This is a genomic window from Streptomyces sp. NPDC004327, assembly GCF_042873935.1.
Lineage (GTDB): Bacteria > Actinomycetota > Actinomycetes > Streptomycetales > Streptomycetaceae > Streptomyces.
Map to the genome: position 1 here is coordinate 1 of NZ_JBIAME010000011.1, position 57671 is coordinate 57671.

General features: G+C 72.2%; 44 protein-coding genes and 1 pseudogene (1 of these 45 running past the window's edge). 20 read left to right on the forward strand and 25 right to left on the reverse strand.

Annotated elements, in window-relative coordinates; all coding sequences use genetic code 11:
• Nucleotides 1-276: 276 nt before the first annotated feature.
• The 3 genes from ACFYU9_RS31765 to thyX form a co-directional block, all read right to left on the reverse strand.
• Entirely contained in the window at nt 277-1962 is a 1686-nt protein-coding gene (locus ACFYU9_RS31765) for a ribonuclease J (protein ID WP_389209171.1), read from the reverse strand.
• A gap of 110 nt (nt 1963-2072) precedes the next feature.
• Nucleotides 2073-2972 (reverse strand): 4-hydroxy-tetrahydrodipicolinate synthase, encoded by a 900-nt coding sequence (gene dapA, locus ACFYU9_RS31770; protein WP_389347082.1) that lies wholly within the window; start codon nt 2970-2972, stop codon nt 2073-2075.
• 191 nt (nt 2973-3163) lie between these two features.
• Nucleotides 3164-3904 carry an FAD-dependent thymidylate synthase gene (gene thyX, locus ACFYU9_RS31775; protein WP_389209167.1) on the reverse strand — a complete coding sequence of 247 codons (741 nt, stop codon included), beginning with the start codon at nt 3902-3904 and terminating at the stop codon, nt 3164-3166.
• 165 nt (nt 3905-4069) lie between these two features.
• Between thyX and ACFYU9_RS31780 the strand changes: the two genes are divergently transcribed.
• A complete protein-coding gene (locus ACFYU9_RS31780; protein ID WP_389209165.1) occupies nt 4070-4309 on the forward strand; it encodes a hypothetical protein in 240 nt (79 codons plus the stop codon).
• A 53-nt stretch (nt 4310-4362) separates the two neighbouring features.
• A complete protein-coding gene (locus ACFYU9_RS31785) occupies nt 4363-4944 on the forward strand; it encodes a hypothetical protein (protein ID WP_389347084.1) in 582 nt (193 codons plus the stop codon).
• Nucleotides 4945-5014: 70 nt separating this feature from the next.
• Here the strand turns inward: ACFYU9_RS31785 and ACFYU9_RS31790 are convergent, their stop codons facing one another.
• From ACFYU9_RS31790 to eccD, 6 genes are all read right to left on the reverse strand, one after another.
• Complete coding sequence (locus ACFYU9_RS31790; RefSeq protein ID WP_389209161.1) at nt 5015-5455, reverse strand: hypothetical protein; 441 nt, start codon at nt 5453-5455, stop codon at nt 5015-5017.
• Between the two features lie 5 nt (nt 5456-5460).
• Nucleotides 5461-6213 carry a 4-hydroxy-tetrahydrodipicolinate reductase gene (dapB, locus tag ACFYU9_RS31795; RefSeq protein ID WP_389209159.1) on the reverse strand — a complete coding sequence of 251 codons (753 nt, stop codon included), beginning with the start codon at nt 6211-6213 and terminating at the stop codon, nt 5461-5463.
• Nucleotides 6214-6253: 40 nt separating this feature from the next.
• Nucleotides 6254-7633 (reverse strand): M16 family metallopeptidase, encoded by a 1380-nt coding sequence (locus ACFYU9_RS31800; protein ID WP_389209157.1) that lies wholly within the window; start codon nt 7631-7633, stop codon nt 6254-6256.
• On the reverse strand, nt 7630-9840 hold the full coding sequence (locus ACFYU9_RS31805) for a polyribonucleotide nucleotidyltransferase (RefSeq protein WP_389209155.1): 2211 nt from the start codon (nt 9838-9840) through the stop codon (nt 7630-7632). Before ACFYU9_RS31805 ends, ACFYU9_RS31800 begins: the two co-directional genes overlap by 4 nt.
• 271 nt (nt 9841-10111) lie before the next feature.
• On the reverse strand, nt 10112-10402 hold the full coding sequence (gene rpsO / locus ACFYU9_RS31810; protein WP_389209153.1) for a 30S ribosomal protein S15: 291 nt from the start codon (nt 10400-10402) through the stop codon (nt 10112-10114).
• A 237-nt stretch (nt 10403-10639) separates the two neighbouring features.
• On the reverse strand, nt 10640-12115 hold the full coding sequence (gene eccD / locus ACFYU9_RS31815) for a type VII secretion integral membrane protein EccD (protein ID WP_389209151.1): 1476 nt from the start codon (nt 12113-12115) through the stop codon (nt 10640-10642).
• Between the two features lie 171 nt (nt 12116-12286).
• On the opposite strand from eccD, the gene eccCa reads away from it, so the two are divergent.
• From eccCa to ACFYU9_RS31860, 9 genes are all read left to right on the forward strand, one after another.
• The gene (gene eccCa, locus ACFYU9_RS31820; RefSeq protein ID WP_389347086.1) at nt 12287-16240 is read left to right on the forward strand and encodes a type VII secretion protein EccCa; all 3954 of its coding nucleotides are present in this window, start codon (nt 12287-12289) and stop codon (nt 16238-16240) included.
• A gap of 448 nt (nt 16241-16688) precedes the next feature.
• The gene (locus tag ACFYU9_RS31825; RefSeq protein ID WP_389209147.1) at nt 16689-17162 is read left to right on the forward strand and encodes a hypothetical protein; all 474 of its coding nucleotides are present in this window, start codon (nt 16689-16691) and stop codon (nt 17160-17162) included.
• Between the two features lie 29 nt (nt 17163-17191).
• Complete coding sequence (locus ACFYU9_RS31830) at nt 17192-18508, forward strand: hypothetical protein (RefSeq protein ID WP_389209145.1); 1317 nt, start codon at nt 17192-17194, stop codon at nt 18506-18508.
• A 29-nt stretch (nt 18509-18537) separates the two neighbouring features.
• Nucleotides 18538-19035, forward strand: coding sequence for a hypothetical protein (locus ACFYU9_RS31835; RefSeq protein ID WP_389347088.1), 498 nt, complete (start codon nt 18538-18540; stop codon nt 19033-19035).
• Between the two features lie 2 nt (nt 19036-19037).
• Nucleotides 19038-19550: a hypothetical protein gene (locus tag ACFYU9_RS31840; protein ID WP_389347090.1), complete on the forward strand. Its 513-nt coding sequence runs from the start codon at nt 19038-19040 to the stop codon at nt 19548-19550.
• 345 nt (nt 19551-19895) lie between these two features.
• Nucleotides 19896-20342 carry a hypothetical protein gene (locus ACFYU9_RS31845; protein WP_389209139.1) on the forward strand — a complete coding sequence of 149 codons (447 nt, stop codon included), beginning with the start codon at nt 19896-19898 and terminating at the stop codon, nt 20340-20342.
• A gap of 61 nt (nt 20343-20403) precedes the next feature.
• Nucleotides 20404-22671, forward strand: a complete 2268-nt coding sequence (locus ACFYU9_RS31850; protein ID WP_389347092.1) for a hypothetical protein — start codon at nt 20404-20406, stop codon at nt 22669-22671.
• Between the two features lie 27 nt (nt 22672-22698).
• The gene (locus ACFYU9_RS31855; RefSeq protein WP_389347094.1) at nt 22699-23685 is read left to right on the forward strand and encodes a hypothetical protein; all 987 of its coding nucleotides are present in this window, start codon (nt 22699-22701) and stop codon (nt 23683-23685) included.
• Nucleotides 23686-23882: 197 nt separating this feature from the next.
• Nucleotides 23883-24116 carry a DUF397 domain-containing protein gene (locus tag ACFYU9_RS31860; protein ID WP_389209133.1) on the forward strand — a complete coding sequence of 78 codons (234 nt, stop codon included), beginning with the start codon at nt 23883-23885 and terminating at the stop codon, nt 24114-24116.
• 73 nt (nt 24117-24189) lie between these two features.
• On the opposite strand, the gene ACFYU9_RS31865 is transcribed toward ACFYU9_RS31860, so the two are convergent.
• The 7 genes from ACFYU9_RS31865 to eccB all read right to left on the reverse strand — a co-directional run bounded on the left by ACFYU9_RS31865 (nt 24190) and on the right by eccB (nt 30919).
• Nucleotides 24190-24498 carry a WXG100 family type VII secretion target gene (locus tag ACFYU9_RS31865; protein ID WP_389209132.1) on the reverse strand — a complete coding sequence of 103 codons (309 nt, stop codon included), beginning with the start codon at nt 24496-24498 and terminating at the stop codon, nt 24190-24192.
• Between the two features lie 17 nt (nt 24499-24515).
• Nucleotides 24516-24845 carry a hypothetical protein gene (locus tag ACFYU9_RS31870; RefSeq protein ID WP_389209130.1) on the reverse strand — a complete coding sequence of 110 codons (330 nt, stop codon included), beginning with the start codon at nt 24843-24845 and terminating at the stop codon, nt 24516-24518.
• A gap of 31 nt (nt 24846-24876) precedes the next feature.
• Nucleotides 24877-26094 carry a S8 family serine peptidase gene (locus tag ACFYU9_RS31875; protein WP_389347096.1) on the reverse strand — a complete coding sequence of 406 codons (1218 nt, stop codon included), beginning with the start codon at nt 26092-26094 and terminating at the stop codon, nt 24877-24879.
• Between the two features lie 13 nt (nt 26095-26107).
• On the reverse strand, nt 26108-27499 hold the full coding sequence (locus ACFYU9_RS31880; protein ID WP_389347098.1) for a hypothetical protein: 1392 nt from the start codon (nt 27497-27499) through the stop codon (nt 26108-26110).
• Between the two features lie 18 nt (nt 27500-27517).
• Nucleotides 27518-27934, reverse strand: a complete 417-nt coding sequence (locus ACFYU9_RS31885; protein WP_389209124.1) for a hypothetical protein — start codon at nt 27932-27934, stop codon at nt 27518-27520.
• A gap of 168 nt (nt 27935-28102) precedes the next feature.
• Nucleotides 28103-29362, reverse strand: a complete 1260-nt coding sequence (gene mycP, locus ACFYU9_RS31890; protein WP_389347100.1) for a type VII secretion-associated serine protease mycosin — start codon at nt 29360-29362, stop codon at nt 28103-28105.
• 12 nt (nt 29363-29374) lie between these two features.
• A complete protein-coding gene (eccB, locus tag ACFYU9_RS31895) occupies nt 29375-30919 on the reverse strand; it encodes a type VII secretion protein EccB (RefSeq protein WP_389209120.1) in 1545 nt (514 codons plus the stop codon).
• A gap of 211 nt (nt 30920-31130) precedes the next feature.
• On the opposite strand from eccB, the gene eccE reads away from it, so the two are divergent.
• From eccE to ACFYU9_RS31935, 8 genes are all read left to right on the forward strand, one after another.
• On the forward strand, nt 31131-32456 hold the full coding sequence (gene eccE, locus ACFYU9_RS31900) for a type VII secretion protein EccE (RefSeq protein WP_389209118.1): 1326 nt from the start codon (nt 31131-31133) through the stop codon (nt 32454-32456).
• Nucleotides 32457-32578: 122 nt separating this feature from the next.
• Nucleotides 32579-33379, forward strand: coding sequence for a hypothetical protein (locus ACFYU9_RS31905; protein ID WP_389209245.1), 801 nt, complete (start codon nt 32579-32581; stop codon nt 33377-33379).
• A 215-nt stretch (nt 33380-33594) separates the two neighbouring features.
• Nucleotides 33595-37005, forward strand: coding sequence for an SCO5717 family growth-regulating ATPase (locus tag ACFYU9_RS31910; RefSeq protein ID WP_389347102.1), 3411 nt, complete (start codon nt 33595-33597; stop codon nt 37003-37005).
• A gap of 206 nt (nt 37006-37211) precedes the next feature.
• A complete protein-coding gene (locus ACFYU9_RS31915; RefSeq protein ID WP_389347272.1) occupies nt 37212-39074 on the forward strand; it encodes an ABC transporter substrate-binding protein in 1863 nt (620 codons plus the stop codon).
• Nucleotides 39075-39076: 2 nt separating this feature from the next.
• On the forward strand, nt 39077-40150 hold the full coding sequence (locus ACFYU9_RS31920) for an ABC transporter permease (RefSeq protein WP_389347104.1): 1074 nt from the start codon (nt 39077-39079) through the stop codon (nt 40148-40150).
• A complete protein-coding gene (locus tag ACFYU9_RS31925; protein ID WP_389347106.1) occupies nt 40147-41031 on the forward strand; it encodes an ABC transporter permease in 885 nt (294 codons plus the stop codon). The genes ACFYU9_RS31920 and ACFYU9_RS31925 overlap by 4 nt, the downstream gene beginning before the upstream one ends.
• Nucleotides 41028-42056, forward strand: a complete 1029-nt coding sequence (locus ACFYU9_RS31930; RefSeq protein WP_389347108.1) for an ABC transporter ATP-binding protein — start codon at nt 41028-41030, stop codon at nt 42054-42056. The genes ACFYU9_RS31925 and ACFYU9_RS31930 overlap by 4 nt, the downstream gene beginning before the upstream one ends.
• Nucleotides 42053-43039 carry an ABC transporter ATP-binding protein gene (locus tag ACFYU9_RS31935; RefSeq protein WP_389347110.1) on the forward strand — a complete coding sequence of 329 codons (987 nt, stop codon included), beginning with the start codon at nt 42053-42055 and terminating at the stop codon, nt 43037-43039. Before ACFYU9_RS31930 ends, ACFYU9_RS31935 begins: the two co-directional genes overlap by 4 nt.
• Nucleotides 43040-43071: 32 nt before the next feature.
• Here the strand turns inward: ACFYU9_RS31935 and ACFYU9_RS31940 are convergent, their stop codons facing one another.
• Together ACFYU9_RS31940 and ACFYU9_RS31945 are read right to left on the reverse strand one after the other, a co-directional pair.
• Nucleotides 43072-44172: a hypothetical protein gene (locus ACFYU9_RS31940; protein WP_389347112.1), complete on the reverse strand. Its 1101-nt coding sequence runs from the start codon at nt 44170-44172 to the stop codon at nt 43072-43074.
• A gap of 142 nt (nt 44173-44314) precedes the next feature.
• Nucleotides 44315-45466: pseudogene (locus ACFYU9_RS31945) on the reverse strand (type III polyketide synthase); the annotation flags it as partial.
• Between the two features lie 177 nt (nt 45467-45643).
• On the opposite strand from ACFYU9_RS31945, the gene ACFYU9_RS31950 reads away from it, so the two are divergent.
• On the forward strand, nt 45644-46861 hold the full coding sequence (locus tag ACFYU9_RS31950) for a cytochrome P450 (protein ID WP_389209105.1): 1218 nt from the start codon (nt 45644-45646) through the stop codon (nt 46859-46861).
• 18 nt (nt 46862-46879) lie between these two features.
• Here the strand turns inward: ACFYU9_RS31950 and ACFYU9_RS31955 are convergent, their stop codons facing one another.
• The 7 genes from ACFYU9_RS31955 to nusA form a co-directional block, all read right to left on the reverse strand.
• The gene (locus ACFYU9_RS31955) at nt 46880-47842 is read right to left on the reverse strand and encodes a bifunctional riboflavin kinase/FAD synthetase (protein ID WP_389209242.1); all 963 of its coding nucleotides are present in this window, start codon (nt 47840-47842) and stop codon (nt 46880-46882) included.
• 3471 nt (nt 47843-51313) lie between these two features.
• Complete coding sequence (truB, locus tag ACFYU9_RS31960; RefSeq protein WP_389209103.1) at nt 51314-52213, reverse strand: tRNA pseudouridine(55) synthase TruB; 900 nt, start codon at nt 52211-52213, stop codon at nt 51314-51316.
• Complete coding sequence (gene rbfA / locus ACFYU9_RS31965) at nt 52210-52650, reverse strand: 30S ribosome-binding factor RbfA (protein WP_389209102.1); 441 nt, start codon at nt 52648-52650, stop codon at nt 52210-52212. Before rbfA ends, truB begins: the two co-directional genes overlap by 4 nt.
• A gap of 29 nt (nt 52651-52679) precedes the next feature.
• Nucleotides 52680-52973, reverse strand: a complete 294-nt coding sequence (locus tag ACFYU9_RS31970; RefSeq protein WP_389347114.1) for a DUF503 domain-containing protein — start codon at nt 52971-52973, stop codon at nt 52680-52682.
• Between the two features lie 157 nt (nt 52974-53130).
• Nucleotides 53131-56220: a translation initiation factor IF-2 gene (infB, locus tag ACFYU9_RS31975; RefSeq protein WP_389209098.1), complete on the reverse strand. Its 3090-nt coding sequence runs from the start codon at nt 56218-56220 to the stop codon at nt 53131-53133.
• A 148-nt stretch (nt 56221-56368) separates the two neighbouring features.
• Nucleotides 56369-56650: a YlxR family protein gene (locus ACFYU9_RS31980; protein ID WP_389209096.1), complete on the reverse strand. Its 282-nt coding sequence runs from the start codon at nt 56648-56650 to the stop codon at nt 56369-56371.
• Nucleotides 56651-56753: 103 nt separating this feature from the next.
• A protein-coding gene (gene nusA, locus ACFYU9_RS31985; protein WP_389209094.1) for a transcription termination factor NusA crosses the window boundary here: on the reverse strand, nt 56754-57671 show its 3' portion. 72 nt of this gene lie beyond the right edge of the window; 918 of the gene's 990 nt are visible here — the last part of the coding sequence; its start codon lies off the right edge, out of view; its stop codon occupies nt 56754-56756.

Consider the following 57671-nt stretch of genomic DNA (forward strand, 5'->3'; position numbering starts at 1 on the left):
TTTCCGACTCTATCAGATCTTTCCGATCCGATTTCCTCGGTGCTTTCCGGTCCCGCTTTCTCGACTTTCGTCGTTTCTTTCGGGGCCTTCCGGCGCTCTCCGACTTTATCAGAAGTTCTGAGTCGGATTTCCCGCCCTTCGGTTTCACTCTCCAGGCACTCGATGGTGCCCGGGGCTTCCCCTCTGGCGGAGCCGTAAACGTACTGGAGGGGGGCGCCCCGATGCAAATCGAGGCGCCCCCCTCCCGCCGTACGTCCGTCGCCGGGCGACGGTCCGTCAGACCTCCACGACCACCGGGAGGATCATCGGGCGGCGGCGGTAGGTGTCGGAGACCCACTTGCCGACCGTGCGGCGGATCAGCTGCTGGAGCTGGTGCGGCTCGACCACGCCGTCCTGGGCGGACTTGTTCAGGGCCTGGTCGATCTTCGGGAGCACCGCGTCGAAGGCGGAGTCCTCGATGCCGGAGCCCCGGGCATGGACGTTCGGGCCGCCCACGATCTTGCCGGTCGTCGAGTCGACGACGAGGTAGACCGAGATGATGCCCTCCTCGCCGAGGATCCGGCGGTCCTTCAGGGAGGCCTCGGTGACGTCGCCGACCGAGAGGCCGTCCACGTACACGTAACCCGCCTGGACCTTGCCGGTGATGCGGGCGCGGCCGTCGACCAGGTCGACGACGACGCCGTCCTCGGCGATGACGATGTGGTCCTTGGGGATACCCGTCATCGCGCCGAGCTCGGCGTTGGCGCGCAGGTGGCGCCATTCGCCGTGGACCGGCATGAGGTTCTTCGGCTTGCAGATGTTGTAGAAGTACAGCAGCTCGCCGGCCGAGGCGTGGCCCGAGACGTGGACCTTGGCGTTGCCCTTGTGGACGACGTTGGCGCCCCAGCGGGTCAGGCCGTTGATCACGCGGTAGACCGCGTTCTCGTTGCCGGGGATGAGCGAGGACGCCAGGATCACGGTGTCCCCGGGGACGATCCGGATCTGGTGGTCGCGGTTGGCCATCCGGGACAGGGCGGCCATGGGCTCGCCCTGGGAGCCCGTGCAGACGAGCACGACCTCGTCGTCCGGCAGGTCGTCGAGCGTCTTGACGTCGACGACGAGGCCGGCCGGGACCCGCAGATAGCCCAGGTCACGCGCGATGCCCATGTTGCGGACCATGGAGCGGCCGACGAAGGCGACCCGGCGGCCGTACTCGTGGGCGGCGTCCAGGATCTGCTGGATGCGGTGCACGTGGCTGGCGAAGCTGGCCACGATGATGCGCTTCTGGGCGTTCGCGAACACGTTGCGCAGGACGTTGGAGATGTCGCGCTCGTGTGCCGTGAAGCCCGGGACCTCGGCGTTCGTCGAGTCGGTGAGGAGGAGGTCGATGCCCTCCTCACTCAGCCGCGCGAAGGCGTGCAGGTCCGTGAGGCGGTTGTCCAGCGGGAGCTGGTCCATCTTGAAGTCGCCGGTGTGGACGGCCATGCCCGCGGGGGTGCGGATGGCGACGGCCAGGGCGTCCGGGATGGAGTGGTTGACGGCGATGAACTCGCAGTCGAAGGGGCCGAACCGCTCGCGGTGCCCCTCGGCCACCTCAAGGGTGTAGGGGCGGATGCGGTGCTCCTGGAGCTTGGCCTCGATGAGGGCGAGGGTCAGCTTGGAGCCGATGAGCGGGATGTCCTGCTTCATGCGGAGCAGGTACGGCACACCACCGATGTGGTCCTCGTGGCCGTGGGTCAGGACGATGCCGACGACGTCGTCGAGGCGGTCCTGGATGGTGGTGAAGTCGGGCAGGATCAGGTCGACGCCCGGCTGCTCCTCCTCGGGGAAGAGGACGCCGCAGTCGACGATCAGGAGGCGGCCGTCGTACTCGAAGACCGTCATGTTCCGGCCGATTTCACCGAGCCCACCGAGCGGGGTGACGCGAAGGCCGCCCTTGGGGAGCTTCGGCGGGGCGCCGAGTTCGGGATGCGGATGGCTCAAAAGACTCTCCTCACCATGCGCGCCACGTACCGCTCGGGCACGTGGCGCGCATGACATTCGTGCACTTGCTGTTGTGTTCAGTTACGGGTCTTCAGTTGTGAAGTCTGATGTCAGAGCTGTACCCCGCCGGCGGCCAGGTCGACCTTGAGCTGGGCGGTCTCCTCTTCGGAGAGCCCGACGAGCGGCAGCCGCAGCGGGCCGGCCGGGAGCCCCTGGAGGGCGAGGGCGGCCTTGGTGGTCATGACGCCCTGGGTGCGGAACATGCCGGTGAAGACCGGCAGCAGCCGCTGGTGGATCTCGGTGGCCTTCTGGACGTCGCCGGCCAGGTAGGCCTCGAGCATGGCGCGCAGCTCGGGGGAGACGACGTGGCCGACGACGGAGACGAAGCCGCAGGCGCCCACGGAGAGCAGCGGCAGGTTGAGCATGTCGTCGCCGGAGTACCAGGCGAGGCCGGACCGGGCGATGGCCCAGCTGGCGCGGCCGAGGTCGCCCTTGGCGTCCTTGTTGGCGACGATCCGGGGGTGCTCGGCGAGCCGGACGATGGTCTCGGTGTCGATCGGGACGCCGCTGCGGCCGGGGATGTCGTAGAGCATCACCGGGAGCTCGGTGGCGTCGGCGATGGCCGAGAAGTGCCGGTACAGGCCCTCCTGCGGGGGCTTGTTGTAGTACGGCGTGACGGCGAGCAGGCCGTGCGCGCCGTCGCGTTCGGCGGTGCGGGCGAGCTCGAGGGTGTGGTGGGTGTCGTTGGTCCCGATGCCGGCGACGACGTGGGCGCGGTCGCCGACCGCCTCCAGTACGGCCCGTACGAGCTGCGATTTCTCCGCGTCGGTGGTGGTCGGGGACTCACCGGTGGTGCCGTTGACGATCAGGCCGTCGTTGCCGGCGTCCACGAGGTGGGTGGCGAGTCGCTGGGCGCCGTCGAGGTCGAGTGCGCCGTCCGCCGTGAAGGGCGTGACCATGGCGGTGAGGACCCGCCCGAAGGGGGTCTGCGGAGTGGAGATCGGGGCCATGGGTAACACGCTACTCGCTGCTCAGCGCCGGGTGTCCCCTCGGGGGACGCGATAAAGGGAGCCCGGCACTGCCTGCTCGGGGGTTCAAGCAGTGCCGGGTCCGTTTGATCAGCCTAGATGAACTTCACGAAACGCCGCAATACGGACACTTCGCTCCGGAAGCTCGCACTTTTGTGCCTACCGCGGACGTGTTACGGAGCCACGCGGCCGTTCTTGTTGAAGGCGGCGTGGGTCAGCGGCATCAGCCGGGCCCAGTGCTCCTCCATCTTCTCGCCGACCATCTCGATCTCCCGCTGCGGGAAGGACGGCACGGCGGCGAGCTCGTGCTGGGTGCGCAGGCCGAGGAAGTGCATCAGCGAGCGCGCGTTGCAGGTGGCGTACATCGAGGAGTACAGGCCCACCGGGAGGACCGAACGGGCGACCTCGCGGGCGACGCCGGCGGCCAGCATCTCCTGGTACGTCTCGTACGCCTGGCGGTACGAGTCCTCCATGACCCGGCCGGTCAGCTCGTGCTGCGCCTCGGTGCCCTCGACGAAGACGTACTTGCCCGGGCGGCCCTCCTGGACCAGCTTGCGGGAGGCGTCGGGGACGTAGAAGACCGGCTGCAGCTCCCTGTAGCGGCCCGATTCCTCGTTGTACGACCAGCCCACCCGGTGCCGCATGAACTCGCGGAACACGAAGATCGGGGCGCTGATGAAGAAGGTCATCGAGTTGTGCTCGAAGGGGCTGCCGTGGCGGTCCCGCATCAGGTAGTTGATGAGGCCCTTGGAGCGCTCCGGGTCCTTCTGGAGCTCGTCCAGGGACTGCTCGCCGGCCGTGGACACCCGCGCCGCCCAGAGGACGTCGGAGTCGGCCGCCGCGCTCTTGACCAGCTCGACGGTGACATCGCTCCGTAGGTCGATCTTGACGTTCTCTGCAGCGGTGTCGGTCACCGGCGGTCCTTCCAGTCAGTGCGTGTGGCTCGTCCACTCTATCGACGTCCTCCCTGAGGATGAGATTCGGCCGCTTTGATGAAAAAACGGCACCTCGGCACCGTTTCGGTCGTCTGTACCGGTGACAGACACCTTCGAGCACCGAATCCCAGGAGAGTGGCCCTGATGTTGCGCCGGCGAGAGGCCGTTCCGTTCGCGTTCGTCGCGGAGTCCGACCACTTCCGCAGTAACGTCACTCCGCCGCCGCGGGAGCGTCTCCGGCCGGGCCAGATCCTCGGCCGTACGCTGATGGGGCTGACCGTCGTCGCCGGCCTGGTGGGTGCGCTGATCCTCGGCATGCCGTCCCTGGACTCCTCGGACGCGGGCGGGCAGCGGCAGCACTCCGAGGCATCCGAGGGCCGCTGAGGTAGCCTCACCGGGCACAGCCCACCGAACGTGCTTGTGAGTGAGGACCCGTCGTGCCCCTGCCCTTTCTGACGGCCGACCGTTTCGACGCGGACGACGACGTCGCGCTGCCGTTCGACGACCACGACCAGTGGCGCCGGCCGTACCGGCCCGGGCCGTGGCGGGTGGGGATCGCGGCGCTCGCGCTGCTGCTGGCCTCGTTCGTCCTGCTCGCGGCCGTCGTCATCGCGGCCGCCGGCGCGGTCGGCGGGGCCCTGTTCACCTTCGGGTTCGCCGCGCTGATCATCGCCTGCGCGCTGCGACTGCTCCGGATGGGTGTCTGGGTGAGCCGGGCCGGCCTGCGGCACGTCTCCTTCCTGAGGACGAGGACCGTGCCGTGGCGGCAGACCGCCGCCGTGCGCACCGTCCAGCAGCCGGTGCGCTGGCTGGGACTCCCCCGCACGGTCCAGGGTCAGGCCCTCGTCCTCGTCCGGCACGGCGGCGAGCAGACCCCGCTGCTCACGGACCACAACGCCGACTTCCTCTCCCGCGTCGAGGCCTTCGACCGGGCGGCGGACACGGTCGAGGCGTGGAACGCCGAGTACGGCGAGGACACCGAGCAGGTGAAGAACACGGCGTACGCCGGAGCGCGCTGACCCCGGAGAACACCGCGTACGCCGGAGCCCGCTGACCCAGCGTGCCCCGGCGTACGCCCGTGCGACCGGCTTACCCGGCCTTGTGCAGCGCGATCGCGCGCTGCATGGCCTGGCGGGCCCGCGGGGTGTCGCGGGCGTCGCGGTAGGCCACCGCGAGGCGGAACCAGCAGCGCCAGTCGTCCGGCGAGTCCTCCGTCTCGGCCTTGCGCCGGGCGAAGACCTCGTCGGCGGAGTCGCGGTCGATGCGGCCGCCCTCCGTGCGCCTCAGCTCGTCGACGGGCAGGCCGCCCTCGGCCTCCAGGACCTCGGCCAGCCGGTTGGCCCGGCGCGCGAAGCTGGTGTTCTTCCAGAGGAACCAGACGCCGACCACCGGCAGGACGAACGCTATGGCGCCCATGCCCATGGCCGCCGGCTCGCCGGTCAGCAGCAGGAGGACGCCCTCCATCCCCACCACGCCGAAGACGAGGACGAGGACGGTGGCGAGGAAGACGTACGTGATCTTTCCACCCATGACCGTCAGCCCAGGTCCAGGAAGTTTTCCAGGCCGAAGGTGAGGCCCGGGGTGGTCACGACGCGGCGGGCGCCCAGGAGGACGCCCGGCATGAAGCTGGAGTGGTGCAGCGAGTCGTGCCGCACGGTGAGGGTCTCGCCCTCGCCGCCGAGCAGCACCTCCTGGTGGGCGAGCAGGCCCCGCAGGCGCACGGAGTGCACCGGGACGCCGTCCACGTTCGCGCCGCGCGCGCCGTCCAGGGCGGAAGCGGTGGCGTCCGGCTGGTCGCCGAGGCCGGCCGCCGCGCGGGCGGCGCCGATCAGCTGGGCCGTGCGGGTGGCCGTGCCGGAGGGGGCGTCCACCTTGTTCGGGTGGTGCAGCTCGATGACCTCGACCGACTCGAAGTACGGGGCCGCGATCTGCGCGAACTTCATGGTGAGGACCGCGCCGATGGAGAAGTTCGGGGCGATCAGCACACCCGTCCGGGGCGACTGGTCGAGCCAGCCGCCCAGCTGCGCGAGGCGCTCCTCGGTCCAGCCGGTGGTCCCGACGACCGCGTGGATGCCGTGGCGCACGCAGAAGTCGAGGTTGCCCATGACCGAGCCGGGAGTGGTCAGCTCGACGGCGACCTGGGCGTCCGCCTCGACGAGGGACTCCAGCTTGTCGCCGCGGCCGAGGGCCGCGACCAGTTCCATGTCCTCGGCGGCCTCGACGGCCCTGACGGCCTCGGAGCCGATGCGGCCCTGGGCTCCGAGGACCGCCACGCGCAGCTTGCTCATCTGATTCCTTAGGTGCGGGAACGGGTGCTTGACGAGGTGCTCAGGCGACCACGGTGTGGAGCCGGTCCGCCTGCTTGTCCTTCAGCGGACCTATCACCGAGAGCGAGGGCCGCTGGTCCAGTACATCGCGGGCCACCGCGCGCACCTCGTCGGGGGTGACGGCCGCGATGGTGGACAGCATGTCGTCGACCGACATCTGCGTGCCCCAGCACAGCTCGCTCTTGCCGATGCGGTTCATCAGCGCGCCGGTGTCCTCCAGGCCCAGCACGGTGGAGCCGGAGAGCTGGCCGACGGCGCGGGCGATCTCCTCGTCGGTGAGCCCGTCGGCGGCGACCTTCTCCAGCTCGTCCCGGCAGATCTTCAGCACGTCGTGGATCTGGCTGGGCCGGCAGCCGGCGTACACGCCGAACAGGCCGCAGTCGGCGAAGCCGGAGGTGTACGAGTACACGCTGTAGGCGAGGCCGCGCTTCTCCCGCACCTCCTGGAAGAGGCGGGAGGACATGCCGCCGCCGAGGGCGGTGTTCAGCACGCCGAGCGCCCAGCGGCGCTCGTCGTTGCGGGCCAGGCCCGGCATGCCGAGGACCACGTGGGCCTGCTCGGTCTTGCGGCCGAGCACCTCGACCCGGCCGGCCGCCTTGATGGTGCGGTGTCCGTCGCGCGGGGCGACGGGGACGGCGTCGGTACGGGTGAGGGCGCCGGCCTTCTCGAAGGCGCGGCGGACCTGGCGCACCACCGTGGCGTGGTCGACGTTGCCCGCGGCGGCGACGACCAGGTGGGTCGGGTCGTAGTGCTTCTTGTAGAAGCGGGCGATCCGGCCCCGGTCGAGGGCGCTGACGGTGTCGACGGTGCCGAGGACCGGGCGGCCCAGCGGGGTGTCGCCGAACATCGTCCGCGCGAAGAGGTCGTGGACCACGTCGCCCGGGTCGTCCTCGGTCATCGCGATCTCTTCGAGGATCGCGCCGCGCTCGACGTTCACGTCCTCTTCGAGGATGAGCGAGCCGGTGAGCATGTCGCAGACGACGTCGATCGCCAGCGGCAGGTCGGTGTCGAGGACCCGCGCGTAATAGCAGGTGTACTCCTTCGCCGTGAAGGCGTTCATCTCGCCGCCGACCGCGTCGATCGCGGCGGAGATGTCGAGGGCGGACCGCTTGCGGGTGCCCTTGAAGAGGAGGTGCTCCAGGTAGTGGGTGGCGCCGTTGAGCGCCGGGGTCTCGTCGCGGGAGCCGACGTGCGCCCAGATGCCGAAGGTGGCGGAGCGCACCGAGGGCAGCGTCTCGGTGACGATGCGGAGGCCGCCGGGGAGGGTCGTGCGCCGGACCGTGCCGATGCCGTCCTTGCCCGGGAGAAGCGTTTGGGTACGGGCGACGGCCCGCCCCTCGGAGGAGGGGCGGGCCGTCGTCACGGAACTGCGGGACGTCACTGGTCCGAGGCGTCCTTCTCGGTCTCTTCGCCCTCGATCACGGGGATGAGGGAGAGCTTGCCGCGCTGGTCGATCTCGGCGATCTCGACCTGGACCTTGGCGCCGACCGCGAGCACGTCCTCGACGTTCTCCACGCGCTTGCCACCGGCGAGCTTGCGGATCTGCGAGATGTGCAGCAGGCCGTCCTTGCCCGGCATGAGGGAGACGAAGGCACCGAAGGTGGTGGTCTTGACGACCGTACCCAGGTAGCGCTCGCCGACCTCCGGCATGGTCGGGTTGGCGATGCCGTTGATCGTGGCGCGGGCGGCCTCGGCGGCCGGGCCGTCGGCGGCACCGATGTAGATGGTGCCGTCGTCCTCGATCGTGATCTCGGCGCCGGTGTCCTCCTGGATCTGGTTGATCATCTTGCCCTTGGGGCCGATGACCTCACCGATCTTGTCCACGGGGATCTTGACGGTGATGATCCGCGGGGCGTTCGGGGACATCTCGTCCGGCGTGTCGATCGCTTCCATCATCACGTCGAGGATGTGGAGGCGGGCGTCGCGGGCCTGCTTGAGGGCCGCGGCCAGGACGGAGGCCGGGATGCCGTCCAGCTTGGTGTCGAGCTGGAGGGCGGTGACGAACTCCTTCGTACCGGCGACCTTGAAGTCCATGTCGCCGAAGGCGTCCTCCGCACCGAGGATGTCGGTGAGGGCGACGTAGTGCGTCTTGCCGTCGATCTCCTGGGAGATCAGGCCCATGGCGATACCGGCGACGGGGGCCTTCAGCGGCACACCGGCGTTCAGCAGCGACATGGTGGAGGCGCAGACCGAGCCCATGGACGTCGAGCCGTTGGAGCCGAGGGCCTCGGACACCTGACGGATCGCGTAGGGGAACTCCTCGCGGGTCGGCAGGACCGGCACGATCGCGCGCTCGGCGAGCGCGCCGTGGCCGATCTCGCGGCGCTTCGGGGAGCCGACGCGGCCGGTCTCGCCGACGGAGTACGGCGGGAAGTTGTAGTTGTGCATGTAGCGCTTGCGGGTCACCGGGGAGAGGGTGTCCAGCTGCTGCTCCATGCGGAGCATGTTGAGGGTGGTGACGCCCAGGATCTGGGTCTCGCCACGCTCGAACAGGGCGGAGCCGTGCACGCGCGGGATCGCCTCGACCTCGGCGGCGAGCGTACGGATGTCCGTGACGCCACGGCCGTCGATGCGGACCTTGTCCTTGATGACGCGCTCGCGGACCAGGGCCTTGGTCAGGCTGCGGTACGCGGCGGAGATCTCCTTCTCGCGGCCTTCGAAGGCCGGGAGGAGCTTCTCGGCGGCGATCTCCTTGACGCGGTCCAGCTCGGCCTCGCGGTCCTGCTTGCCCGCGATGGTCAGCGCCTGGGAGAGCTCGCCCTTGACGGCGGCCGCGAGGGCCTCGTACACGTCGTCCTGGTAGTCCAGGAAGACCGGGAACTCGCCCTCGGGCTTGGCGGCCTTGGCGGCCAGGTCGGCCTGGGCCTTGCAGAGGACCTTGATGAACGGCTTCGCGGCCTCGAGGCCCGCGGCGACGATCTCCTCGGTCGGCGCCTCGGCGCCGCCCTTGACGAGGGCGATGGTCTTCTCGGTGGCCTCGGCCTCGACCATCATGATCGCGACGTCGCCGTCCTCGAGGGTGCGACCCGCGACGACCATGTCGAAGACGGCGTCCTCGAGCTCGGTGTGCGTCGGGAAGGCGACCCACTGGCCCTTGATCAGCGCGACGCGGACGCCGCCGATCGGGCCGGAGAAGGGCAGGCCGGCCAGCTGGGTGGACGCGGACGCGGCGTTGATCGCGACGACGTCGTACAGGTGGTCGGGGTTGAGCGCCATGACCGTGGCGACGACCTGGATCTCGTTGCGCAGGCCCTTCTTGAAGGACGGGCGCAGCGGGCGGTCGATCAGACGGCAGGTGAGGATCGCGTCCTCGGAGGGGCGGCCCTCACGGCGGAAGAAGGAGCCGGGGATCTTGCCGGCTGCGTACATCCGCTCCTCGACGTCCACCGTCAGGGGGAAGAAGTCGAGCTGGTCCTTGGGCTTCTTCGACGCGGTGGTCGCGGAGAGGACCATCGTGTCGTCGTCCAGGTACGCGACGGCGGAGCCGGCGGCCTGGCGGGCCAGGCGGCCCGTCTCGAAGCGGATGGTGCGGGTGCCGAAGGCGCCGTTGTCGATGACGGCCTCGGCGTAGTGGGTCTCGTTCTCCACTAGCGGTTTCTCCTACGTTTTCGTCTTTGCGTCCGCGGACCCGTGTGGCCCGGAACGGTGCGGGAGAAGCGCTCTGATGGCGGGCCGGTCTTCGATCGAAGCCTCCGGGACCACTGCCCGGGGGCCACTACCGAGGACCGGCGGCGGGCCGGCTGCTTCTCGCGCGTGGATGTGGCGTTGTGCGACCAGACTAAGGTCCGGTGGCACCTTCGCGCACGTACAGCAAAGGGAGCGGCCCCCTGAAAGTGGGAACCGCTCCCTTCACAGCGTCTTACTTGGCGCCGCCGGCCGCACCGCGGCGGATGCCGAGGCGGTCGACCAGCGCACGGAAGCGCTGGATGTCCTTCTTGGCCAGGTACTGCAGCAGGCGGCGGCGCTGACCGACCAGGATGAGCAGACCACGACGGGAGTGGTGGTCGTGCTTGTGGGCCTTGAGGTGCTCGGTCAGGTCCGAGATGCGGCGGGACAGCATCGCGACCTGGACCTCGGGGGAGCCGGTGTCGCCCTCCTTGGTGCCGAACTCGGCCATGATCTGCTTCTTGACGGCGGCGTCGAGAGCCACGCGGATCTCCTCTTGGTTCGTGCGCCCACGAGTGCCCCTGGTCTTGGTCTCAGGGGAAACTTCCATGACTCGCGAGCGAAGGTCCGATGAGCGCTGCTCCCCGATGCCGGTCGGAAGACCGGCGGTTTCCGGGAGCGCGTACACAAACGGCCGTCACACAGCGTACCAGGTCGCCTCAGGACGGCTGAGGCGACCCGGAGCGACGGGCCGGGGCGACCCGGGGTGACCGCGCGGGGCTCAGCCGGTCAGGGAGCGGGCCCGCATGAAGACGTCGAGGACGGCGAGGCAGAGCGGGACCAGGGCGAGCAGGACGAAGCCCTCGGTGAGGTCGAGCAGCCTCCCCCAGAAGGGGGACAGGCCCTTCCTCGGGATGATCAGGCCGATCGCGGTGACCAGGGCGGCGCCGGCGGCGACGGCCGCGGTGAGCCAGATCGTACGGATGTCGAGGCCGCCGCGGTCCCCGTACATCAGGAGGTCCTTGACGAGGTCGGTCGGCGGGTTCAGGGAGAGGCCGAGGACCAGCAGGGCGATCGCGGCGAGGCCGGCCACCAGGACGCAGGCGACCTGCGAGGTGTAGCGGAAGAGACGGGCGCGCAGCAGCATCGCGAGGCCGGCGGCGAGGGCGAGCAGCTGGCCCCACGTGTTCCCGGCGAAGCCGAGCACCGCGCAGGAGCCGACGACGACGGCCGCGCAGCCGCCGACCAGGCCGAGGAGCATCTCGTGGCCGCGGCGGGCCTGCAGCGCGATCCGCTCGGCGTCGACGGGCTGGGCCTCGCCGAGGAGCGGCTGGTGCGGGTCGGCCGCGAAGTCCTCGTCGGCGGCGCTGCGCGGGGAGGCGTAGCCGATCGGGAGGCGGGCGAAGCGGGCCGAGAGGCCGGGCAGGAAGGCGACCAGGCCGATGGCGGCGGGCACGCACACGGCGGCGGTCTCGGTGGCCGACGCCTCGGTGAGGATCGCGGCGAAGGTGGCGAGGGTGCCGACGGTGGCCAGGAAGGTCGCGGCGACGAAGGGGGCGTCGCCGCTCGGGGTGAGCGCGACGAGGGTGACGGCGGCGACCAGGACGGTGACGCAGCCGAGCAGGAACTGGAGCCGGCCGGGGCCCTGGCCGGCGGCGGGGGCGATGATCCCGGAGCCGGCGATGAGCAGCAGCGGCAGCGCGCCGAGGCCGAGGGCTACGGCGGTGGCCCGGTCGCCGTACACCCGGGCGCGGACGCCGGCGAAGGCGGTGAGGAGCACGCCGGCGGCGCCGGCGATGACGCCGGGCAGGCTGTGCATGTCGTGGCGGACCGGGTCGGCGAACCAGAGCACGAAGCCCATGAGGACGAGCAGCAGCACGCCGCCGACGAGTCCGGCGCCGCGCAGCAGCTCGTCGCTCCACAGGTGGCGGTCGCGGGTGACGGCGGAGGCGACGGCGTCGGAGACGTCGTCGAAGACGGCGGGCGGCAGCGACTCGGCGAACGGGCGCAGGCTGAGCACCTCGCCGTCGAGGACCCGCTGGGCGGCGAGCGTGCGGGCGCCGTCGAGCACGGTGCCGTCGCGGCGGACCAGGTGGTAGCCGGTGGGGGCGCCGGCCGGCTGGGTCTGTCCGGTGAGCCGCAGGATCTCCGGGTAGACGTCGGCGACGGCGATGTCCTCGGGGAGTGCCACGTCGATGCGGCTGTCCGGCGCCACGACGGTGACGCGGCAGAAGCCGGTCGCTGCGGTCGTACTCACGTTTCTGGACCCCCTGATTCGCGGTTGCGCACGGTGCGGGTCACCCTACCGGGGTCCTGTGTCAGCAGCTGCAAGTAGGATCCTTTGCTCTCAGGGGGAGGCCGTCGCGAACGGGGCGCCGGCGCGGAAGCTCCCTCACGAGCCCGCCCGTAACGAGGGATTGATGCGCCGGTGAGCCAGATCGTCGTCAAACGCCCGCCGAGGTCCCTTCCTCCGGAAGTCCCCAGTGAGGAACTGGTCCTGGAGTCCCCGCCGGAACTGCCGCGGGGGCAGCAGGAGTCCGCGCTGATGCAGCTGCTGCCGATGCTCGGCATGGGCTCGTCGGTGGTGTTCTTCTTCATGACGCCGTCCCCGATCATGAAGATCATGGGCACGCTGATGCTGGCGTCGACGGTCGGCATGGCGATCGCCCAGTTCGTCAGATTCCGCCGGGGTGCGCAGGGGCAAATGGCCGATGTGCGGCGGGACTACCTCAAATACCTCGCCCAGACGCGGCGCGCGGTGCGGCGCACGGCGCGCAAGCAGCGGGACGCGCAGCTGTATCTGCACCCGGCGCCCGAGCAGTTGTGGTCGGTGGTCGCGGAGGGCTCGCGGGTCTGGGAGCGGCGGGTCGGCGACCACGACTTCGCGCAGGCCCGGATCGGGCTCGGCGCCCAGCAGTTGTCGACGCCGCTGGTGGCGCCGGACACGGCGCCGGTGGACGAGCTGGAGCCGCTGTGCGCGGGCGCGATGCAGCAGTTCCTGGCGGTGCACGGCACGCTGGACGGGCTGCCGATGGCGGTGTCGCTGCGGGCCTTCTACCACGTGACGGTGTCCGGCGAACCGGAGGCGGCGCAGTCCGCGGCGCGCGGTCTGGTGGCCCAACTGGTCACGCTGCACTCCCCCGACGACCTGATGGTGGCCGTGGTGGCGGCGCGCGGCGCGCAGGAGCGCTGGGACTGGACGAAGTGGCTGCCGCACACGCAGGTGCCCGGCACGGTCGACGGCGCCGGCACGAAGCGGCTGTTCGGTGACGACCTGGGCGAGCTGGAGCAGCTGCTGCGCTCGCGGCTCGACGGGCGGCCGCGGTTCAGCCGGGACAACCAGCCGGTCCTGGACCAGCCGCACGTGGTGGTCGTCCTCGACGGCGGGATGGTGCCGCCGGACTCGCTGTTCGCGGCGCCCGAGGGCCTGCAGGGCGTGACGATCGTCGAGGTGGTGTCCGGCGAGCTCGACGAGCCGCGCGGCGGGCTCTCCGTGATCGTGCGGCCCGGGCGGCTGCGCCTGGAGTCGGGCGGCGGCTTCGCCTACGAGGGGCTGCCGGACGTCATGTCGGTGCAGGCCGCCGAGGCGCTGGCCCGGCAGCTCGCGCCGCTGCGGATGGGCGGCGGGGACGACGACGACGAACCGCTGCTCGCCAACCTGGACTTCACCGATCTGCTGAACCTGGGCGACGCGGCGTCGGTGGACGTGGCGCGCACCTGGCGGCCGCGGTCGGTCGCGGAGCGTCTTCGGGTGCCGATCGGTGTCGGCGAGGACGGCGGGCCGGTCATGCTGGACCTGAAGGAGGCCGCGCAGGAGGGCATGGGCCCGCACGGTCTGTGCGTGGGCGCGACCGGTTCCGGCAAGTCGGAGCTGCTGCGCACGCTGGTGCTCGGCCTCGCGGTGACGCACTCCTCGGAGACGCTGAACTTCGTCCTCGCGGACTTCAAGGGCGGCGCGACCTTCGCGGGCATGTCGCAGATGCCGCACGTGGCGGCCGTCATCACCAACCTGGCCGACGACCTGACGCTGGTCGACCGCATGGGCGACGCGATCCGCGGCGAGCTGCAGCGGCGCCAGGAGCTGCTGCGTTCGGCGGGCAACTACGCCAACATCCACGACTACGAGAAGGCGCGGGCGGCCGGCGCCCCGCTGGAGCCGCTGGCCTCACTCGTCCTGGTCATCGACGAGTTCAGCGAGCTGTTGACGGCCAAGCCCGACTTCATCGACATGTTCATCCAGATCGGCCGCATCGGCCGCTCGCTCGGTGTGCACCTGCTGCTCGCCTCGCAGCGCCTGGAGGAGGGCAAGCTGCGCGGCCTCGACACGTACCTGTCGTACCGGATCGGTCTGCGGACCTTCTCGGCGGCGGAGTCGCGCACGGCGATCGGTGTGCCGGACGCGTACCACCTGCCGTCGGTGCCGGGTTCGGGCTATCTGAAGTTCGGTACGGACGAGATGACGCGCTTCAAGGCGGCGTACGTCTCCGGCACGTACCGCACCGGCGGGCCGCGCCTGGAGGCCGGGAGCATGGCGATCGAGCGGCGGCCCTCGCTGTTCACGGCGACGCCGGTGCCCGTGGTGTACGCGGCGCCGGACCCGGCGTACCTGACGGCGCAGCGGTCCGAGGAGGACGAGGCGCTCGCGGACACCGTCCTCGACGTCATCGTGCGCCGCCTGGAGGGGCAGGGCGTGCCGGCCCACCAGGTGTGGCTGCCGCCGCTCGACCAGGCTCCGTCGCTCGACCAGCTGCTGCCGGGGCTCGCGCAGACCGCGGAGCGCGGGCTCACGGCCACCGAGTACACCCGGCCGGGCGGGCTCACCGTGCCGCTCGGCCTCATCGACAAGCCGTTCGAGCAGCGGCGCGAGGTGCTGTACCGGGACTTCTCCGGCGCGGCGGGCCACATGATGGTGGTCGGCGGTCCGCAGTCCGGAAAGTCGACGCTGATGCGCGCGCTGGTCTCGTCGTTCGCGCTCACCCACACCCCGGCCGAGGTGCAGTTCTACTGCCTGGACTTCGGCGGCGGCGGCCTGTCGTCGATCGCGGGTCTGCCGCACGTCGGCGGCGTGGCGTCCCGGCTCGACCCGGAGCGGGTGCGGCGCACGGTCGCCGAGGTGCTCGGCGTGCTCAACCGGCGCGAGGAGTTCTTCCGCTCGCAGAACATCGACTCCATCGCCACCTACCGGCGCAAGCGCGCCGCCGGCGAACTGCCCGGCGAGGCCTGGGGCGACGTCTTCCTCGTGATCGACGGCTGGGGCGGCTTCAGGACCGAGTACGAGGGCCTGGAGGCGTCCGTCGCGGACATCGCCGCCCGCGGCCTCGGCTACGGCATCCACGTCGTCATCACCGCCGCCCGCTACATGGAGGTGCGGGCCGCGCTCAAGGACCAGATGCTCGGGCGCCTGGAGCTGCGGCTCGGTGACGTCATGGACTCCGAGTTCGACCGCAAGGTCGCGGCGAACGTGCCGACCGGCGTGCCCGGGCGCGGCCAGGTCCCGGAGAAGCTGCACTTCATGGGCGCGCTGCCGCGCATCGACGGCTCCAGCTCGGCGGGCGACCTCGCGGACGGCACGGCGGCGTTCGTCGAGGCGGTGCGCGCCGCCTGGCACGGGCCGGCGACCCCGCCCGTACGGCTCCTGCCGCACAAGCTGTCGGCCGACCGGCTGCCGAAGGGCTTCGAGTTCCCGCAGCACGGCGTCGCGATCGGCATCGACGAGACGCGCCTGGAACCGGTGTTCGTCAACTTCGACACCGACCCGTTCTTCCTGATCTTCGGCGAGAGCGAGTCCGGCAAGACCAACCTGCTGCGCCTCATCGCCAAGCAGATCGGCGAGCGCTACTCCCCCGACGAGGCCAAGCTCGTCGTCGGCGACTACCGGCGTTCGCTGCTCGGCAGTCTGCCGGAGGAGCACCTCCTGGAGTACGCGCCGATGGCGAGCGCCATGCAGATGCACATGGAGGCCCTGTCGGGCGTCTTCGCGCGGCGCCAGCCGCCGCAGGACGTGACGCCGCAGCAGCTGCGCGACCGCAGCTGGTGGTCGGGCCCGCAGGTCTTCATCATCGTCGACGACTACGACCTGGTGGCGACGAGCGCCGGCAACCCGCTGGCCCCGCTCGCCGAGTTCCTCCCCTTCGCGCGCGACACGGGCGTCCGCTTCATCATCGCCCGCAACAGCGCGGGCGCCTCGCGCTCGATGTACGAGGCGTTCATGCAGCGCATCAAGGAACTGGGCGCGCAGGGCGTGCTCCTGTCCGGCGACCCGTCGGAGGGCGACCTGCTGGGCAACGCCCGCCCGCGCCCGATGCCGGCGGGCCGCGGCCTGTTCGTGTCACGGCGGGGACAGGCGTCGCTGGTGCAGACGGGGCAGATGCCGCGGATGTGAGGCGGGGTGCGGGGCGGGGCGGGCGAGGCGCCGGGGAACGGCGCCGGCGGCGTCCCGCCCCGCGACCGGGCGAACGTGTGGTGAAGCCGCTCGCCGGGAGCGGCACGTCGTGGCCCGGGCCGGACGTGGCGTCGCGGGCGGCTCCACGGACGGCGCGCACGGCAGCTCCGCGGTGACGGCCGGGCGACCGTCGCGTACGGCTGGGCGCGGCCGGCGGGCGCGAAGAATGGCGCGATGGCGATGGGCTCGCGATCGTACGAGCTGAACGGCGCCACCGGAACGTCCGATGACATGGCGGGGGATCTCCACGTCCCGTGCCGGCTGCGAGACGAGCGGGACGTGGCCTGTCGGGGCGTGAAGTGCAGGAATTATGGAGGCGCCCGGGCTGGTCGGTCCGGCCGTGGAAGCCGTGCATATGATCGAGTCCTTGCCAACGGGGAGGCGGATCATGGCAGGTGATTTCAGTCAGGAGTGGGCCCGATCAGGCTCGGGCGGCGGTGCCGACGGGCAGGTCGGCATGCAGTTGAACCACGTGCCGCCGGAACCGTCGGGTACGACGCCGCCGGCTCCGCCCGTGTACGGGCCGTTCGCCCCGGGCAAGGGGCCCAACGACTTCGCGTCGACGCCGGCCGACAAGAAGGCCGCGGCGAACACGATCGAGAACGAGCTGCAGCCGAACACGAAGAAGGCCGCGGAGCACGCGGACGAAGCCACCAGCAGCGCCCAGAAGGGCTTCGACGGCTGGGACACGGCCGCGGGCCTGAAGAAGGTGGCGGACACCTGGGACCAGCAGGTAAAGAACCTGATGGGCCGCCTGGACGCCGAGAAGGGCGCGCTGCGCGGGGCCTCGGGCCTGTTCGTGCGCAACGACACCGGGACGGGCAACCAGTTCCTGTCGCAGTCGAAGTTGAACGGTCTGTAGGGGCTGCGGTGCTGAACTATCACGAGATCATGACCACCGACCTGGGCCTGCTGACGACGGCCGCCGCCAAGTGGGAGTCGATGGCGGGTGAGCTGAAGAAGGTCGAGACCCGTTACGGCGAGTCCGTCCAGAAGATCACCATGGGCGACAACTGGTCCGGCGTCGCCGCCGGGTCCGCCAGCGCGGGCTTCGCCGCGACCCGGTACGAGTACTCGGCCGCGCAGATCCAGGCCAAGGCGATCGCGGGCCTGCTGCGCGACGCGCACGAGAAGTTCACCGATCTCAAGAAGAAGCTGGAGAGCGCGCGCGACGACGCGATCGCCGCCGGCATGGCCGTCTCCGAGCAGGGGCGCGTCACCTTCGACTGGTCGAAGCTCACCCCCGCCGAGCGCAGCGCCTACCACCACGACCCCGACGGCCAGAAGTCGATCAGCGAGGCCACGACCAAGTGGCAGCAGCACATCGACGACCGGGTGAAGGCCGTCTCCGAGCTCGACCAGAACGTCAAGCTCGCCCTCGACGCCGCCGTCGTCGACAGCAACAAGGACGCGTTCGGCAAGGGCGCCGACCAGACGTTCAACGGCTTCAACGCCGGCGCCGAGGCCGACCTGACGAAGGCCGTGAAGGCCGCGCAGGACGCGAAGGCCAACGGGTCCGATCCCAAGGTGCCCGACGACGGCCTGAAGGTGACCGGCCCCGACGCGGGCTTCACCATCAGCGGCGTCAAGAACGGCAAGGAGGGCTCGGTCAAGGCGTACGCCGACCTCTTCCACCTCAGCGCCGACGGCGAGGTGACCAAGGGCGGGGTCAAGCTCTCCGGCGTCTACGACGTCTACGGAGGAGCCAGGGCCACCGCGAACTACGGCTTCACCGACAAGGGTCTCGTCGGCAAGGCCGAAGTATCCGCCGGCATCCGGGAACTCATCGGAGGCAAGGCCGAGTACGGGTACGTCGGCGCCTACGGGCGCGGCGAGGCCTTTGCCGGCGGCGAGGCCTCGGCCAGCGCCGGAGTGGGCAAGGACGGCCTGAACGCCGGCGTGAAGGCCTTCGCCGGAGCGAAGGCGAGCGTCGCCGGAGGCGGAGAGCTCGCCGGCATCGGCGCCGGCGGCACCGCCGAGGGATGGACCGGCGCGGGCGCCGAGGCCAAGGTGACCTTCGGCAAGGGCGACGACGGCAAGTGGCACGTCGGTGGCAAGGTGGGTGTCGCCCTCGGGATCGGCGGCTCCGTGGGCGGAGAGTTCACGGTCGACCCCCACAAGGTGACCGAGGCGTTCAGCGACGCGGCCGACGCGGTCGGAGACACCGCCGGGTCCGTCAAGGACGAAGTCGTCAGCTGGTTCGACTGATGTACGTATCCGAGGAAGAAAGGCCCGACATGCCGACGACACTGCCCCTGCCGATCGAGTTCAGCCTGCCGGAGGGCTGGCAGGCGGCCCCGCCGGACGAGGTCGGCGCCCCGGACGTGGCCTTCATCGCGCTGCACCCGCGGCCGGACGCCGGGTTCACCGCGAACATCACCATCGACGGCGACTTCCTGCCGGACGGGACGGCGCTCGAGGACCTCGCCGACGCGTCGGTGGACCGCGTGCGCGCCGCCGCGGTGTCCACGGCCCTGGTCGCCCGGCGCCCGATCGGCTCCGCGTCCTCGCCGGGCCTGACGCAGCGGCTGACCCTGTCGGCCGTCGTCGGCGGCGTGCCCCGCGACCTCGTCCAGTCCCAGGTCTACATGATCTTCCTGGACGTCAACGACCCGCACAAGCGCGCGGTGATCCGGCTGATCCTGACCGCCACCGCCGCCCAGCACGACAGCGTCCTGGGAGACTTCCAGGACTTCCTGCGCACCGTGCGCCCGGACACAGGGACGGAGGCCTGACGATGGGTCTGCTGGACAGGTTCACCGGAACCCAGCACCCGGACAGGGGTGTCGCACCGCTGCCGGCCATGGAGGTCCGCGAGGCACTGCTCGCCATCAACGGGGCGGACAAGCCGTACGTCGTGCGCAACGCCCGCCCCGCCGAGAAGGCCGACCTCGTGGCGGAATGGCGGATCCTGGAGCCTGCCTGGCGGAACTTCTTTCTCAAGTCCCAGCTGGACCGCACGCTCAAGATCAAGATGCGTCTGGTCGACGGCAAGCACGAGGTGCGGGCACTCGACGAGCAGCTGGAGATCAGCTGGGTCGGGGACACGCCCCGCATCGCCACGTCGGCCGAGTACAGCCGCGGCCAGGTGACCACGACGTCCAAGCGGTGGACGATCGAGCGCGGCGCCGACGGCCGCCGCCACCTGGTCGAGGACTTCGCCTTCGACACGCAGCAGCTGAAGGATCCCCTGCGCAAGGCGGTCCTCGGCGCGGGCTGGACCTGGCGGGGCATGCTCGTCAGGCTCTGACGACTGGTGGGTTTGCGCCCCCGGACCCGTCCCACGCGTTGACGCAGGCCTTCCCCCTTCCCCTCGCCCTCCCCCTCCCCCTCCCCCTCCCCCCGGTAAGGATCCCGTCAATTTCTCTGACAGGGAGCCCGGTGGCGCGTGCGGCGTATGAGACTGCAGAGGCAGAGCGCAGACGTCTGTTCCGGCCGGCTGTGGGACCCATGACCTCCGAGGCGGACGGCGGGGACCGTGCCGCCGGCAAAGTTCCGTGCCGGGGTCATGGGAGACCGACCCCTCGCGTGAGCTCTCGGACGCTGCGGTTGTCGCAGACGCGGCCCTGAACGGGCCGGGGACGGGGAGATCGTCTTGGGGTTCGACGAGGATTGGAACGCGCTGCGCGCTCAGGCGGCGCAGCGGCAGGAATCGGGCATGCGGCTCGACCACGTACCCGACGACCCGTCGGGGCCGGCCGGCCCGGGAGGGATCGGCGGGCCGGATCTCGCTTCGACGCCCGAGCAGAAGAAGGCGGCGGCCGGCACGATCGAGACCGAGCTGGAGCCGAACACGAAGAAGGCCACGGACTGGGCCGACGAGAGCTCCGACAGCGCCGTCAAGACGTTCGACGGCTGGCAGACGGCCGCGGGCCTGAAGAAGGTCCAGGACACCTGGGACCGGCAGGTCAAGACGCTGATGGGGCGGCTGTCCTCGGAGAAGAGCGCGCTGCGCGGCGCGTCGGGGCTCTTCGCGCACAACGACCTCGGCATCCGCGGGCAGTTCGCGCCGGTGTCGACGTCCAAGATCGACGGCATATAGGCCCGGCGATGACGGGGAACCACACCAACGGGGGCAGTGGATGCTGACGTACGCAGAGATCATGACCACGGACTTAGGGGCGCTGACGACCGCCGCGGACAAGTGGGAGTCGATGGCGGGCGAGATCAAGAAGGTCGAGGACCGCTACAAGGACACCGTCCAGAAGATCTCCATGGGCCAGGACTGGCTCGGCGTCAGCGCCGATTTCGCCCAGACCAACTTCGCCGGCACCCGCTACGAGTACGCCGCCGCCCAGACCCAGGCCAAGGCCATCGCGTCCCTCCTGCGCGACGCCCACACGCAGTTCGTCGCCCTGAAGAAGAATCTCGACTCCACCAAGGCCGACGCCGTCCAGGCCGGGATGACCGTGTCGGACCAGGGAATCGTCACCTTCGACTGGGCCAGGCTCTCGGAGGCCGACCGCAGCGCCTACCGGCACGACCCCGACGGTCAGAAGACGGTCAGCGAAGCCGTCGGCAAGTGGCAGAAGCACCTCGACGACCGCGTGAAGGCCGTCTCGGACGCCGACGAGGGCGTCAAGATCGCCCTCGACGCCGTCGTCGTCGACGGCTTCAGGACGGGAAAGGGCGACGACACCTTCCTCAACGGCTTCAACGCCGACGCCAAGGGCGACATCGAGGTGTACGAGGCCGAGCACGCCAAGGACATCGCCACCCGCATCAACAGCGGCGAGAAGGTGTCCGCCGCCGACTACGCCGAGCTCGACCGGGCCTTCCGCGACAACTCCGGCAACAAGGAGTTCAGCCAGACCTTCGTCGGCGGCCTCGGCCCCGACGGCGTGATCAAGTTCTCGCAGCGGCTCAACCACAGTGCGCTGGACTCCGACAAGAAGAACAAGGACCGCTACACGACGCTGGAGACGGGCCTCGCCAACACGCTGGCGACCGCCACGCAGGTACCGGGCAAGGTCACCGACGCGCCTCCCGGTTCCAAGGCGTTCAAGCAGTGGCTGGACAGCCCCGACGGCAGGTTCTACCGCGACTTCACCGATGGTCTGCAGAAGGCCGGAGTGAAGAGCGACGACAGCGAGACGGGCAACCCGCTCTACGGCTACCAGTCGTTCGTCAGCCTCATGGACCACGCGAACACCCCGTACGACGACCAGTTCCTGTACGACCTCGGTGACGACCTGATCGACGCGGAGAAGCAGCACCCGTTGATCTTCACCAAGTGGGGCCGCGGGCACGGCGGCGTCGAGACCGATGCCATCGACGGGCTGCTCGGCGTCATGAGCAAGAACCCGGATGCCGCGACGGCCTTCTTCGACGCCAAGGGCAACGGCACCCCCGGCGACACGGTCACCAACGATCATCTCCACTATCTGACCGGCAGCGGACACGGCACCCGCGACTGGCCCCGCAACACGATCCTGGGCATACAGCCCACCACCATGGACGATCCGAGCAGCCGGATCGGCCTCGGCGCCGCGCTCGAAGCGGCCACGACGGGGCACGCGCCGCTCGGTCCCAACCAGGACCCGTGGCCCGTGGTGCCGCACACCGAGGCCCAGGCCCGCGTCATGCACGACCTCATCGGCGGGCTCGGTCCCGACCAGAAGATGCACCAGAACCTGCGCGAGCCGCTGTCGCGCGCCCTGGCCTCGTACACCGAGGACACGCACGCGATCCTGGGCGGCATGTCGGACAGCAGGTACGTGACCTCGGCGACGGGCGACGGCTTCTTCCAGAAGGACGGCAACACGCACATGGCCGTGACGCAGAAGGACCTGGTCCAGTTCATGCGCGGGCTGTCCGACGATCCCGAGGCGTACGCGAACCTGCACAAGGCGGAGTCCCGTTACATCAGCCTGGAGATGGAGAAGATCCCGAACGGAGCCACCGGCTTCTCCCAGAGCAACCCGCTGCACAACGCGGGTGCGGCACTCGGCGCGCTCAGCTCCATCCGGGAGGACGTGCTCAACGACGACCGGATGAGCAAGTACGCGAAGGCCGACTGGGAGTCCAAGATCGCCTATCACGTCATCGGCGGCGCGGTGACCCCTCTGTACTTCACCACGGCGGGCGGGATCTCCATCGCCTTCGGCGACTCCCTCCAGCGCGGTGTCGACACCTGGGCCTGGCAGTTCGGCAACGGGCTCAAGGCCCAGGCCGACGCGACGGCCAACGCCGCCATCGCCGACCACTACCTCAACGCCAGCAACCAGATGCAGCTCATGGTCGACTCCTGGGCGGACGGCCGCAACGACGTCAACGCGGACGCCCGCGCCGGCCTGAAGGACGCGATCCTCGACGGCCACGACCGGGGGGCCAACCAGGCACAGAAGTACCTCACTGACACCAGCAACTGACGCGAGTCGAGAGGCGGACGGCGAGCCATGCGACAGCAATCCCGTGGGCGGACACCGGCGGCGAGGACGCTCGTCGTGCTCGGAGTGTGTCTGGCCGTACTGGGCGGTGTCGGCGCATGGCTGCTGTCCGCCCGCGACACGACCCGCCCGTGCAACGGACTGGCCGGGGACGAGCGCGTACGGAAGTCCCTGGGCGCGGCCGTGCGACCCGGCATGAGTTGCTCCGCCTTCGGGGACGTCCTCGTGGAGGCGACCGCGGGACGCGAGCCCGGGATCCACACGAGGGCCCAGGCCCAGGCCCTCAAGGACGTCCTCGTCGCCCTCGACCCGGAAGGCACCGGGACGCTCCGCGTCGATCCCGCCCTGCGCCGCCCGCTCGCCACCGCCCTGGTCGACTACGCGCCCGACCTGCACGCCATGCTCGGTGGCCACGGCGGTGACCACATCACCCATGCCGCCCCCGGCATCCCTCCCTGGGAATCGGACGGTACCGCTCACCTCGCCGTCCTCACCAGGACGCTCGAAAGAGAACTGCGCGCCATCGCGCAGGACCCCCGTGCCTACGCGTTGCTGCGGTCGGCGGAGACCCGGTCCGCGGCCGGACGGCTGGCCGCGGTCCCCGCCGATGCCACGGGCTACGCCCTGACCGTGCCCGCGACCGAGGGCGCGCGGGCGCTCGGCGTACTCGACGGCGTCGCCGATCTCGTCACGCGGTCTCAGCAGGACGACGAGTCCCGCACCTGGCGGACCGCGGTCGTCGACGGGCTCCTCGACGAACCGACCATGCCCGGCGGTTCCCGGAACGGCCAGGCCGCCGGCCTCGTCTCGATCTGGCTGCGCGACCTCCGGGCCACTCCCGAGGACAGGCGTCCCGAGCGGCTCGGTACCCAGGCCGTCGACATGACACGGACGTGGACCCGGACACGGAAGACCGATCAGGCCGTTCAGGAGGACCTGCTGGACCGGGTGCGCAAGAGCCAGGACTCGGGCCGGCGGGAGGCCACTTCCTCCTGACGCCCGCGCCCGCGCCCGGGAGCACCCCGGCGCCCCGGAACGCGGAAAGCCGTACGGGTGAGGCGATCCGGAGGCCGGTTCGCCGAGCGCGTAGGCGGCGGTGATTCCGGAGGATCCTGCTGACAGGCGAGGGCCCGGCCACCCATCATTGACGTGCAACGATGTTGCGGCGCCGACGCACGAAGGAGCAGAGCCAGATGGGCACTCAGCAGGAGAAGGACGAGCTGTACGCGCTCGACATCAGCGGTGTCGAGTGGCAGGGCGCCCCCGGCACGAGCCCTGACGAGGAGCGGGTGGAGATCGCGCACCTGCCGGGCGGAGGCATCGCGATGCGCTCGTCGCTCGACCACGACACCGTGCTGCGCTACACGAAGGCGGAGTGGGACGCGTTCGTACTGGGCGCGAAGGACGGCGAGTTCGACCTCATGTGAGGCGCCGCGCGGCTACGAGCAGAGGGCCCGCTCCGGGATGGAGCGGGCCCTCTGCTCGTGCGTACGCGACCGGTCAGAACGCCTCGGTGAACAGGCGCGACGCCTTGACGTCCGTGGCGCGGTAGTTGTCCTTGCCCTGCTCGATGATCTGGGCCACCTTCTCCAGGCGGTCCTTCATGTCCTCGGCACGCTTCTTGTACTTGCCCTGGAGGATCTCGTACTCCCGGTGCGCGTCACCGTCCCACGTGTCGGTGACGACCCGCAGAGCGGTGTCCATGTCCTGGAGGTCCTTGATGATGTGCTGCGAGACCGTACGGATACGGTTCGCCATCTCCTGGACGCTCTCGTACTTGACCTTGGTGCCGGCGCTGTCGACAGACATGCTGTTCCCCCTGTTCGTCAGATGTTGTTGAGCGCGGAGTGGTTGACGGCGGCGAACGTGGCACGCACGTCGTCGTCGTTGGCGTTGCTGAGGTTCTTCGTCTCGCCGACGGCGTGGAGCAGCACGTTCAGCAGGCGACGGATGGTGTCGTGGTCCTCGTTGACGAGGGTCTGGGCCTGCTTGAAGCCGGCCGCGCCGACACCGGTCCAGCCGGCGCTGCAGGTCTCCAGGATGTTGGCGAGCTCACGCGCCTGCTTGGTGACCGCTTCACCGGTCTGCGTGATCGTGTTCTTCGCCTTGACGATCGGATCGTCTGCGAGTCCGAACCCACCTGCGGGAGTGCTCATGTGATGCTCCTCTTGTTGTCGATGGCGTTGCTCATGCGTCTGTCGACGCTCTCCTGCGTACGCCCACCGCGACGACGATGCCGACGACGGCAACGACGGCGATGGCACTCGCGGCGATGGCCCAGAGCGGGAAGCCGCTCGCATCGGACCCTTCGGCCGCTGCCCCCGTGTTCTCAGGAGAGGGGGAGGTCTGGGATGTCGTCGGCGACTGGCCCGACGACGGCTTGGACGACGGGCCCGCCCCCTGCGCGGCGAGCAGCGGGTCGACGTTCGGGTCGCCCGGGTCGCCCTTGCCTTCGAGCAGGACCTGCGCGGGGCGGACCGAGCCGTAGCCGATGTACTTGCTGGGCACGGGCCCGTTGTGGCCGGCGGTCTCCAGCATCACGCGCAGGACCTGGTTGCCGGTCCAGTCGGGATGCGCGGACCAGATGAGGGCGGCGGTGCCGGAGGCGATGGCGGTGGCCTGGCTGGTGCCCCGGCCGGCGCAGAACTTGTTCTTGTCGCTGGTGCAGCGGCCGGGGATCTCGACGCCGGGGGCGGCGAGGGCGAGGTGGGAGCCGTAGTTGGAGAACTTGGCGACCTTGCCCTTGGTGTCGAGGGCGCCGACGGCGACTACTCCGGGGATGGCAGCCGGGTAGACCGGGGCCCCGCTCCCGTCATTGCCGGACCCCGCGAAGATCAAGGCACCCTTCTTTCGGGCGTAGTCCACCGTCGCACGCCAGTCAGCCGAATCCGACTCCCTTGCGGCACCGGCCAGGGAGATGTTGATGACGCGAGCACCGTTGTCCACGGCGTAGCGGACGGCCTTGTATGTCGTCTTCCAATCGACGCCAAAGGAGGCGCCGGTCCTTACGGGAAGGATCGTCGCGCCGGGGGCAATGCCCTTGACCCCGCTATCAGCCCCGCTGCCGGCGATCGCAAGGGCCATGTTCGTGCCGTGACGGTCGGTGTCCTTGTCGTCCACCCGACCCAAGCCACCCAGGTCGAAGTCGTGCCCGGGCAGCACGTTTCCGTGAAGCTCCGGCAGTGTCGAGTCGACTCCGGAGTCGACCACAGCAACGGTGATGCCCTTGCCCGTGGCCACCTTCCACATCTGGTCGGCCTTCATCGCGTCCAGGTACCACTGACGCGACCGCATGTCGTCCGCCTGCGCCGCCGGCGCCGCGACGGTCCACGTCGCGACGACGGCGGTCATGGCGCCGAGCAGGCCCACAGCTCGGCTGCGAACGACCCGGGTGAGGGGGGACATCAGGGGATGGCTCCTAGTCGATGACGGGCGGGACGATCCGGCGCTGACCCGAGGTCCACGTCTCCTCGTCCTCGGACAGGTAGTCGGGACGATGGCCGGTCGTGCGCTCGTCCTCGTGGTCCTGTCCGGTCGAAGCGGCGGGACGGACGAGCCCCGTGCCTCCCGGAGTGAACGCCGAGCGTCCAACTGCTCGAGACGCGGAGGGAGTGCCTACAGTTCCGCCCTGCTCCATCGCCAGACGACGGCCGGCGGATCCACCGGGCATGCCGGAGGGGCCGTGCACACCGCCGCCCGGACCGTGCATGCCGGCGGCGCCACGGCCGAACGGAGTGGAGGACCGCGGTTCCTCGCCGATGACGGTGCCCATGGGCATCCGGGGCGGCCGCATGCCGCCGAGGCCCGGTCGGGTCGACGGCACCTGGCGGCCACCGACGATGCCTTCGGCGGTCCGCGGGCCGCTGCCCAGCGGGCCGGGAACCTGGAGTCCGGTGCGTCCTGCCGGGCCCGGCAGGCCCGGCATGGCCGTACGGGGCAGGCCCCGGTCGACCTGGGGACCGATCGGCGGCGTCAGCGGCGGCAGCTGAATGGGCGGCGGGCCGACCGTCGTGACGGGCGGCGCCGTCGGCGGCTGCACGGTGGGGGGCTGCACCGTAGGACGCGTCGGCGCGTCCGGGACAAGGGTCGTGGAGTCGATGTTCGTGTTGACATCGGGCAGCGGCGGCCTCGACGGCGCAGTCGGCGGCACGGAAACCGGGTCCTGAATCTGCCGCACGGTACCGGTCGGGGTCGTCACGTCAGCGCGCTGGAGAGAGGTGTGGCCCGTCGCAGTGGTGCCTGTGCCCGTGCTCGCATACGTCCCCGAGCCAGTGCTGCTGCCACTTCCCGCGCCGTACTCGCGCTCCCCTTCACTGATGCCGGCACCGATCATCGGCTTGAACTCCGGCTGCCGCTCCCCCGCGATCCTCGTGCTCGTCGCGTCGTAGTACGACGACAGCCGCTCCATCGCGCTGACCGCTTCCTGGAGCTTCGGGCCCGTCTCCGCAGCGATCCGGGCCTTCTCCTTCTCCGGGTCCGCGTAGCACATGCCCGCCGGCTTCGGCACGGCGGCCTTCGCCTCGGTCAGTGCGCCGGCCGCGCGCTTCATCTCCTCGGAGACGACCTTGGTGAAGTCGCCCAGGACCAGCGTCTCGGACACCATGCCGGCGCCCCAGGTGCGGAACGCCTCGGCGCCCTCGCCCTCCCACTTCACGCGGGAGATGTAGTGGCGCAGGTCCGCGGCGATGTCGAGGATCTTCGGCACGGCCGCAGCGAGCGCCTCGCCGGCGCCCGAGACGTCCTCGGGCTTGGCGGACGCGATCATCGCGTACAGGGCATCAAGGGACTTGCCCTCGAACTCTCCAGACATCGTGTTGTGCTCCCCCGTTTAGCTGAATCCGCCGGAGTCACCGGTGTCGGTCGTCGGCTTGGGCGCCGGCTGACCGGGCTTGGTGGCACCCTGACCGGTGTCGCCGCCGTTGTGCTTCGTGTAGTCGTCCTCGGTGCTCTTCTGGATCTGTGCGAAGCGGTCCTTCTGCTCCTGATCCACGCCCGAGTAACCCTTGTCGGCGATCTGCGCCCGGATCCCCATCGCCTCGATCGTCTCGCCGAAGATCTTCGTCAGCTCCTCGAGCCGCGTGCGCACCTTGTCGTACGCCCCGTGCAGCTCCGTCGCCGCGCCGAACCCCGTGCCGTACGAGGCAGGCGTGACCTTCTGCTCGCCGATCTTGGTGTGTTCGGCGGGCGAACCCTTCAGTTCCTCGACGAGCTTCTGCATGCGCGACTGGAAGGTCAGGAGCGTCACGTCCCCGACTTCCAGACCACCCGGCTTTCCGCCGTCCCCGTTCGGCCCTGCCACTTCAGTTCCCCCTCGTCACACGCACGAACTCGCTTACTCTAACCACTCGGTACGACAGTTCCAACTGCAAAGTCACCTAGGTACGCGTACTCATTCGACGGCTCGTCCGACGCGTCATCGGACCGCCCCGCGCCGCCGCCTGCTGTCGCGCATCACCGTGGCCGTGCCGGCCACCACGGCCACCAGTACCGCCCCGATGCCGAGGGCGTACGTGGCCAGCCGCTCCGTGCGTTCCTGTGGGGTCTCCGCCAGGGAGATGACGGCCGGTTCGGGGGCCTCCGCCTTTGGCGGGCCCGGGTCCGGGGTGGGGCCGGTGAGCGGGGGCTCGGGGCCGTCCGTGAGGGCGCGGACGGGGTCGACGACGCCCCAACCCACGTGGTTGTCACGGCCGTTGATGGAACGGATGGCGGTCTGCTCGATCCGCGTGACGATCTGGGCGGGCTTCCACTTCGGGTACTTGGCGCGCAGCAGGACCGCCACGCCGGTCACGTACGGCGCGGAGAAGCTCGTGCCGTTGTCGACGCACTGGCCGCCGCCCGGCACGGTGGAGACCATGTCGACGCCGGGTGCGGCGACGCCGACGAAGGTGCCCGACTGGGAGAAGGCGGCGCGTTCGTTGTTGCGGTCGGAGGCGGCGACGGCGAGGACGCCCGGGAAGGCCGCGGGGTAGGTGTTCTTGAGTTTGCCGTCCATGCCGTCGTTGCCCGCGGAGGCGACGATGACGACGTCGTTGCCGATGGCGCGGGCGACCGCCTGGCCCAGTTTGGAGTCGGGGCTCAGCGGCTGCGTGGTGTCCTGGGAGATGTTGATGACCTGGGCGTGCTGGGCCACCGCGTAGTCGATGGCCTGCGCCATCGAATCCGACTTGCCGCTGTTCTTGTCGTCGTTCTGCCGGATCGGGATGACGGTGGCCTCCGGCGCGAGGCCGACGAATCCGGTGCCCTTGCGGGGGCGGGCGGCGATGATGCCGGCGACCTTGGTGCCGTGGCCGACCTCGTCGACGGTGCCGTCGGTCTTGCCGCGCTTGTCGTCGCCGGGGCCGGGGTTCTTCTTGTCGGGCTGGAGGTAGTCCTTGCCGGCCTTGGCGTCGACGGCGGGCTTGAGCTGCGGGTTGACGTCGTCGACGCCGGTGTCGATGACGGCGACGCGGACGCCCTTGCCCTTGGTGTCCTGCCACAGCTCGTCGAGGAGGACGCGCTGGAGCGCCCAGGGCGTGCCCTCGATCTGCTTCTTCATCGGGAAGGTGCACTCGCCGCTGCCGTTGATGTCCACCGGCAGGTCCGGGTCCGTGCCGGCGTACGCCGCCGGGGACGCGGACAGCACGCCCGTCACGGTCATCGCCGCCAGCAGGGAGGCGGCTCGGTACGTCCTCATCAGCGACTCCCCCTACGAACCCTGCGGCTGGCGCGCGCCGTTGGTGTCCAGGCGCGGGCCCTTCGACAGGAACTCCGACCACTCCAGCGGGACGAGCACGGGCGTGACCCGCTCGTAGCCGAGGCGCTTCTGGGCGTCGCTCGGTTCCGGGCGGCCGTCGTTCTGCTGCTGGTCGGGGGCGCCGATCTCGGAGCGGTCGGCGTCGCTGTCGCCGTTGGCCTGGACGGCGTAGCGCAGTCCGGTGTCGGTGACGAGGAAGAGCGAGCCGTCGGGGCGGCCCTGCCGGCTGCCCTGGAACTGGGTGTAGAGCAGGCCGGTGCCGGGGGTGACGTAGGTGCTGGTGCCGCCGGCGGTGATCTCGGCCGGGTACGCGGGGCCGGCCCAGGTGGACAGCGTCGTGCGGCCCTTGGAGTCGACGCTCTCCAGGACGGAGCAGACGGTGTCGCGGGAGCCGGCGCCGCCGACGGAGTTGACCTGGGTGGACTTCACCTTGGGCCACTTCAGGCCGCCGCCGAACTCCTGCGGGTCGGGGGTGAGCGACTGCAGGTCGACGTCGGCGGCCTCGCCGGCCATGTCGAGGCCGTTGGTCTGCGGGGAGTTGATGAGCAGCCAGGCGGTGAAGTCGGAGACCGGCTGCACCTTGCCCTGGAGGACCACGTACTGCTGGGGCCCGGAGCCGGTCTTGACGCGCAGCACCATGCCGACCCGGTCCTGTTCGGGCTTCAGGCCGCCGTTGAGGCCCGCGTCGGCGCCGACCGTGCCGGGGATGTTCGGGAAGTCGACCGGGTCGCCGGTCTTCAGGGTGGCCAGCCAGTCGTCGGTGACCTGCTGCGGCTCGCGGTTGCTGCCGAAGAGGGCCGTGGTGAGGACCTTCGACTCGGCGTTGACGCGGTACTTGGTGCCGGTGGCGTCGACCAGGTACTGCGTCTTCCCCGTCTGCCCCTGCACGTACAGGATCTGACCGGAGGTCAGCTTGTTCTTGTTCTCGACACGGCCGGTGTCGCGCTGGGCGAAGAGGAAGGTGGCCTTCTGCACGCTGCCGCCGTTGCCGCCGCCGGGCTGTTCGCAGACCGCCCAGCGCTTGGCGGTGCCGGCGTCGTCGGCGCCGGGGAGGCGGTCGGGGGCGTACGGGATGCCGAGGATGGGGCCGCGCGGCGGCTTGCCCTTGTCGAGTTCGGCGTCGTCGACCTGGACGACCTGGAAGTCGTCGGGGTTCAGCAGGAGCCGGGCGGAGGCCAGGTTGAGCACCGGGTGGAGCAGGGTCTTCCTGTCCTTGCCCTTGCCGGTGGTGAGGACGACATAGCGGGTGGTGGACTGCTTGCCGATGATCACGTTGGTGCCGGGCTTGTCCCAGCCCTTGGGGGCGGTCGGCCGGAACATGCCCCAGGCGCCGAACCCCGCGATCACCAGCGCGCCGACGACGAGACCCGGCACGACCGCGCGCAGCGGCTTGGGCGCGCCCTCCTCCGTACCCGTGGGAGAGGGTTGGAGGAATGCCGCCACCGTGCGCTTCTTCGCAAAGGTGTACGCGTTGAGCTCGTCCCGCCGTGATGCCATGAGTCCCCATTTTCGTCAGGCGCGGTCTCGCGCGGCAGTCCACGGGCGCCCGGGGAGCATGGCGCCCGGGCCCCGGCTGTCGGACCGGCCCCCTACTATGCCTGCTGTCCGCCCGCGCTCGTGGGGCGGGTAGGGTGATCCGGCCGCCAGGGGCCTGCCAAAGGGCCGGTGGGGCACGGTGATCGGGACGAATTGAGGGGGATTCTCCATCATGCCTTCCGCGACGCGGACACGGCCCGCAGCGGCCGCGCCCTCTTCCGCGCCCGCCACGACCGCGCCCCCGGGGCCCGGTTCGGCAGCGCCGTCCTCGGTCTCGCCCCGACTCCAGGCACGTCCCGGACACTTCGGTGCGTTCCGATTGCAACAGCTCGTACTGATCGAGGTGGCGGCGGCCCTGCTGGTCGTCGCCGCGGTCGTCGACAAGCTGCTCCTGGTGCCCGCCGGCGTCGTCGCGGCGGTGCTCGTGCTGCTCGCGGTGGTGCGCCGGCACCGGCGTTCACTGCCCGAGTGGCTCTCCACCTTCCTCGCGCTGCGCGCCCGCACCCGCCGGGCCGCGTCCTTCACCGTGCCGGAGGGCACGGAACCGGGGCTCGCCCCGGTCGTGGAGTGCGATCCGGCGCTGCGCACGCACACGTACAGCGACCGTGACCGGCGGCCGGTCGGGATGATCGGCGACGGCACGTTCCTGACGGCGGTCGTACGGGTCGAGGCCGAGGGCTCGGCGCTGCGTCCCGAGCGCGGGGCGCGGCCGCTGCCGGTCGGGCTGGTCCGGGACGTGCTCGAGGTCGACGGCATCCGTCTGGAGTCCGCGCAGGTCGTGCAGCACACGCAGCCGGCGCCCGCGCCGCACCTGCCCGCGCAGTCGATGGCCGCGCGCAACTACGGGCCGCTGCAGGCGCAGACGGGCTCGCCCGCGCTCCGCGTCACCTGGGTCGCGCTCAAGCTGGACCCGGAGCTGTGCCGGGAGGCGGTCGAGGCGCGCGGGGGCGGCATGGAGGGCGCGCAGAAGTGCCTCGTGCGGGCGGCGGACCAGCTGACCAGCCGGCTCGCGGGGGCCGGTTTCCGGGCCACGGTGCTCGGCGAGCAGGAGCTGACCGCGGCGCTCGCCACCTCCACCTGCGCCAGCCCGATGGCGATAGCGCAGGCGGGCCGCGGCCAGGCGCCGGGCCGGCGCACGCAGGAGACCGCGCGCACCTGGCGGGTCGACGACCGGCGCCACACGACGTACTGGGTGGGCCGCTGGCCCCAGTTGGGCGGCGCGGGCGGCGCTGGCGCGTCGATGCCGCAGCTGGTGGCGCTGCTGACGTCGCTGCCGGCGCTGGCGACGACGTTCAGTCTGACGCTGAGCGGGGGTGACCGTCAGGAGGTGACGGTCACCGGACACGTACGGATCACCGGGCGCAGCGACGAGGAGCTGGTGACCGCCCGGCACGAACTGGAGCGGGTGGCGCGCGGCGTGAAGACGGGTCTGGTGCGGCTCGACCGCGAACAGGTGCCGGGGATGCTGGCGACGCTGCCGCTGGGGGGTGCGCGCTGATGACGACACCGGTGACGGGCAACGCGGTGCCGGGCGGCGCCCAGGGAGCGGTGCCGGGCGGGGCGGCCTTCGGGGTGCCGGGTGCGGTGGCGAACGGGGTGCCGGTGGCGGCGCCCGGCGGCATGGCCGGAAACGGGCTGTCGGGTGGCACTCCCGCGCGCCGGGGCGGCGCGCGGCGGGCCGGCGGGCAGGGAGCGGCGGCGCGTACGGGGCGGGGCACGAAGCCCCGGTTCGGCTTCGGGCTCATCGGGCCGCGCCGGGACCGCCACTCCGTCCCGGTCGACCAACTCGACGCGCTGGCGCTGCCGGTGGGCGACGACGGCGTGGTCATCGGCGTGGACGCCGAGAACCGGCCGGCCGTGCTCGGCATCAACCAGCCGAGCCCCTACGACGTGACGCTCATCGGCGGCCTGTGGACCGCGCAGGTCCTCGCGCTGCGCGCGGCGGCCACCGGCGCCCGCATCGCAGTCGAGACCGGCCGCGCGCCCGTGTGGACGGCGCTCGCCCAGGCCGCGGGCGGCGGCCAGCCCTGCGTCACGCTGCACGACGTGGGCCGGGTGCCGCCGCAGGGCGCGTCCGCGGGCAGCCCGGTCGTCGTCATCCGCGACTGCGGCATGCGCCCGCCGCGCGGCCGTGTGGTGTCCGGGCCGTGGCAGTCGGTCGTGACGCTCCTCCCGTACCTGAGCCCGGTGGCCCCTCGGCTCCTGGAGAAGTCCTCGCTCGTCGGCGTCCAGCGGGTCTCCCCCGACGAGGCCGCCCAGATCGGCCGGATCATGGGCCTGCGGCGCGCGGAGTGGGAGGCGCTGTCCACGCTGGCGGACGGCGTGACGCTGTGGTGCACGCCCGGCGACCGGCAGTTCGTGATGACGCAGGCCACGGATGCCGAGGCGGGGCTGCTGGGCGGCGCCCGCCGGATGGACTGAGCACGGTTCCACTGGTCAAACCTGTCCGTTTTTGGGCAGGTTGGGCAGGTTTGGATCGCCGGGTGTTCCACTGTCTGGTACCCACAGGTCACTTGGGGACCGGATGTGACACCGCGGCGGGCCGTCGGCCCTGCCCGGGGGGCGCGGTTGGCGTTTAGGGTGGGATGTGCCCGCCCACGACTGCACACGGGTGCGCGACCACACCAGGAGGCAAAGTGAACCGCGATCGGGACGAGGTCCAGGGGGGTTGGAACCCTCCGGTCGACGATCAGTCCGACGCAGATCCCGCCGAGCTGACGGGTGAGTTCACCATCGACTACACCCCTCCGGCCTGGTACACGCAGAACGCGGCCGGCGGCGGTACGGGCTCCGCGCCCACCCCTCCCCCGCCCACCGGCGCGCCCCTCGCCGTACCCGGCGCCTGGGCGTCGCAGCCGGCGACGCCGCCGGCCGCGCCCGCCGCGCCCGTGCCGCCCGCGCCGGAGCCGTTCGGCGGCGGGGACGTGGAGAGCGGCGCGACGATGCGGTTCTCGCCCGCGGCGCTGAAGCGGGAGACGGCGGAACGGGACGCGGCGGCGGCCGGCGCTCCGGCGACGGGGCCCGCGGGCCCGGTGCCGGGCGCGGGTACGGACGCGGCGCCCGAGACCGGTGGCCCGGCCGCGGCGCCGACGCCGGCCGGCGTCGCGGACGTGGTGCCGGGCTCCGGTGCCGTGCCGGAGCCGCAGGCTGCCGGCACCCCTGCGACCGGATCCGGATCCGCGCCGGAGGCCGGTGCGTGGTCCGCCACCACCGGGACTCCCGTCGGCCCGGCCGGCCCCCTGCCGGGCGCCCTTCCCGAGGGCTTCGTCGGCGCGCCGAACCCAGCCGCGCCGCCGGTGAACGACGGTGCCGGTGCGGCGCAGGAGGAAGCCGCCTCGCCGGCGGCCGGTGAGTGGTCGGCCACGCCGGAGGCGCCCGTCGACGCGGCAGCGGCAGCGGCCGCGGACGACGGTTCCGTCGGCGCGGAGCGCCCGGCCGGGTCGCCCGCGGCGGACGCCACCGCGCCCGAGGACGCCGGGACTTCCGTCGACTCCGCCTCGCGCGCCGACGCGCCTCCGGCACCGGAGGCGCCGGTCGCCGAGGCCCCGGGCACGGGCGATGACACGCCTGAGGCCGGCGACTCGGCCGCCCCGGCGCAGGTGTCCGACACCGACGCCGGTCCCGCGGCCGCGGAAGCCGCGGTCGACACCGCCGGGGACAGCGCCCCGGCCCCGCTCGACACCGACGGTGCGGACTCCGCCGCCTCCGGCGACGCGGCTCCGCTGCCCGCCCCGGCGGACCGCGAGACGAGCGGCGACGACACGTCCGCCGTCATCTCCGACGCCACGGAGGGTGCCGACACCTCGGCCGCCCCCGTCCCGGCTCCCGGGGCCACGGACGCTCCGGCGCACCCCGCCCCCGGCTTCCCGGCGCCCGCGGGCGCCCCCGCCCCGCAGGACGTCGCCCCCGGCGGGCTGCCGCCCGCCGTGCCCGGGCCGACGCCGGGGCAGGGTGGCGCGCTGCCGCCGCTGCCGCCGTCGTTCCAGCCGGCGACTCCCGCGGGCGCGCCGCAGTGGCCCGCGCAGGGCGCGCCGGGCGAGCAGCAGGTACCGCCGCAGGCCGGGCCGATGCCCGCCGCCGCGTCGTGGCCTGCCCCGCCGGCTCCCGTACCGCCGCAGGCTCCGCCGGCCGGCTACGGCTTCCCGCAGCCGGGGCAGCCCGGTCAGCCGCCGCAGATGCCCGCGCCCCAGGGCGGCTTCGGGCCCCCGCAGCCGGGGCAGCCGCCGCAGGCCCCGCAGCCCGGCTACGGCTTCCCGCACCCCGGCGCCCAGCCCGGCCAACCCCCCGCCCCGCAGGGCGACTTCGGGCTGCCCCAGCCGGAGCAGCCCGGCCAGCCCGGTCAGCCGCCGCAGGCGCCCGCCCCCGAGGCCGGCTACGGCTTCCCCCATCCCGGCGCCCAGCCCGGCCAGCCCCCCGCCCCCCAGGGCGGCTACGGCTTCCCGCACCCCGGCCAGCCGCAGCCGCCGCAGGAGCCCCAGCCGCAGGGCTACGGCTTCCCGCAGCAGGCCCAGCCTCCCGTCCCGCAGGGCGGATACGGCTTCCCGCACCCGGGCGCGCAGCCCGCCCAGCAGCCGCAGGCCCCCGAGGCCGGTCACGGGCAGCCCGGGCAGCCCCCGGCGCCCGATGCCGGCTACGGCCAGCCGCCCCAGTCCCCCGTCCCCAGCCCCGCACCGCCCGTCGATCCCCGCACCGGTGCCGCCTGGCCCACCGCCGTGACGCACGATCAGCGGGAGCGGTCGGTGCCCGGGGCGCCGCTCGGGTACAACGCGGCGGTCGAGCTGTCGTCGGACCGGCTGCTGCGCAACACGAAGCAGAAGCCGAAGTCGTCCCGCAACCCCGGTTCCGCCTCGCGCTTCAAGCTCGGCGGCAAGCGGGAGGAGGCGGAGCGGCAGCGGAAGCTGGATCTGATCCGGACGCCGGTGCTGTCGTGCTACCGGATCGCGGTGATCTCGCTCAAGGGCGGCGTCGGCAAGACGACGACCACGACCGCGCTCGGCGCGACGCTGGCCACCGAGCGGCAGGACAAGATCCTGGCGATCGACGCGAACCCGGACGCCGGCACGCTGGGCCGCCGGGTGCGGCGCGAGACCGGGGCGACGATCCGCGACCTGGTGCAGGCGATCCCGTACCTGAACTCGTACATGGACATCCGCCGCTTCACCTCGCAGGCGCCCTCCGGTCTGGAGATCATCGCCAACGACGTGGACCCGGCCGTGTCGACGACGTTCAACGACGAGGACTACCGGCGGGCGATCGACGTCCTGGGCAAGCAGTACCCGATCATCCTGACGGACTCCGGCACGGGTCTGCTCTACAGCGCGATGCGCGGGGTGCTCGACCTGGCCGATCAGCTGATCATCATCTCGACGCCGTCCGTGGACGGCGCGTCGAGCGCGTCGACGACGCTGGACTGGCTGTCGGCGCACGGGTACGCGGAGCTGGTGCAGCGGTCGATCACGGTCATCTCCGGGGTCCGCGAGACCGGCAAGATGATCAAGGTCGACGACATCGTGCAGCACTTCCAGACGCGCTGCCGCGGGGTCGTCGTGGTGCCGTTCGACGAGCACCTGGCGGCCGGTGCCGAGGTGGACCTCGACATGATGCGGCCGAAGACCCGGGAGGCGTACTTCAACCTGTCGGCGATGGTGGCCGAGGACTTCGTACGGGCGCAGCAGGCGCAGGGCCTGTGGACCGCGGCGGACGGGCAGGGCGCGCTGCCGCCGCACATGGCCCCGCCCATGCCCGGCCAGCCGTACGCGCCGCAGCCGGGACAGCCGTACCCGTACCCGGGCGAGCAGCAGCCCTACCCGCCGCAGCCGGCGCCCGGACAGCCGTACCAGGCCCAGCCCGTCCCGGGTCAGCCCGTCCCCGGACAGCCGATCCCGGGTCAGCCGGTCCCGGGTCAGCCGTACGGAGCACCGCCGGCACCCGGACAGGTGCCCGGTCAGATGTACGGGGGCCGGCCCGGCCAGCCGCCCGTGCCGCAAGGGTGGCAGCAGCCGCCGGGCGCACAGCCGCCGCAGGCGCCGCCAGCCCCTCAGCAGTAAGGCGTCACAGGAGTAGACCAATGAGGCCCCGTACCGGTGTTCCGGTACGGGGCCTCATGGCATTCGCGCAGCCCACAAGGGGTTTGAGACATCGTTGACGACGGCAGACCACCGCTGATACACCTTCGCTTCATCCATCGTCAGCCCAAGATCCACGGCACAGCCCGACACACGCATCCCCCGACGCGAGGTCACGCCCCATGGTCATGGTCACGAAGGTTCCACCCCGCCCGAGCGCCCGTCACAGAGCCGTCCGCCCCCTCCGGCTCCTCGTCGCCACCGGTCTCGCCGCCGCCTCGCTCGCGGCCGTCCCCCAGGCGGCCCAGGCACGCCAGGCGGCCCGGGCGGACGACAAGGCGGATTCCGGCACCACCCTCACCGTCGCCGTCTCGCAGAGCGTCGACTCGCTCTCGCCGTTCCTGGCCCAGAAGCTCGTCTCCACCAGCATCCACCGGCTGGCCTACGAGTACCTGACCAACTACGACGCGAAGGACGCGCACCCGGTCCCGGGCCTCGCGACGGCCTGGACGTCCTCGCCGGACAAGCTGACCTGGACGTACACGATCCGCAAGGACTCGTACTGGTCCGACGGGCAGCAGGCCACCGCCGAGGACGCGGCCTGGACCTTCACCAAGATGATGACCGACCCGAACGCGGCCACCGCCAACGGCAGCTTCACGGCCAACTTCAAGAAGGTCACCGCGCCCGACCCGCAGACCCTGGTCATCGAGCTGAAGCGGCCGCAGGCGACGATGACGGCGCTCGACGTGCCGATCGTGCCGAAGCACGTGTGGGAGAAGGTCTCGGACTTCTCCAAGTTCAACAACGACCGGCAGTTCCCGATCGTGGGCAACGGCCCGTTCGTCATCACGGACTTCAAGGTCGACCAGTACATCAAGCTGAAGCCGAACAAGCGGTTCTGGCGCGGCGCGCCCAAGTTCGACGAGCTGGTCTTCAAGTACTACAAGGACGGGGACGCGGCCGTGGCCGCGCTGCAGAAGGGCGAGGTGTCCTTCGTACCGAACCTGACGCCCGCCCAGGCCGCCGCCCTGAAGACACAGCCCGACATCAAGGTCAACGACGCCCCGGGCCGCCGCTTCTACGCGCTCGCCACCAACCCTGGCGCCCGCGCCAAGGACGGCAGGACCTTCGGCAACGGCAACAAGGCGCTGCTCGACCCCGAGGTGCGCAAGGCGCTCTTCCTCGCCGTGGACCGGGCGACACTGGTCGACAAGGTGTTCCAGGGGCACGCCGTGCAGGGCGAGGGCTACATCCCGCCGCGCTTCGCCTCGTACTTCTGGAAGCCGGCGGGCGGGCAGCTGCGCACCTACGACCCGGCCAGGGCCGAACAGGTCCTGGACGCGGCCGGATACCGGAAGAACGGCGACGGCAAGCGGCTCGGCAAGGACGGCAGGCCGCTGGAGTTCCGCATCCTGTGCCACGCCACCGACCCCAACGACAAGGCGGTCGGCAAGTACCTCCAGGAGTGGTGGGGCCGGCTGGGCATCGGGCTGAAGGTCGAGTGCCTGGACAGCGTCTCCGACCCGTGGGTGAAGGGCGACTACGACCTCGCCTTCGACGGCTGGTCGGTCAACCCCGACCCGGACTACGTGCTCTCCATCCACACCTGCGGCACGCTGCCCGCGACGCCCAAGGACACCGGCGCCACCGACAACTTCATCTGCGACCCGCGCTTCGACGCGCTCTACGCCCGGCAGGCCGTCGAGTACGACGCCGCCAAGCGCACCGACCTGGTCAAGCAGATGCAGTCGCGGCTCTACGACACCGGGTACATGAACGTCATGGCGTACCCGAACGCCCTGGAGGCGTACCGCACCGACCAGATCCGCTCCATCACCACCATGCCCGAGGCCGGCGGCAACCTCTACGGCCAGGACGGCTACTGGAGCTGGTGGTCGGCCGTGCCCGCCGCGCGGTCGGCCGACGCGGCGTCCGGCGGCTCGTCCACCGGCGCGGTGATCGGCATCGGCGCGGCCGTCGTGGTCGTCGCCGGCGCCGGGCTCTTCTGGATGCTGCGCCGCCGCTCCACCGCCGACGACCGCGAGTAGCCGTGACCAGTCCCAGCACCCCCGCCTCCTCGGTGGCCCGGACCGACACGGCCCGCGCCACCGAGGGCGGCGCGCCCCGCACCCGTACCGCCGCCGCCCTGCCCTACCTCCGCCACGCGGCGGCGAAGGTCGCCGGCGCGGCCGTCTCGCTGCTCGCCGTCCTGGTCACCAGCTTCTTCCTGTTCCGGATCATCCCGGGCGACCCGGTGAAGACGATGACCCACGGCATGCCCACCACGGCCGAGCAACTGGCCACGCTGCGCCACCAGTTCGGGCTCGACCTGCCACTGCGGCAGCAGTTCGCCGACTACTGCCGCAAGGCGCTGAGCGGCGACCTCGGCACCTCCTTCCAGTTCCACGCGCCGGTCGGCGACCTCATCGCGCTGAAGCTGCCGGCGACGCTGCTGCTCACCGGCACGGCCGTGGTGCTCTACTCGGCGCTCGGCCTGTGGCTGGGCACCCGCTCCGCGTGGCGGCACGGCAGCCTCGGCGACCGGGTGAGCACGGGCGTGGCCCTGACGCTGTGGTCCGTGCCGTCGTTCTGGCTCGGGCTGCTGCTGATCATCGTGTTCTCGGTCGGCATGGGGCCGGTCCCGGGACTCTTCCCGACCGGCGGCATGGAGTCCGGCACCGGCGAGACCGGTTTCGGCTACGTGCTGGACGTCGCCCACCACATGGTGCTGCCGGTGCTCACGCTGGTCGCGGTCGGATACGCGCAGACGCTGCTCGTCATGCGGTCCTCGCTGCTCGACGAGATGGGCGGCGACTATCTGACGACGGCCCGGGCGAAGGGCCTGCGCGACGACGCGGTGCGGCGCCGGCACGCCGTACCGAACGCGCTGCTGCCGACCGTCACCATGGTCTTCATCAACCTCGGCCATGTGGTGGCCGGTTCGATCCTGGTGGAGACGGTGTTCTCCTGGCCGGGCCTCGGCGGGCTGTTCTACCAGGCGCTGAGCGTGCCCGACCTGCCGCTCGTGCAGGGCCTGTTCGTGGTCTTCGCCGGCGCGATGATCGTGATGAACCTGCTCGCCGACCTCCTCTATCCGCTGCTCGACCCCCGGGTGGGCCGATGACCTCTCTGACCTGGCAACGCCGCCGCGGCTCCGTCGTCCGCTTCTGGAAGCGCTACCGCGCCCACCGGGCCGGGCTCTGGGGCCTGGCCGGGCTCGCCGTCATCGGTCTGATCGCGCTGGCGGCGCCGCTGCTCGTCGGCGCCGACGTGCAGTCGGTGACGCACGCGCCCGGCACCGCGCTCGAGTCGCCGAGCGCCGAGTTCCCGCTGGGCACCGACCAGTTCGGGCGCTCGCTGCTCGGGCTGCTCGTCTGGGGCGCGCGGATCTCGCTGCTCGTCGGGCTGCTGGCCGCGACGCTGTCGGTGGCCATCGGCACGCTCGTCGGGATCCTCGCCGGACACTACGGCGGCTGGTTCGCCACCGTCGTCATGCGGATCACCGACTGGTTCCTGGTGATGCCGACGCTGGTCCTGGCGATCGTGCTCGCGACCGTGATGTCCCGCTCGATGTGGACGGTGATCCTGGCGATCGGGGTGACCAGCTGGCCGACGACCGCCCGGCTGGTGCGGGCGCAGACGATCGCGGTCGAGTCCCGCCCGTACATCGAGCGGGCCACGGCGCTGGGCGGCGGGCACGGGCACGTCATGACCCGGCACGTGCTGCCGAACGTGATGCCGCTGGTGCTCGCGCAGACCACGCTCGGCATCTCGACGGCCATCCTCACCGAGGCGACCCTCGCCTTCCTGGGGCTCGGCGACCCGACCGTCGTGTCCTGGGGCGGGATGCTCCAGGACGCGCGCGAGGCGGGCGCGGTGTCGTCGGGGCACTGGTGGTACCTGGCCCCGCCCGGAATCGCCATCGCGCTCGTGGCGCTGGCGTTCACCCTGTGCGGGCGGGCCGTCGAGTCCGTCCTCAACCCGAAGCTGGGAGTGGGACGTTGAGCGCGGACAACCTCCTGGAGGTGCGGAACCTGAGCGTGACGTACGGGTCGGGGGCGGGCGCCGTCCCGGCCGTGCGGGGCGTCGACCTCACCCTGCCCGCCGGGCAGAAGCTCGGCGTGGCGGGCGAGTCGGGCTGCGGCAAGTCGACGACGGCGCTCGCGCTGCTCCGGCTGCTGCCCGCCTCGGCCCGGCTCACCGGACGGATCCTGCTGGACGGCGAGGACGTCCTCGCCATGAAGTGGGGCCGGCTGCGGGCGGTGCGCTGGGCGGGGGCGTCGATCGTCTTCCAGGGCGCGATGCACTCGCTCAACGCCGTGCGCCGGATCGGCGACCAGATCGCCGAGCCGCTGCTCGTGCACTCGATGGCCACCCCGGCGGCGGCCCGCCGGCGGGCCGGCGAACTCCTGGAGCAGGTGGGGCTGCCGGCCGCGCGGGCGGCGGCGCATCCGCACGAGCTGTCCGGCGGGCAGCGGCAGCGCGTGATGATCGCGATGGCGCTCGCCTGCGATCCGCGGCTCATCGTCGCGGACGAGCCGACGACCGCGCTCGACGTGATGATCCAGGCGCAGATCCTGCGGCTCATCGAGCAGCTGGTGGCCCGGCAGGGCATCGGCCTGCTGATGATCAGCCACGATCTCGCGGTGCTCGCCGACACCTGCGACCGGCTCGCCGTGATGTACGCGGGGCGGGTCGTCGAGGAGGGCCCGGCGAAGGCGGTGTACGAGTCGGCCGCGCACCCCTACGGGCGGGCGCTGTCCGCGGCGTTCCCGCGCATCGGCGACCCGGCGTCCCGGCGGGCCCCGCGCGGGCTGCCGGGCGACCCGCCGGACCCGGCGGACCTGCCGGGCGGCTGCGCCTTCCATCCGCGCTGCCCGGTGGCCGAGACGCGGTGCGCGACGGAGGACCAGGAGCTGCGGGACGCGGGCGCGGGGCGCCGGGCGGCCTGCGTGCACGTCGGACACGCACGAGACGCGGGAAACGCGCGAGACGCGCGAGACGCGGGACACGGAGGGAGCAGGGCATGAGCGCCGGGGAGCGGTTGTTGTCGGCCGAGGGGCTGCGGGTGGAGTTCCCCGGGCGGCGGGGCGCGCCGGTCGCGCGGGCGGTGGACGGGGTGGACCTGGACATCGGCGCGGGCGAGATCGTGGCGCTCGTCGGCGAGTCCGGCTGCGGCAAGACGACGCTGGCCCGCTCGCTGCTCGGCCTGGTGCGCCCCGGCACGGGCACCGTGCGGTTCGCGGGCGCGCCCCTGGCGTACACGGGCAAGGCGCTCAGGGCGTACCGGAAGCGGGCCCAGCTGGTGCTCCAGGACCCGAGCGGTTCGCTGAACCCGCGCCACACGGTGTACGACGCGGTGGCGGAGGGGCTGCGGATCCACGGGTACGCGGGCGACGAGCGGACGGCGGTCGCGCAGGCCCTCGCACGGGCCGGGCTGCGGCCACCGGAGCGGTTCTTCCTGCGCTATCCGCACGAGCTGTCCGGCGGGCAGCGGCAGCGCGTGGTGATCGCGGGCGCGCTGGTCCTGGAGCCCGAGCTGATCGTCGCGGACGAGCCGGTGGCCTCGCTCGACGCCTCGGTGCGCGGCGAGATCCTGGCGCTGCTGCTGCGGCTGCGCGACGAACTCGGGCTCTCGGCGCTCGTCGTGACGCACGACCTGGGGCTCGCGTGGAACATCGCGGACCGGGTGGCGGTCATGTACCTGGGCCGGATCGTGGAGACCGGCCCGGTGGAGTCCGTACTGACGGCACCCCGGCATCCGTACACCCAGGCGCTGTTGTCGGTGCTTCCGGAGTCCGGCGGCGAACCGGTGGTGCTGACCGGCGAGCCCCCGGACCCGGCGCGGATCCCGTCCGGCTGCCGCTTCCACGCCCGCTGCCAGGTCCTCGCCTCGGGCACCGCGGCCGCGGTCGCGGACCGCTGCCGCACGGAGGACCCGCCGGTGCTCGGCGGTGGCGGCGAGCGGGCGGCGGCCTGTCACTGGGCGCGGCGAACGGCGGCACGGGGCTGAGCCCCGTACCGCCGCCGGGTGGGTGAGGCCGGTCAGCCGACGAACGGCCTGACGACGGGCTGGTGGGCCGGCTTGCCCGCGGACTGCTGGGCGGGCTGCTGGGCGGGCTGGTGGGCCGGCTTGCCCGCGGACTGCTGGGCGGGCTTGCCCGCCGGCTGGGCGGCAGGCTGCTCCGGAGCGGCCGGGGCGACTCCCGGCACGGCCGGGTTCGCGGGCTTGGCCGGTTCGGCGGGCGTCGCCGGGTCGGCGGGCTTGGCCGGGTTCGCGGGCGTCGCCGTGCCCGTGCCGGGGCTCTGCGGCTTGCCGGCCGGCTTCTGGACGACGGAGCCCTTCGCCAGCACCTCGCACGACGAGATGTTCGTACGGGTGGAGACGGACTGCACCGCGCAGGTGTCGGTGCCGACGCCGGCGTCCACCGTGCCCCAGTGCTCGCCGACGGTCAGGAGCGCTCCGTCGTGTCCGCTGATGGTGTCGTCGCCGGGGCCGGCCTGGATGAGTCCGCCGGACTCCGGGCCGAGGGCCTCGACCTCGATCTTGTCGTTCTCGCTGCCGCCGATGACGCGGCCCTGGAAGTCGACGATGCCGGTGATGATGTGGTCGACGCCGTCGTTGCCGTCGACGAGTCCGCCGCCGCGGCTGAACTCGCCCGGCGCGCCCTCGACCGAGCCCGTGGTGATCGTGTCGTCGCCGTCGTCGCCGCGCACGGTCGCACCGTGCTCGGCGCCGCGGCCGTGCACGGTGGCCACCTTGATGACGTCGTTGCCCTTGTTGCCGCGGACCATGCTGAAGCTGTCCTGCGGCACGAGGTGCTTGGTGCGGATGACGTCGTCGCCCTCGCCGCCCTGCACGAGGGAATCGATGACCAGGCCCTTGACCTCGATGTAGTCGTTGCCCGCGAGGCCCGAGACGGTGACGTTCACCAGGTCGCTGTCGCAGAGGATGTTGTCGTCGCCCGAGGTGCCCATGACCTGGTCTCCGGGTGGCGCGGCGACGCCGTTGACCCAGCACTGGTGCATCGGCACCCGTGCCGCCGCGTGGGCGGGCGTGCCCGCGAGCGACGCCGCGGCGATCAGGACGGCGAGCGCTGCCGGGCCGCGCGCGGTGCGGCGGAGGGAGGGGGGCGTGACGGACATGCGGAACTCCTCTGCGAGGGAGTGCTGGATCCTGGTGGGGGGTTGGCTCGTGGGGGTCCGCGTACGCGTACGGGTGCGAGAGCACGTACGCGTACGGGCGTAGGGGGAAGTGCGGAACCGGGGCGGAGCCGGGGACGGGGGCTCAGGCCGCGCCGGTACGGACCGGGGCGGCGTGCCGGGGCGTGTAGCCGACGATCCGGCGGGCGCGCAGCTCGCCGGCGGGCTCCGTGTCGCCGTTGGTCCAGCGGCCCAGGCACATCTCGGCGGTGATGCCGGGACCGAAGCCGGCGATCATGCCGCGGGCGCCCTCCGGCAGGCCGCCCTCCTCGAAGAGCCGGCGCACGGCGTCGAGGACGACGGCGCTGGCGATGTTGCCGTACTCCGTGAGGGTCGCCCGGCTGAACCGGAAGGACTCGGGCGGGACTTCGAGGAAGTGGCTGAGGTCGTCGAGGATGCGCGGGCCGCCCGCGTGGATGATGTAGAAGTCGAGGTCGCCGGCGTCCCAGCCGTGCTCGCCGGCGAGTTCGCGCAGCGCGGGCGCGAGCGGCTCCATGGTGCCGGGCACGCGCTTGTCGAGCAGGAAGTGGAAGCCGGTGGCGCGCACGCTGTAGGCGATCCAGTCCTCGGTGTCGGGCACCAGATGGGAGTTGTTGCGCTCCAGCGCGATGCCGGTGCCGCCGCGGCCGCGGACGACGGCGGAGGCGACGGCGTCGCCGAACAGGCCGTTGGAGAGCAGCGAGCCGACGCCGAGGTCGGTGGGCTGGTAGCAGAGCGAGCAGAACTCGCAGGCGACGATGAGGACGTTGGCGTCCGGGTAGGCCGTGCAGAAGTCGTGGGCCCGGTTGACGGCCGCGCCGCCGGCCGCGCAGCCGAGCTGGGCGATGGGCACCTGACGGGTGTGGCTGGGGAAGCCCATGGAGTTGATCAGCCAGGCGGTGAGCGAGGGCATCATGAAGCCCGTGCAGGACACGTAGATGATCATGTCGATGTCGGCGGGGCGCAGCTCCGCGTTGGCCAGGGCCTCACTGACCACGGCGGGGACCCGGGCCTTGGCCTCGGCCTCGTAGAGCGCGTTGCGCTCCTCGAATCCGGGGTGCCTCAAGGTCTCCTCGATGGGCTGCACGATGTGCCGACGGGTGACCCCGGTGTTCCCGATCAGCCTCAGCGCGAGGGCCAGTTGGGGGTGGTCGGCATGGCGTGAGCGGGCGAGGTCGAGGGTCTCCTCCATCGTGATCACATGCTCGGGGACGGACACCGCGGGCTTGCACAGAGTCACCACGACACGCGCTCCTTCGTCTCGTTTCGCCGTGAACTGGGCCCCACACTCACCCCGCCGTCGCGAGCCCGCAACCGGCGGGCGCGACCGGGTGACCGCGGACCGTCACGAGGGCACGGGGTCGGGATTCGCCCGTACGGGGGGCTGTCGCCGCTCGGCGTGTCGGGGGGCCGGGCGGCCGGGAACACCGTCCCCATGACCTCCGAACCCACGGCCGCCGCGCGGCCCGTGCGCACCTGGGCGGTCGAGGATCTGCCGGCCCTCGACTTCGACCCGCTGCTGACCGAACTGCTCCACGACGAGCCCGTCGCCCGGATCCGGCTGCCGTTCGGCGCGGACCACGAGGCCTGGCTGGTCACCCGGTACGAGGACGTCCGGGTGGTGACGTCGGATCCCCGGTTCAGCCGGACGGCCCTGCTCGACCATCCGGTCACCGGCATGACCGGCCACATGGTGGCCTCCAAGGCGGCCCTGAACTACGCCGATCCGCCGTACCACACGCAGCTGCGCAAGGCGGTGACGAAAGCTTTCACCGGGCAGTCGACCAAACGGCTGCGCCCGCTGGCCCAGGCCACCACGGACCGGCTCCTCGACGCGATGGAGGCGGCCGGACGCCCGGCCGACCTGATGAGGCACCTGCACGGGCCGCTGCCGCTGTCCGTGGTGTGCGATCTGCTCGGCATCCCCGAGGAGGACCGCGCGGAGCTGGCCTCCTGGCCGGACTTCATCCTCTCCTCCGGCCCCGGCCCGGAGAGCAGCCGGGCCGCGAAGGCCCAGATCCACGGCTACATCACCCGGCTGCTCGAACAGCGCCGGGCGGAACCCTCCGACGACCTGGGCGGGGTGCTCGCCGAGTCGCTCGCCGCGGGGCACATCGACGCCGACGAGGCCGTGTCGCTGGCCATGGCGATCCTGATCAGCGGCGCGCACGCGGTCCGCAACAACAGCGCCAACATGGTGTTCCTGCTGCTCGGCCGGCCGGACCTGACGGACCGGCTGCGCGCCGAGCCGGAGCTGCTGCCGCAGGCCGTGGACGAGCTGCTGCGCTGGATCCCGCACCGCAACGGGGTGGGGCTGCCGCGGATCGCCCTGGAGGACGTGGCGGTCGGCGGCGTGGTGATCCGGGCCGGCGAGGCGGTGTACGCGTCGTACCTGGCCGCCAACCGCGACCCGGAGGTCTTCGACGACCCGCACGCCGTCGACTTCGACCGTACGGGCGTCGGCCACCTCTCCTTCGGGCACGGGCCGCACCACTGCATGGGCGCGATGCTGACCCGGATGGAGTCCGAGGTGATGCTGTCGACGCTGCTCGCCCGCTATCCGGAGCTGCGGCTCGCCGGCCGGCCCGAGGACGTGCCGTTCCAGTCCAAGGGCCTGATCCGGGGACCGCGCGAGCTGTACGTGACCTGGTGAGCGTGAGGCCGGTGAGCGTTACGCGGGGGGCGCCTCGTCGTACGCGGCGGTCAGCTCCCGGCACTTCTTGACGTCGTCGGCCATCGCCACGAGCAGGTCGTCGAGGGTGTCGAACTTGAGCATGCCGCGCACATAGGCGAGGAAGTCGACGGTGACGTGGAGGCCGTACAGGTCCAGGCCCTCGCGGTCGATCGCGTACGCCTCCACGGTCCGCTCCGTGCCGTCGAACTGCGGGTTGGTGCCCACCGAGATCGCGGCGGGCATCCGCTCGCCGGCGGCGGTCAGCCAGCCCGCGTAGACGCCGTCGGCGGGGATCGCGGTGTGCGGCAGGGTCTCGACGTTGGCCGTCGGGAAGCCCAGCTCGCGGCCGCGCTGGGCGCCGCGCACGACGATGCCCTCGACGCGGTGCGGGCGGCCCAGGATCTCGGCCGCGCCCGCCATGTCGCCCTCGGCGACCAGCCGGCGGGTGAGGGTGGAGGAGAACGGCTCGCCGCCGCCGGCGGCGCCGGTCACCCGCAGGTCGATGACCTCGACGTCGTAGTCGTAGGTGGCGCCGAGCTCGGCGAGGTACGCCACGTTGCCCGCCGCGCGGTGGCCGAAGCGGAAGTTGGGGCCCTCGATCACGCGCTTGGCGTGCAGCTTGTCGACGAGGACCTTCACGATGAAGTCCGCCGGCGACAGCTGGGAGAACTCGGCCGTGAACGGCAGCACCAGGACCGCGTCCACGCCGAGCTCGGCCATCAGCTCGGCGCGCCGGTGGTGCGGGGCGAGCAGCGGCGGGTGGCTGCCGGGGCGGACGACCTCGGAGGGGTGCGGGTCGAAGGTGACGACGACGGAGGGAACGCCCAGCTCACGGGCGCGCTCGACGGCCCGTCCGATGATCAGCTGGTGTCCGCGGTGCACCCCGTCGTAGGAGCCGATGGTGACGACGCTGCGCCCCCAGTCCTGGGGGATGTCCTCCAAGCCACGCCAGCGCTGCACTGTGACCGCTCCTCGTCCGCCTGTACCCGTGTCCACCTGTACGCCCGCGCCTTTCGGCGCTGGTCTAAGACTGCCATGAGCATGCGGCTTCGTCGGCATCGGCATGGTGTTGGCCATGTCTCTCAGCTCCCCGCGCAGGAAGCGCGAGGCGCCGGTTCCGGGGGCGGCGAGCACGGGGGCGAGGGCGGCGCGGGGCGCGGGCAGGCGCAGCAGACCGGCGACGAGCGGGTGCAGGACGCAGCGCACCTGGGGCCCCTCCTCCAGGCGCCGGTCGACGAAGGCGGCGACGAGCGGGGCGCCTTCGGGGCGCGCCTCGGCGTATTCGGCGACCAGGGCGGCGGCGCGGCGGGCGAGACGCGGGGTGTCGACCGCGGCGAGGAGCCGCAGCACGGCGGCGGGTTCGTCGCCGAGGAGGCGCCTGCGCAGCGCGTCGAGGACGGGATCGGGGTGGGTCGGCAGCGCCTCGGCGAGCGCGGCCACGGGCACGCCCGGGTCGAGCGCCGCGCGCGGCAGGAACCGCCCCCGGCACTCCGGGTCGCGGACGAGCAGGCCGAGCGCGGCGCCGTGCAGCTCGCGGTCGCCGGGCCGGGCGAGCAGCGCGAGGGCCGCGTAGCGCAGGGTGCTCCGGTCGGCGCCGGCGGTGGCGTACGGGGCGACCAGCTCGCCGTACGCCGCGGCCGCCGCCCGCCGCTCCGGCCGCCCGTCGTCGTGCGCCCAGCGGTCCACGGCCCGGCACAGCGCCGCCGGTTCGTCCTCGGCGAGCGCCCTGAGCAGCCCCTCGGCGAGCGGATGCGCGGTCGCCACGAGCGCCTCGCACAGGTCGTCGACGGCCTGCGCGCGGTGGGTGTGCAGCAGCGCCTGCGCGGCCGCCCCGACGCTGGCCCCGGGCGCCCCGGCCAGCGCCCGCTCGTCGCCGAACCAGCGGCACAGCAGCGGCTGCACCCCGCGCGGGTCGGCCACCAGGCGCTCCGCGACCAGGTCGAGGAAGCGGCCCTCGGGCACGGGGTCGGCCCCGACGAGCCGCCGCAGGAGATCGAGCCGCTCGTCCTCGGCGACGCCAAGGCCCCGCCAGAACCCGACGCCGAGGCCGGGCAGCGCGCCGACCGCCCCGATGTGGTCGGCGAGCCGCCGCAGCACCGGCAGATACGCGCGCACGTCCGCGCGTCCCTCCAGGAACCCGGTGAGCAGCCGCGAGGCCCACCACGCACCCTCACCGGCGGCGCCGCCGGCGGCGGCGGGCGGCTGCCCGTGAGCGACCGCACTGCCACGGCCCCCAGGCGGCTGCCCGTGAGCGACCGCACTGCCACGGCCCCCGGGCGGCTGCCCGTGCGCGGCGGCTCGGGCGGGCGTCCGTGGGCCACCGGCCGGGCCACCGGCGGGGCCGCCAGCCGGCCCGGCGGCCTCCCCTGCCCCGCCGGCGGAGGCCGCGAGCGCGTCCGCCAGCCACTCCAGGCGGGGCGCCAGGCCCTCCGGGCCCCGGTCGCGGTGCAGCTGGGCGAGTGCCTGGAGGACGGGGCCGATGCGGTGACGGGGGACGGGGAGCGAGGCCGGGGGGTGGACGAGGGTGGGGAGGGCGCGGTCGAGGTCGAGGTGGGCGGCCTGGAGCCAGTCGGCGAACTCCTCGTGGGCGAAGCGGTATCCGGGGCCTGCCGGTACTAGCAGGGCCTCGGTGAGGACGGCCGGGGCCCAGCCGGTGGTCCAGGGGAACAGCTCCTCGAAGGACCCCCGGTCGAGTTCGCCCTGGCCGGGGCCGAGGGAGCGGCGGGCGGCCTCGTGGACCTGGCCGCAGACGCGGGCGGCGAGCCGGCGGACGGCGGTGCCGCGCAGGACCGGGCGGCGGGCCGCGGCGATCCGCACGGCGACGCGCAGGCACATCAGGTCGAGATGGGCGGCGAAGATCTCGTCCCTGCCGGGCCGGCCGGGCAGGTCGCCGAGCGCGGCCGCCCGCAGCTCGCCGAGCAGCCGCAGCGCGAGCGGGTGCCGGGCGTCCGCCTCGGCGATCCCGTCGTCGGGAACGCCGTGCCGCCGCCGCGCCGCGGCCGCCTCCGCCTCGCCCAGGTCACCGAGGACGACGGTCGCGGGCCCGGTCCCGTACAGCCCGCCCGCCTGCTCCCAGTGCTCGGGCCTGCAGGCGACGACCATGCGTGCGCCGTGGCCGGCGAGCCACTCCTCGGTCGCCGCGGCCCAGGGCGCCAGGCGGTGCGCGAGCACCGGCGGCATCTCCTCGGGCGCGTCGAGCAGCACGAGCAGCGGCCCGAGCGCGGCGGCCTGCTCGGGCGTGACCCCGCCCGGGTCCCCGCGCGTCCCGGACGCGGCGGCGATCCGTCCCGCCCGCCGCAGCGCCCGACCCGCTGCATCGGCCACCGAACGGTCCTCGGCCCGCAGGTCGGCCCCGCGCAGCCAGAGAGTGGGCGCGGGCGCGGGACCGTGGGCGCGGCGGGCGGCGAGGCCCGCGAGGGCGGTGCTGCGGCCGGTGCCGGGGGCTCCGACGACGGCGGTGACGAGGGCCGTGGCCGGGTCGCGGGGGTGGTCGGCGGGCAGGGCCGCGGCCAGGTCGCGGGGGTGGTCGACGGGCAGGGCCGCGGCGGGGAGGGCGCCGGGCGGGGTGGGTGTGGTGGTCCAGCCCTTGTTCAGGGCCTGCTCCAGCTCTTCCAGCCGCCCGTCCGGGTGGTCCTCCGCCGGCGCGAGCGTCGTCGTGGTCAGTTCGAGGACGGCCGCCAGGTTCAGGTCCCGGCCGTGGCAGGGGACGCCGGCCGCGTTGCGCCGCAGCAGGGCGGCCAGGGGGCCGTGCGGGGGGATCGGCAGGGCGTGGCCGGCGGCGCGGTGGTCGCCGTGGCGGGCGGTGCCGAGGACGGCGAGGACGGCGCCGGTGGCGGGGTCGAGGACGGGGCCGCCGGCGGCCGGGCCGCCGGCGCGGAGGGCTTCGGCGCCCTCGGTGCCGATGGCGAGTTCGAACGCGGGTCCGGCGGTCGCGCCGAGCACCCGGGCCTCGCGCCAGCCGTGGGCGCAGATCCGTACGTACGCGCCGGGCTCCAGGGCCGGGGTGCGCCGGGCGAGCGGCAGCGGGCGGCAGGCGAGGCCCTGGCTGCGGACGAGGGCGAGGCCGGTGCCGGGCAGCGGGGTGATGTCACCGGGGCCGGTCCGCCAGGTGCGGCCGTCGGGGGCGCGCAGGAGCAGCGTCTCGTGTCCTTCGACGACCTCGTGGCCGGTGAGGAGGGTGCCGTGGAGGTCGGCGGGGAATCCGGTGCCGACCGGCCGCCCGGTCGGATCCTCGATCCGTACCAGTGCCGCACGATCCCCGCTCCCCATGATCCGACGGTAGGTCGGCGGTGATCGTCCAGTGAAGCGCGCCGGCCGAACGCGCCCCCTCTCACTCCCCCGTTCGCTTCGAGCGCCTACACGTGAGGGTGAAAAAACCCGAAGGGGCGGACGCGCTCACGCGCATCCGCCCCTTCGACGACACGGAAGAACTCAGCCGAAGACGGCCAGGCTCTTCGCCTTCCCCCGCTGGTCCTCGACCAGCGCGAGCAGCGTCCCTTCCGGCCCGAAGACCGCCACCGGCCCCTTCGGGTACTCCGGCATCTCCAGGCGGACGCCGTTGAGCAGCAGCCGGGCCCGCTTGGCGTCGACGTCCCAGCGCGGGAACGCCGCCTCGGCGGCCTCGGCGACCGGCATGACCGTCAGGTCCTCCTGGAGCTGGTCCAGGGTCCGGGCGCTGTCCAGCTTGTACGGGCCGACCCGGGTGCGGCGCAGCGCGGTCAGATGGCCGCCCACGCCGAGCCCGGCGCCCAGGTCACGGGCGAGCGCCCGGATGTACGTGCCGGAGGAGCAGACGACGGAGACCACGAGGTCGACGACGGGCGTGCCGTCCTCGGCCGTGGCCTCGCGCACGTCGTACACGCGGAAGGAGGAGACGGTGACCGGCCGGGCCGGGATCTCGAACTCCTCGCCGCCGCGCACGCGCGCGTACGAGCGCTTGCCGTCGATCTTGATCGCGGAGACCTTCGACGGCACCTGCATGATCTCGCCGGTGAGCTCGGCCACGCCCGCGTCGATCTGCTCGCGGGTGACCTTCGACGCGTCGACCGACGCCGTGATCTCGCCCTCGGCGTCGTCCGTGATGGTGGTCTGGCCCAGGCGGATCGTGCCCAGGTACTCCTTCTCGGTCAGCGCGAGGTGACCGAGCAGCTTGGTCGCCCGCTCCACGCCGAGGACGAGAACGCCCGTGGCCATGGGGTCGAGCGTGCCGGCGTGGCCGACGCGGCGGGTCCTGGCGATCCCGCGCATCTTGGCCACGACGTCGTGCGAAGTGAAGCCCGACGGCTTGTCGACGATGACAAGGCCGTCGGGCGTCTTTCCTACGGTGCTCATTCGGCGGCTTCGTCCTCGCCCGGCTTCTTGTACGGGTCGGCCTCGCCGGCGAAGCGGGCGCCCGAGGACGCCTCGCGCACCGCGGCGTCCGAGGCGCGCGCCCGGTCGAGGAGGTCCTCGATGTTCTTGGCGGTCTCCGGGAGTGCGTCCGCCACGAAGGTCAGCGTCGGGGTGAACTTGGTGCCCGCGGCCCTGCCCACGGCCGAGCGCAGGATGCCCTTGGCGCTCTCCAGGCCGGCGGCGGCGCTCGCGCGCTCCTCCTCGTCGCCGTAGACCGTGTAGAAGACCGTGGCCTCCCGCAGGTCACCGGTGACGCGGGTGTCCGTGATGGTCACGTGCGTACCCAGGCGCGGGTCCTTGATGCCGCGCTGCAGCTTCTCGGCGACCACCTCCCGGATGAGGTCCGCCAGCTTCTTCGCCCGCGCGTTGTCGGCCACTGGTCCGTCTCCTTCTTTGCCTTGCTCATTCAGTCTTCATCAGTGTGGAGCCTGCGTCGCACCGAGAGCAGCTCCACCTCGGGCCGGGCCGCGACCAGCCGCTCACAGCGGTCCAGCACGTCCGACACGAACCCCGCGTCCCCGGACACCAGCGCGACCCCGACCTGGGCCCTGCGATGGAGGTCCTGGTCGCCCGTCTCGGCCGCGCTCACGGCGAACTTGCGCTGGAGCTCGGCGACGATGGGCCGGACGACGGAGCGTTTCTCCTTCAACGAATGAACGTCGCCGAGGAGCAGATCGAAGGACAGAGTCCCCACGTACATGCGGTGCCGGATGTCCCGCCGGTTCGGGTTCGACGTCCCACCGGACCGACGCCCGGCGGGGGAACATCAAAACCGTACACGCAACGGCCGGGGCCGATCGACGGAATACTTTCCGCCGACCGGCCCCGACCTGAGTGTCGCGACTCAGCCTCGCGTGTTACGCGCGCGGCTTCTCGCGCATCTCGTACGTCGCGATGACGTCGTCGATCTTGATGTCGTTGAAGTTTCCGAGGTTGATACCACCCTCGAAGCCCTCGCGGATCTCGGTGACGTCGTCCTTGAAGCGGCGCAGGCCCTCGATGTTGAGGTTCTCCGCGATGACCTTGCCGTCGCGGATGAGGCGCGCCTTGGTGTTGCGCTTGACCTCGCCCGAGCGGATGAGGACACCGGCGATGTTGCCCAGCTTGGACGAGCGGAAGACCTCGCGGATCTCCGCCGTACCGAGCTCGACCTCTTCGTACTCCGGCTTGAGGAGGCCCTTGAGCGCCGCCTCGATCTCCTCGATCGCCTGGTAGATGACCGAGTAGTACCGGACGTCGACGCCCTCGCGCTCCGCCATCTGCGCGGCACGGCCGGCCGCACGGACGTTGTAGCCGATGACGATGGCGTCGGAGCCCATGGCCAGGTCGATGTCGGACTCGGTGACCGCACCCACACCACGGTGCAGGACGCGGATGTCGACCTCTTCGCCGACGTCGAGCTGGAGCAGCGAGGACTCGAGAGCCTCGACCGCACCGGACGCGTCGCCCTTGATGATGAGGTTGAGTTCCTGCACCTGACCGGCCTTGAGCACCTTGTCGAGGTCCTCGAGGGACACCCGGCGGACGCGCTTGGCGAAGGCGGCGTTGCGCTCACGCGCGGCGCGCTTCTCGGCGATCTGGCGGGCGGTGCGGTCCTCGTCGACAACCAGGAAGTTGTCGCCGGCACCCGGGACGTTGGTGAGACCCAGGACCAGGACCGGAGTCGACGGAGTCGCCTCCTCGACGTTGTTGCCCTTGTCGTCGAGCATCGCGCGGACACGGCCGTAGGCGTCGCCGACGACCATCGTGTCGCCGATGCGCAGCGTGCCTCGCTGGACGAGGACGGTCGAGACCGCACCGCGGCCGCGGTCGAGGTGGGACTCGATCGCGATGCCCTGCGCGTCCTGGTTCGGGTTGGCCCGCAGGTCGAGCGAGGCGTCGGCGGTGAGGACGACGGCCTCCAGCAGGGAGTCGATGTGCAGACCCTGCTTGGCGGAGATGTCGACGAACATCGTGTCGCCGCCGTACTCCTCGGCCACCAGACCGAACTCGGTCAGCTGACCGCGGACCTTGACCGGGTCGGCACCCTCGACGTCGATCTTGTTGACCGCGACGACGATCGGGACGCCGGCGGCCTTGGCGTGGTTGAGCGCCTCGATCGTCTGCGGCATGACGCCGTCGTTGGCCGCGACCACGAGGATCGCGATGTCGGTCGACTTGGCACCACGGGCACGCATGGCGGTGAACGCCTCGTGACCCGGGGTGTCGATGAAGGTGATGCGACGCTCTTCGTCGTTGACCTGGGTCGCGACCTGGTAGGCACCGATGTGCTGGGTGATGCCACCGGCCTCGCCCGCGACCACGTTGGTCTTGCGGATCGCGTCGAGGAGCCGGGTCTTACCGTGGTCGACGTGACCCATGACGGTCACGACCGGCGGACGGGAGACCAGGGCCTCTTCGCCGCCCTCGTTCTCGCCGAACTCCAGGTCGAAGGACTCGAGCAGCTCACGGTCCTCCTCCTCGGGGGAGACGATCTGAACCTGGTAGTTCATCTCGTCGCCGAGGAGCTGCAGCGTCTCGTCGGAGACGGACTGCGTGGCCGTGACCATCTCGCCGAGGTTCATCATGACCGCGACGAGCGACGCCGGGTTGGCGCCGATCTTCTCCGCGAAGTCGGTGAGGGACGCACCGCGCGACAGGCGAATGGTGTCGCCGTTGCCGCGAGGCAGCATCACGCCGCCCACGGACGGGGCCTGCATGGCCTCGTACTCCTGGCGCCTCTGACGCTTCGACTTGCGACCGCGACGCGCGGGACCGCCGGGACGACCGAAGGCGCCCTGCGTGCCACCACGGCCACCCGGACCGCCGGGACGGCCACCGAAGCCGCCGGGACGACCGCCGAAGCCGCCGCCACCGCCGCCGGGACCACCCGGACGACCGCCGCCGCCACCACCGGGACCACCGGGACGGCCGGCGAAGCCGCCGCCGCCACCGCCGGGACCGGCCGGACGACCGGCGAAGCCGGGACGACCGCCGCCGCCGCCGGGACCGCCCGGACGACCGCCGGGGCCACCGGGGCCACGACCGCCGGGGCCGGGACGCGGGCCGGCAGCGGGACGCTGCGGCATCATGCCCGGGTTCGGACGGTTACCGCCGGGCGCGCCGGGGCCACCCGGACGCGGAGCCTGCGGACGGGGCATGCCACCGGGGGTCGGACGCGGAGCGCCGCCCTGCGGACGCGGGGCGCCGGGAACGCTGCCCGGACCCTGCGGACGCGGGGCACCGGGGGCACCGGGGCCGCCGGGACGCGGAGCGCCACCCTGCGGGCGGGGCGACTGCGGGCGCGCCATGCCGGTGGAGCCACCGGACGTGAAGGGGTTGTTGCCCGGACGGGGACCGGCCGGACGGGCACCCGGGCGCGGGGCCTGCTGGCCGGGGCGCGGGGCCTGCTGACCCGGACGCGGCGCCTGCTGGCCCGGACGGGACGAGGCCGGACGCGGACCGGGGGTCGCACCACCGGAGGGACGCTGACCGGCGGCCGGGGCCGACGGAGGCGCGGTGAACTCCGGGGTGGTCGGGGCCGGAGCGGCCGGCGCCGGCTTGGGCGCGGGCTTCGGACCCGGACGGGGACCCGACGCGGCCGGAGCCGGGGCGGGGGTGCTGCTCGCGGGCGCGGCCGGGGTGACCGGCGCCGCGGGCGCGGCGGGGGCCGGCTTGGGGGCCGGGGCGCCGGGCTTGGGGGCAGCGGGACGTGCCGCGGCGGCCGGAGCCGGTGCCGCGGGCTTGGGGGCGGGCGCCGCCTTGCGGGGCGCGCCGGGCTTGGCAGCGGTCTTGCCGGCGGAACCGCCGGGACCCTGCAAAGCATCAGTCAACTTGCGCACGACCGGCGCCTCGATCGTCGAGGACGCCGAACGGACGAATTCACCGAGTTCCTGGAGCTTGGCCATGACGACCTTGCTCTCCACACCGAACTCCTTGGCGAGTTCGTATACCCGGACCTTAGCCACTTCGCTCCTTTTAGGTCCGGTTACCGCCGGACCGTTGCTACTTCATGGGCGTACTCATCGCGTACTCATCGAGTGCTCATCGCAATCTCGACCTACTTCCAACTCGCGAGGTACCTGACCGCACGGGGTTCCGTGCCGTACTTCTCTGTCACTGCGGTGTCGCTTCCTCGACGTGGCGGCGCAACGCCGCCGTGTCGAGCGGTCCCGGGACCCGGAAGGCCCTCGGGAACGCCCGGCGGCGGACCGCCAGGTCGAGACAGTGCAAGGCGGGGTGCAGATAAGCACCCCGGCCGGGCAGCGTACCGCGATGATCGGGAACGCACTCGTCCTTATTCACCACGACCCGCAGCAGGTCGCTCTTGGCCGCTCGCTCCCGGCATCCCACACAGGTTCGCTCAGGGCACACGCGGGCATGCGTCCGGCCAGACACGCTTAAGTCTACCTCCCCGTACCGACCTCACCCGTTTGAGGCAAAAGTCGAACAGTTGTTGGCCAAAAACGATCTCCACCTTGCGGTGGGACCGGGAGTCCTGTCAGGACTCGGCGGGCTCGGTGTCGGGTCGGATGTCGATCCGCCAGCCGGTCAGGCGCGCGGCGAGACGGGCGTTCTGGCCCTCCTTGCCGATCGCGAGCGACAGCTGGTAGTCCGGCACCGTGACCCGGGCGGACCGGGCCGCCATGTCCACGACCTCGACCTTGGACACCCGCGCCGGGGAGAGCGCGTTCGCCACCATCTCGGCCGGGTCGTCCGACCAGTCGACGATGTCGATCTTCTCGCCCATCAGCTCCGCCATCACGTTGCGCACCCGGCTGCCCATCGGGCCGATGCAGGCGCCCTTGGCGTTCAGGCCCGAACGGGTGGAACGGACGGCGATCTTGGTGCGGTGGCCGGCCTCGCGGGCGATCGCGGAGATCTCGACCGAACCGTCGGCGATCTCCGGAACCTCGAGCGCGAAGAGCTTCTTCACCAGATTGGGGTGGGTGCGCGAAAGGGTGACGGACGGACCGCGGACACCCTTGGCCACCCGCACGACGTACGTGCGCAGCCTGAGGCCGTGCGTGTAGTCCTCGCCCGGCACCTGCTCCTGCACCGGCAGGATGGCCTCGAGCTTGTCGTCCAGCTTGACCAGGACGTTCTTCGGGTCCTTGCCCTGCTGCACCTGGCCGGCGACGATGTCGCCCTCGCGGCGCGCGTACTCGCCGAAGGTGACGTCGTTCTCGGCGTCGCGCAGCCGCTGCTGGATGACCTGGCGGGCGGTGCTCGCGGCGATCCGGCCGAAGTCCGACGGGGTGTCGTCGAACTCCTTCGGCTGCTGCCCCTCCTCCAGGTCGGCGGGGTCTTCCTTCGCCCACACGGTCACGTGACCGGTGTGCCGGTCCAGCTCCACGCGCGCGTGGCGGCGGGCGCCGGGGACGCGGTGGTAGGCGATGAGGAGGGCCGACTCGATCGC

Excerpts from the sequence above, each read along its gene's own strand:
- ACFYU9_RS31860 (WP_389209133.1), top strand. The coding sequence starts at position 23,883 with ATGGGCACTCAGCAGGAGAAGGACGAGCTGTACGCGCTCGACATCAGC.
- ACFYU9_RS31970 (WP_389347114.1), bottom strand. The coding sequence starts at position 52,973 with ATGTACGTGGGGACTCTGTCCTTCGATCTGCTCCTCGGCGACGTTCAT.
- dapB (WP_389209159.1), bottom strand. The coding sequence starts at position 6,213 with ATGAGCAAGCTGCGCGTGGCGGTCCTCGGAGCCCAGGGCCGCATCGGC.
- ACFYU9_RS31915 (WP_389347272.1), top strand. The coding sequence starts at position 37,212 with ATGGTCACGAAGGTTCCACCCCGCCCGAGCGCCCGTCACAGAGCCGTC.
- ACFYU9_RS31835 (WP_389347088.1), top strand. The coding sequence starts at position 18,538 with ATGCCGACGACACTGCCCCTGCCGATCGAGTTCAGCCTGCCGGAGGGC.
- ACFYU9_RS31865 (WP_389209132.1), bottom strand. The coding sequence starts at position 24,498 with ATGTCTGTCGACAGCGCCGGCACCAAGGTCAAGTACGAGAGCGTCCAG.
- ACFYU9_RS31905 (WP_389209245.1), top strand. The coding sequence starts at position 32,579 with ATGGCCGGAAACGGGCTGTCGGGTGGCACTCCCGCGCGCCGGGGCGGC.
- dapA (WP_389347082.1), bottom strand. The coding sequence starts at position 2,972 with ATGGCCCCGATCTCCACTCCGCAGACCCCCTTCGGGCGGGTCCTCACC.
- ACFYU9_RS31925 (WP_389347106.1), top strand. The coding sequence starts at position 40,147 with ATGACCTCTCTGACCTGGCAACGCCGCCGCGGCTCCGTCGTCCGCTTC.
- mycP (WP_389347100.1), bottom strand. The coding sequence starts at position 29,362 with ATGAGGACGTACCGAGCCGCCTCCCTGCTGGCGGCGATGACCGTGACG.
- ACFYU9_RS31855 (WP_389347094.1), top strand. The coding sequence starts at position 22,699 with ATGCGACAGCAATCCCGTGGGCGGACACCGGCGGCGAGGACGCTCGTC.
- ACFYU9_RS31850 (WP_389347092.1), top strand. The coding sequence starts at position 20,404 with ATGACCACGGACTTAGGGGCGCTGACGACCGCCGCGGACAAGTGGGAG.
- ACFYU9_RS31950 (WP_389209105.1), top strand. The coding sequence starts at position 45,644 with ATGACCTCCGAACCCACGGCCGCCGCGCGGCCCGTGCGCACCTGGGCG.
- ACFYU9_RS31870 (WP_389209130.1), bottom strand. The coding sequence starts at position 24,845 with ATGAGCACTCCCGCAGGTGGGTTCGGACTCGCAGACGATCCGATCGTC.
- ACFYU9_RS31825 (WP_389209147.1), top strand. The coding sequence starts at position 16,689 with ATGGCAGGTGATTTCAGTCAGGAGTGGGCCCGATCAGGCTCGGGCGGC.
- ACFYU9_RS31840 (WP_389347090.1), top strand. The coding sequence starts at position 19,038 with ATGGGTCTGCTGGACAGGTTCACCGGAACCCAGCACCCGGACAGGGGT.
- ACFYU9_RS31940 (WP_389347112.1), bottom strand. The coding sequence starts at position 44,172 with ATGTCCGTCACGCCCCCCTCCCTCCGCCGCACCGCGCGCGGCCCGGCA.
- ACFYU9_RS31880 (WP_389347098.1), bottom strand. The coding sequence starts at position 27,499 with ATGTCTGGAGAGTTCGAGGGCAAGTCCCTTGATGCCCTGTACGCGATG.
- truB (WP_389209103.1), bottom strand. The coding sequence starts at position 52,213 with ATGAGCACCGTAGGAAAGACGCCCGACGGCCTTGTCATCGTCGACAAG.
- ACFYU9_RS31830 (WP_389209145.1), top strand. The coding sequence starts at position 17,192 with ATGACCACCGACCTGGGCCTGCTGACGACGGCCGCCGCCAAGTGGGAG.
- eccE (WP_389209118.1), top strand. The coding sequence starts at position 31,131 with ATGCCTTCCGCGACGCGGACACGGCCCGCAGCGGCCGCGCCCTCTTCC.
- ACFYU9_RS31780 (WP_389209165.1), top strand. The coding sequence starts at position 4,070 with ATGTTGCGCCGGCGAGAGGCCGTTCCGTTCGCGTTCGTCGCGGAGTCC.
- ACFYU9_RS31875 (WP_389347096.1), bottom strand. The coding sequence starts at position 26,094 with ATGTCCCCCCTCACCCGGGTCGTTCGCAGCCGAGCTGTGGGCCTGCTC.
- ACFYU9_RS31935 (WP_389347110.1), top strand. The coding sequence starts at position 42,053 with ATGAGCGCCGGGGAGCGGTTGTTGTCGGCCGAGGGGCTGCGGGTGGAG.
- eccB (WP_389209120.1), bottom strand. The coding sequence starts at position 30,919 with ATGGCATCACGGCGGGACGAGCTCAACGCGTACACCTTTGCGAAGAAG.
- ACFYU9_RS31790 (WP_389209161.1), bottom strand. The coding sequence starts at position 5,455 with ATGGGTGGAAAGATCACGTACGTCTTCCTCGCCACCGTCCTCGTCCTC.